This window comes from Kitasatospora sp. NPDC059673, from assembly GCF_042734215.1.
In the GTDB taxonomy this organism is placed as follows: domain Bacteria; phylum Actinomycetota; class Actinomycetes; order Streptomycetales; family Streptomycetaceae; genus Kitasatospora.
Window position 1 is genome coordinate 113527 of the sequence record NZ_JBHWEN010000009.1, and the last position, 56838, is coordinate 170364.

Sequence of the window (56838 nt, forward strand, 5' to 3'; positions counted from 1 at the left end):
CGGGCGGGTGGCCGGGGCCGGGGCGCAGCGCGAGTTGGGCGAACGCGTCGAGCACGGCGTGTTCGCTCGCGGGTGCGACGCACACCAGCCGGCCGTCCTTGGTGGCGAGCAGGACGTCGCGTTCGCCGTAGCGGCCGGTGAGTTCGCGTTCGACCCGCCGCACCACGGCGTCCACGTGCCCGTACGGCTGGCCGGCGGCGGCGACCGCGACGGCGTGGGTGCGGGCCAGGCGCAGGCCGAAGCGTTCTGCTCGTTCGGCGAGGGTGCCGAGGTCGCTGCGGCCGTACAGCAGGTCGTCGATGAACTCGCGGCGCGCTGCCTCTTCCTGGCGGACGGCCAGCCGTTGGGCTCGCTCGTGGCCTTCGCCGAGGGCGGCGAGGGCGGTCTCGGCGGCGATCAGCAGGGCCTCGCCGACCTGGCGGAGTTCGCCGACGGTGCCGGCTCCGGCTGTCCCGGGGAGGGTGGGCCAGGCCCGGCGCCCGGCGCCCATGCAGTGGGCGATCAGGTCGCGCAGGCCCTGGCCGGTCTCGGCGCCGCGTTCGCCGAGGGCCCGGAGCGATTCCACCTCCGCCCGGGTCAACCGCCGCCCGGTGCGCGACACTTCGGCGAGCATCCCGACGTACCGGTCGCCGAGTTCCGCGGCCACCGTCTGCTCGGCCATCCTTGACACTCCTTCACCTGCTGTTCGACCGCCGCATCCTAGGGCCTGTCCGACCGGCCCTGCCGGACGGACCCGGCGATCGCCGAGTGGTTCCGACCCTCGTTGTTCGGACCCGTACGATGTCTTCTGCGGTGCGCGGGTTTCCTGCCGGTGCGCCGCTGCGACCTGGGGAGATTCCACGATGGCGGCTGGCCGGAAGGCAGCGGTGGCGCTGGGCTGCTGCTGGGCGGCTTTCGCGGTGGTGGCGGGTCTGCTGGCCGCGCACGGGTGGGCGCCGTTCGGGTTCGAACAGGCCGTGCTGGACTGGTGCGTGGGGCACCGGCCGGGCGGCGCGACCACGGTGGCGACGGTGGTGACGGCGCTGGGTTCGGCGCCGCTGCCGTACCTGATGGCGCTCGCGGCGGGGGCGCTCGCGGTCCAGCAGGTCCGGTGGGTGCGAAGACCGCCGGCGGTGGTGCTGTTCGCGCCGACGGTGTGGCTGCTGCTGGGCCAGGGGCTGCGTCAGCTGCTGATGCACGGCTTCGGCCGGCCGCGGCCGCCGCTCGCGGACCGGGCGGTGCACGCCTCCGGTTTCTCCTTCCCGTCGGGGCACGCGTTCACGGCCGCGGCCGGTGCGGGGCTGCTCGCGCTCGCGGTGGTGCTGGCCCGTCCGGCCGCCGCCCGCCTGGCGACGGTGTGCGCGGTGCTGTTCGCGGGGGCGGTCGGTGCGAGCCGGGTGTACCTGGGGGTGCACTGGACGCTGGACGTGCTGGGCGGCTGGCTGCTGGCGGCGGGGTGGCTCGCGCTGGGTACGCTGCTGGCACGTCAGGGCCGGGAAAGTGGCGCTGTGCTGCTGGATCGTCGGCCCGGAGGCTGAACGGTCCGCCGCGCGGGCAGATCGGCACAGGTTCGGCACCGGCGCGTTTGCGCCGCGAATGCCGTAGTGAAAAGAAGGGTTTCGGGATGGCTCAGGTTGTGCGGGGTGTGATCGCTCGGGCGAAGGGCGCGCCGGTGGAGGTGGTGCCGGTGGTGGTGCCCGATCCGGGTCCGGGCGAGGCGGTGGTGAAGGTGCAGGCGTGCGGGGTGTGCCACACCGACCTGCACTACCGGGAGGGCGGGATCAACGACGAGTTCCCGTTCCTGCTGGGCCACGAGGCGGCGGGCGTGGTGGAGGCCGTCGGCGAGGGGGTCGACAATGTCGTGCCCGGTGACTTCGTGATCCTCAACTGGCGTGCGGTGTGCGGCCGTTGCCGGGCGTGTCGGCGGGGCCGGCCGCAGTACTGCTTCGCCACCCACAACGCGAAGCAGAAGATGACGCTGGAGGACGGCACCGAGTTGTCGCCGGCCCTGGGCATCGGCGCGTTCGCCGAGAAGACCCTGGTCGCGGCGGGCCAGTGCACCAAGGTGGACCCGGCGGCCTCGCCGGCCGCGGCGGGCCTGCTGGGCTGCGGTGTGATGGCCGGTCTGGGCGCGGCCATCAACACCGGCCAGGTGGGGCGCGGCGACAGCGTCGCGGTGATCGGCTGCGGCGGCGTCGGCAACGCCGCGGTGATGGGCGCCCGGCTGGCGGGCGCGTCGCGGATCATCGCGGTGGACGTGGACGAGCGCAAGCTGGTCACCGCCCGCGGCCTGGGCGCCACCCACACCGTGAACTCGCGGGAGACCGACGCGGTGGAGGCGATCCGCGAGCTGACCGGCGGCAACGGCGCGGACGTGGTGATCGACGCGGTCGGCCGCCCGGAGACGTACAAGCAGGCGTTCTACGCCCGCGACCTGGCGGGCACCGCGGTGCTGGTCGGCGTGCCCACCCCGGAGATGACCCTCGAACTCCCGCTGCTGGACGTGTTCGGCCGCGGTGGGGCGCTCAAGTCCTCCTGGTACGGCGACTGCCTGCCGGAGCGGGACTTCCCGATGCTGATCGACCTGTACCTCCAGGGCCGGCTCGACCTGGACGCGTTCGTCAGCGAGACCATCCCGCTGGACGGCGTCGAGGAGGCCTTCGCCCGGATGCACCGCGGCGAGGTGCTGCGCTCGGTGGTGGTCCTCTGATGGCGGCCCGGATCGAACAGCTGGTCACCTCGGGCGAGTTCAGCCTGGACGGCGGCACCTGGCAGGTCGACAACAACGTGTGGCTGGTCGGCGACGACCACGAGGTGATCGTGATCGACGCCGCGCACGACGCGGACGCGATCGCCGCGGCGGTGGCCGGGCGCACGCTGGTGGCGATCGTCTCCACCCACGCGCACAACGACCACATCGACGCCGCGCCGGAGCTGGCGGCCCGCACGGGCGCGCCGATCCTGCTGCACCCGGACGACCAGGTGCTGTGGGACCAGACCCACCCGGACCGCAAGCCCGACGGCGCGCTCGCCGACGGCGGGCAACTGGCCGTGGCCGGCACCACGCTGACCGTTCTGCACACGCCGGGCCACAGCCCGGGCGCGGTCAGCCTGTACGCGCCGGAGCTGGGCACCGTGTTCACCGGCGACACCCTGTTCGCGGGCGGGCCGGGCGCCACCGGGCGGTCGTTCTCCGACTTCCCGACCATCGTCGACTCGATCCGCGAGCGGCTGCTGACGCTCCCGGCCGAGACGGTGGTGCGCACCGGCCACGGCGACTCGACCACCGTCGGCGCGGAGGCCCCGCACCTGGCGGAGTGGATCGCCCGCGGCCACTGACCGACTCCTGAACCGCCCCGGGCTTCCGGTCCGGGGCGGACCCATGCGCCTGTCCATCATCTGTCCAACGGCTTTTCATACCGTCCCCTCACCTGGTCGGCGACGCGAGGGCGTCGCCCGCAGGACAGGAACAAGGGGGAAAGACAGTGAAGAAAAAACTGGTCGGTGCCGTGGTGGCCGGCGCCGCACTGGCAGCCACCGTCACCGCGGCCGCGCCCGCCGGCGCCGTGGTGGAGCAGGGCTGGGCGCACCTCCGGAACGTGGGCACCGGCCAGTACCTGGACGACTACGCCCACAACACCGACCAGGGCGCCCCGGTGTACACCTACGCGCAGACCGGGCAGTCCAACCAGTGGTGGTGGGTGGCCAACAACACCGACAGCACGGTCACCTTCTCCTCCTACGAGACGCAGCAGTACAGCAGCGTCGGTAAGTGGTGGTACCGCAACCTCGTCCGCGACGGCGGCAACCGCGGTGTCCTCGGCCCGCAGCAGCTCTGGACCGGTGGCGTCGGCTTCGGCGGCCTGCCCGGTGAGGAGCGCTGGTGGTACGCGGCCGGCGACGCCGGGACGTACATCCACTCCGCCGCCTGGAACGGCGACTGCCTGACCGCCCACTCCTGGGGCCAGGTGACGGTGGAGAGCTGCCGCTCCGGCGACCACGACCAGCAATGGAACATCCTCTATAGCTGACCCGCCGGAAGGAAAGTCCCCTCGTGAAGAACGTCCGAAGGATCCTCACCGCCGCCGGCGTGTCCCTGTCCGTTCTCGCCGGCGTGTTCGCCGTGCAGGCCCCCGCCCAGGCCGCCGTGCCCCAGGGCTGGGCGCACCTCCTGAACCTCGGCACCGGCCAGTACCTGGACGACTACGCCCACAACACCAACCAGGGCGCCCCGGTGTACACCTATCCGCAGACCGGGCAGTCCAACCAGTGGTGGTGGGTGGACAACAACGACAACAACACCGTCACCTTCTCCTCGTACGAGACCCAGCAGGGCAACGACCTGGCCGGCTGGTGGTACCGCAACCTCGTCCGCGACAGCGACAACCGCGGCGTCCTCGGCCCGCAGCAGCGCTGGCAGTCCGACATCCGCTTCGGTCACCTGCCCGGTGAGGAGCGCTGGTGGTACGCGGCCGGCGACGCCGGGACGTACATCCACTCCGCCGCCTGGAACGGCGACTGCCTCACCGCCCACTCCTGGGGCCAGGTGACGGTCGAGGGCTGCCGCTCCGGCGACCACACCCAGCAGTGGCTCATCACCTACAACTGACCCGCCGGAAGGAAAGTCCCACCGTGAAGAACGTCCGAAGGATCCTCACCGCCGCCGGCGTGTCCCTGTCCGTTCTCGCCGGCGTGTTCGCCGTGCAGGCCCCCGCACAGGCCGCCGTGCCCCGGGGCTGGGTGCACGTCCTGAACATGGGCACCGGCCAGTACCTGGACGACTACGCCCACAATGTCGACCAGGGCGCCCCGGTGTACACCTACGCGCAGACCGGGCAGTCCAACCAGTGGTGGTACGTCACCATGACCTCCGCCAACCAGGTCGTCTTCTCCTCCTGGGAGACGGAGAAGTGCACCGACGGCTGGTGCACCACCAAGAGCTACCGGAACCTGCGCCGCAGCTTCAACAACACCGGCGAGCTGTCCGAGTACAACCCCTGGTACGACCCGTACGACAACACCGGCTCCAGGTCGCGCTGGTGGTACGCGGCCGGCGACGCCGGGACGTACATCCACTCCGCCGACGGCGACCAGGGCTGCCTGACCGCCCACGCCGGAAGCCAGGTGACGATCGAGGGCTGCCGCACGGGCGACCACAACCAGCAGTGGACCGTCATCTACGCCTGACAGTGCGGGCGTTCACGACCGGTTCCCGGGCAGGTCCGAACCACCTCGGGACGGGCCACTGACCGGCCGTCAGTGCTTCGCCGCTCCGTCCGGGGCGGCGAAGCGGACGGCGGTCAGCCGCTCCCGCGAGCTCTCGTCGGCGAGCAGCACGGACGCCGCGCCCGGGAACGCCGCCCGCCCCCGCTGTTCGACGGCGGCCAGCAGCGCGGTCAGGCCGCGCACGTGGCGGCGGAAGGTGCGCGGGGCGGCGGTGCGGGCGCGGGCGTGCTGGCCGGCCAGCGCCTGCTCGGGGTGGACGGCGAGCAGCACCACGTGCAGCTCGCGCCCGTAGCGGCGGGCCCAGTGCGCGAGGGCGAGCCGCATCCAGCGGCGGCTGCCGCAGTCGTGCACCAGCAGCGGCCCGGGTCGGCGCAGTGCGGCGCGGGTGCGCAGCAGGTGCAGGGTGCGCACGACGGGCCGGTAGACGGGGTACGGGAGCCGGGCGGGCATCGCGGCCTGAGCGGCGAGGCGGCTGGTGCGCGGGTCGAGGACGGGGGCGCGGCCGTCCCAGCGGTGCAGCAGGGTGCTCTTGCCGCTGCCGGGCAGTCCGGCCACCACGACGGCGGCGGCGGGGCCGTAGCGGATCGTCAGCGGTGGGCCGCTCCGCCCGCGCAGGTCGGTGACGCCCTGTGGGGCGAGTTCGCCGGTGGCCTCCACGGTGTGCTCCCCCTCGGCCTGGAACCGTCCCGCCGCAGGTCGGCGGGACGGTTCGGCAGCTTACCGGGCGCCTTCGCTGATCCTGACCGCCCCTGAGGGGCAGGCCGCGGCGGCGTCCTCGACGGCGGAGCGCAGGTCGGCGGGCGGGCGGGCGTCGAGCAGCACGACCACGCCGTCCTCCTCGCGCTGGTCGAACACCTCGGGGGCGTTGCGGACGCACTGTCCGGCGCCGCAGCAGCGGTCCTGGTCGACGGAGACGAGCACGGTTCCTTCTTTCGCGGGGTGGCCGGCGCGGGTCGGCGGGGCGGCGCTCACCAGGCGACCTGGAGTTCGTGAACGCCGTAGATCAGCATGTCGTGCCGGAACGGGACGTCCTCGAACGGCACGGCGAGCCGCAGCTCGGGCAGGCGGCGCAGCAGGGTCTCCAGCGCGATCTCCAGCTCCAGCCGGGCGAGCGGCTGGCCGAGGCACTGGTGGACGCCGAAGCCGAAGGCGAGGTGCTGGCGGGTGTCGCGGGTGAGGTCGAGGGTGTCGGCGCCGGGGTAGCGTCCGTCGTCCCAGTTGGCGGTGTTGACCTGCAGGATGACGCCCTCGCCGGCCCGGATCGTGGTGCCGCCGATCTCGGCGTCCTCGACGGCGACCCGGACCAGGCCGTTCTGCACGATGCTGAGGTAGCGCAGGAGTTCCTCGACGGCGGCGGGTGTGGCCTCGGGGTGGGCGCGCAGGTGGGCGAGTTGCCCGGGGTTGCGCAGCAGGGCGAGCACGGACAGCGCGGTCATGTTGGCGGTGGTCTCGTGCCCGGCGATCAGCAGCAGGCGGCCCATCGCGCCGATGTCCTCGATGTCGAGTTCGCCGCGGGCGACCAGGCGGCTGAGGATGCCGTCGTCGGGGGCGTCGCGCTTGGACGCGGCCAGGGTGTCGAGGTAGGCGGTGAGGCGCTCGTTGGCATCGACGACGGCCTCGGCGGTGGCGCCGCGGTGCAGCATGGTGCGGCTGCACTCCTGGAAGAAGTCGTGGTCCTGGTAGGGGACGCCGAGCAGCAGGCAGATCACCAGGGACGGCAGCGGCAGCGCGAACTCGGCGACCAGGTCGGCCTGGGTGCGCCCGTCGGTCATCCTGTCGATCAGTTCCTCGGTGATCCGCTGGATCTCGGGGCGCAGCTCGGCGGTCTTGCGGACGGTGAAGTCGCCGGTGAGCATGCGGCGCAGCCGCCCGTGCTCGGGGTCGTCGAGCCGGATGAACGTGGGCTTGACGGTGAGGAGTTGGCGGGCGGCCTCGGTGAGGAACGGGAAGCCCGGGTTGTCGGGGTCGGAGCTGAACCGGTGGTCGGCGAGGATGGCGCGGACGTCCTCGTGGCGGGTGATCAGCAGGGCCGTGTTGCCGTCGTACAGGGTGACGCGGGTGATCGGCTCGTCGCGCCGCGCCTGCTGGTAGGCGGGCGGCGGGGCGAACGGGCAGGTCCCGCGCGGGGCGGGGTGGCTGGTGGGGGAGGTTTCTGCGGCGGTGGCCATCTGGTGCTCCCTTCCCGGAGCTGGGCCGGCGGTGGCGTCGGCGGTCGTGCCTGCGACTGCGCGGCCCGGGCAGTTGAGTGCCTCGGGCAACTAACTCAACGTCACGCTAACTCGCGGTCCGCGTCCACGGGAAGATGATCCTGGCCCGGGTGGGCATTCTGTCCGGATCAGGGCGACGCACAGGCGTTCCCCCGGCGGCCGGGAGCCCCGCCCACCAGCCGTGTCCATTTCCGTCAGGGCCGACGGATCATCCTTGCGGCCGATCGAGAACGGGCCACGGGCTCACACCCACAGCGCCTGGGCGATCGCCCACCCGGCGAACGCCGCCCCCAGCCCCGCCACCACGCTGCCCGCCGCGTTCATCGCCGCGTAGAGCCGGGCCCCGCTCTCGGCCAGCCGCAAGGTCTCGTACGAGAACGTCGAGTAGGTGGTCAGCGCCCCGCAGAAGCCGGTGCCGAGCAGCAGTTGGAGCTGCGAGGAGGCCGCGCCGGCGGCGACCGCGCCGGTCAGCAGACCGAGCACCAGGGAGCCGGACACGTTGACGGCGAACGTCCCCCACGGGAAGACCGTGTCGTGCCGGGCCTGCACCGCCCGGTCGGTCAGGTAGCGCAGCGGCGCGCCGACCGCCGCGCCGACGATCACCAGCAGCCAGTTCACCGCGTCTCCCCGCCGGCCCTGCCGTCGTCGAACCGCCGGAGCACCTCGCACGCGTCGAGCGTCACCAGGCACCGGTCGAGCAGGTCGTCCAGCTGCGGCAGGAACGAGCGGACCCGCTCCTCGCGGTCCACCACCACGATCGCCACCGGCATGTCGTCGCCGACCGACAGCAGCCGGGAGGTGTGCACCAGCGAGGACGCGCCGAAGCCCTCGATGCCGCGGAACACGCTGGCGCCGGCCAGCCCCGCGGCGTGCACGCGGTGCACGATCTCGGCGTACAGCGGCCGGTGGTGCCAGCGCTCGTCCTCGCCGACCAGCACCGTCATCCGCAGCGCCCCTTCGATGCGTGCCGTCATCGCGTCCTCCGTCCGATCAGCCGGCGGGCCGCCGCCGCGCCGGCCCAGACCGCGGCCATCGCGGCGAGCAGCGTGGCGGCCAGGTAGCCGAGGGCCGCCGGGGCGCGGCCGGCCACCATGAGGCGCTGGATGTCGACCGCGTAGGTGGAAAAGGTGGTGAACCCGCCCAGCACGCCGGTGCCGAAGAACGGGCGCACCAGCCGGTGCGCGCGCCACGCCTCGGTGAGCAGCGTCATGAACGCCCCGATCACCGCGCAACCGGCCACATTGATCACCAGCGTCGCCCACGGGAACCCGTCCGCCGCCGTCGGCCAGGCCTGCGCGATCGCATAGCGGGCGCACGCCCCGAGCACACCCCCGAGGGCCACCACGCCGATCACGGACGCCAGTTCACGGTCCGGCCCGCGCCGCACCGGCCGCTCCCGGGGCCCGGCATCGGCCGTCATCGGCTGCGAACTCTCCACGGGCACACGTCTCCTACTCGCACGGCACCCGAGGGATCCGGGCGCGCCACTGTACAAGTAGGGACCGTTGGCAGCCGACCACTGCGGTTCGTTTCCCGGCGGGCCCCACCGCCGTCGCGCAACCCGATGGGGTGCTGCTGGGCCCACTCTACCGGGCAGTCCGGGCCGCCCGGCGTGCGAGCGGCCCGGGCCGTTCAGCGGGTGCTGACGGCCGGCGCGGGGATGGACGGCAGGCTGTCCCGGGCGTATTCCAGGGCCTCCGCCGAGGTGCCGAACAGCCGCCCTTGGAGCTGGAGTTCGTCCAGCACGCCGAGGGCGTCCAGCGGTCGCCGGTGTTCGTCGTGCAGCCCGGAGACCAGTACCAGGGTGCCGCGGCGGTGCAGGTCGGCGAGCGCCTCGCCGAGCACGGTCGCGCCGCTGGCGTCGATCGCGGTGACCCGGGACATCCGCAGGATCACCACCTCGGCCCGCGCGGCGGCCGTCAGCTCTGTCCGCAGCCGGTGCGCGGCGGCGAACAGCAGCGGGCCGTGCAGCCTGAAGGTGGCGATCCGCCCGCCCGCGTGGTCCTCCTCGGACACCGGCAGCCGCTCCAGCCGTGCGCCCCGGGCGACGGAGCGCAGGGCCAGCGCGCCGGCCAGCAGCAGGCCGACCCCGACGGCGGTGACCAGGTCGAAGGCGAGGGTGGCGACGGCGGTCGCCACCAGCACGGCGGCCTCGCCGCGCCCGGTGCGGGCCAGCGCACGCAGCGCCCCGGCCTGCACCATCCGCACGGCGGTGGCAATCAGCACGCCGGCCAGCGCGGCCAGCGGAATGTCGGCGACCAGCGGCGCGGCGGCGAACACCACCACGGCCAGCACGGCGGCGTGCACCAGCGCGGCCAGTCGGGAGACCGCGCCGCTGCGCACGTTGACGGCGGTGCGGGCGATCGCGCCGGTCGCGGCAACGCCTCCGAACAGCGGGGCGACCAGGTTGGCCAGGCCCTGGCCGAACAGCTCCCGGTCGCTGTCGTGCCGCTCGCCGCCCCTACGGGGGTCGTTCGCGGTCATCGCATCGGCGGCGGTCGCCGACATCAGCGACTCCAGCCCGCCGAGCGCGGCAACCACCAGCGCGGACGGCAGCAGCCCGGGCACGGCGGACAGGTCGAGGAAGCCGAGCGAGGGGCTGGGCAACCCGGCCGGCAGCTTGCCGATGACGCCGACCGGCAGGTCGACGGCCTTGGCCAGCACGGTGGCGGCCACCACGGCGATCAGCGAGAACGGGACGGCAGGCCGCAGCTTCCCGCCGATCAGCATCAGGGCGGCGACGCCCGCGGCGAGCAGCACGGCCGCCCAGTGCGGGGTCTCCGCGAACGCCTTCACGGCGCGGGCGGCGACCACCGCCGGGTTCTCGCCCTCCGGCTTGGCCACTCCGAGCGCGCCGGGTACCTGCTGGAGCGCGATCACACCGGCGATACCGACCGTGAAGCCCTCCACCACCGGCACCGGCACGTACGCCATCCAGCGTCCGGCCCCGGCGAGCCCGAGCAGTATCAGTATCAGGCCCGCGAGCAGGCCGACGGTCAGTACGCCGCCGGTGCCGTAGTGGGCCACGATCGGCACCAGCACCACGGTCATCGCACCGGTCGGGCCGGTGACCTGGAGGCCGGAGCCGCCGAACACGGCGGCGATCGCACCCGCGACCACGGCGGTGGCCAGCCCGGCCGCCGCGCCCGCCCCGGAGGACACTCCGAAGCCCAGTGCCAGCGGCAGCGCCACGACGGCCACCGTCAGACCGGCGATCAAGTCGCGGCGCGGGTCGCGGCCCATAGTGGCCAGCACCTTGCGGTTCGGCAGTACCGCCCGCACCCGCCGTCCGATCACACCCCCGCCGTTCACGCCGCGCCGCCGCATCGGATCGTGGCGAGCGGATCATGGACCTCCGCCTGGGCCTGACACTGCGACGCGGGCACCGTTCAGCTCTCCTTCTGGGTTTCCGGCTCTGTTCCGGACCGGGACGGGACGGCGATGCCGTGCTGCTCCGCGATCCGCAGCAGCCCGGCGATCCGTCCGGCGTGGGCCTGCGCCCCGTGGTCGTCGTCGGCGTCCCGGGCCTCGCGCAACGCCCTTTCGGCGAGGGCGAGTTGCTCGCGGAGCTCGTCCTCGAACACCTCGGTCACGTCCGGCCCCTTCCCCATGTCGGCACGCAGGTGCCCGGGCACGAAGGACCGGCCGGGCACCCGATCAGAATGTATCGACTTGAAGAATTTCGCAAGTCGTTATGTCTGCATGTTCGGAGCGCAGCGAGGCCCTCACAGGCGGGTACCGAACAGTCGGTGCGGACCGGGGCGTCAGCCGTTGTCGGCGGCCCGCAGGTCGGCGAGCAGGCCGGCCTGGTCGGTGATCAGCGAGCCGAGGATGGAGCGGGCGACCCGCAGCAGGTCGGCGACCTCGCCGCTGGCGAGGGTGTAGACCACGGTGGAGCCCTCGCGGCGGGCGTGCACCAGCTTGGCCCGGCGCAGGACGGCCAGCTGCTGGGAGAGGTTGGCCGGCTCCACGCCGACCTCGGGGAGCATCTCGGCGACGGCGTGGTCGCGGGTGCTGAGCAGTTCCAGCACCCGGATCCGCACCGGGTGCCCGAGCGTTTTGAAGAACTCCGCCTTCAGCTGGTACAGCGGCACGCTGGCCACCGGGAGCGACTGCGGGTTCTCGGCGTTCACGTGGTCGTCACCGTCTCGTTCAAGGCCCGGAGGGCACGGGGGCGTCGCGCCGACCCTAGCAAGCCGACCCCGACAATGATCGTGCTCCCGGCCCCGCGCGGGGAGTCCGGGAGCACGGCACGGCAGGCGCCGGTCAGGCCTTCTTGACCACACTCGACTTGAGCTGCATGGCACCGAACCCGTCGATCCGGCAGTCGATGTCGTGGCCGTCCACGCCGTCCACCAGGCGGATGTTGCGCACCTTGGTGCCGGCCTTGATGCCGGAGGCGCTGCCCTTGACCTTCAGGGCCTTGATCACGGTGACGGTGTCGCCGTCGGCCAGCACGTTGCCGACGGCGTCCCGGATCTCCCGTTCCCCGGCCGGCTGCGCCGCGTCCTCCTCGGCACCGGGCGCCCACTCGTGGCCGCACTCGGGGCAGACCATCAGGGCGTCCATCTCGTAGGTGTACTGGCCGGCGCAGCTGGGGCAGGGGGGAAGGTTGTCGCTCATCGGGCCAGGATAGCGGCCGATCGGCCGCTATCCGGACGCCCGTGCGGTCAGGCGACGGAGACGGCGCTCCACGCGGCGGCGACCGTCGCGTACTCGGTGGAGCCGGCGCCGTACAGGTCGCGGGCGGCGTTCAGGGAGGCGGTGCGGGCCCCGGCGTAGTTGGTGGTGGAGGTCATGTAGACGGTGAGCGCCCGGTACCAGATGGCGGCGACCTTCTGGTTGCCGATGCCGGTGACGGTGGAGTTGTTGCAGGTCGGGCTGTTGTACGTGTAGCCGTTGATGGTCTTGCTGCCGCTGCCCTCACTGGCCAGGTAGAACCAGTGGTTGGCGACACCCGAGGAGTAGTGCACGTCCAGCTTGCCGACGGTCTTGCTCCAGCAGTCGGCGGAGCGGCCGTCCAGCGAAGGCTTGTCGAAGCGGCGCAGCCACGGCGGGGTGGACTGGTCGCTGAACAGGTAGTCGGGGGTGTCCACCGCGTTGTTGGCGTACCACTCGACCATGGTGCCGAAGATGTCGCTGGTGGCTTCGTTGAGGCCGCCGGACTCCCCGCTGTAGCGCAGGTTGGAGGTGGCGCTGGTGACGCCGTGGGTCATCTCGTGGCCCATGGTGTCGAGGTCCACCTGCTCGGGATCGGTGGTGCCGTTGCCGTCGCCGGTCATCATGCAGAAGCAGGTGTCGGACCACTGGGCGTTGTCCCAGTTGGTGCCGACGTGGACGAAGACGGTGGCGCCGCGGCCGTCGTTCTTGATGCCCTTGCGGCCGAAGGTGTTGAGGTAGTAGTCGTACGTCCAGGCGGTGTTGGAGTGCGCGTCAACGGCGGCGGTGGCCCGGTCGGTGGAGAACTTCCGGCCGTCGCCCCACACGTTGTCGGCATCGGTGACCACGCTGCCGGAGCCGGCCTTGACGCTGCTCGCGCCGAGGTTCTTGGCGTCCTTGGTGGTGTGGCCGCGGACCGGGTCGATCAGCGCGTAGCTGCCGTCGGTCTGCTGGGTGGTGTCGATCCGGATGTCGCCGGTGTACTCGGAGTGGCCGGTGCCGGCCGCGGACTGCTCGGAGTCGTAGTTCTCGATCGTCTCACCGGTGTTGGCGTCGGTGACGACGACCCGGCCGGCCGGCTGGCCCTGCTTGCCCTCGCCGCTGACGGTGGTCTGCCAGGCGAGGCGGGCGGTGCCGTCGGCGGCCCAGACGACCAGTTCGGGAGTGGCGGTGGCGCCGGACATGCCCTGGGCCTGGCCGAGCGCGGCGGCGGCGCCGTGCTGCGGGGAGACGGCGGGCACCACGGACTTCACCGCCGGGTCGTGGCCCTTGGCGCGGGAGGAGTCGGCGAGCTTGCCACGGGCGTCCTGGTGCACCACCAGGTCGCCGCCGATCACCGGCAGCCCGCGGTAGGTACGGTCGAAGCGGACGTGCTGGGTGCCGTCCGCGTCGATGATGACGTCCTTGACCTTCAGGCCCTGGCCGGGCCCGAAGCCGAACAGGTCGGCGTGGTGGGAGACGTTCGCCTCCGCGCGGGCGATCGCCGCGTCGCGGCCGGGGGCGGCGGAGGCGGTGTCGACCTGGACGGCGGCGACGAGCAGTGCGGCGCTCGCCGCGAGGGCGCCGGCAGTGAGGGTGCGTCGGCGCGCGGAGGAGGAGGGGCTCACTCGTGACTCCAGTCGGGTAGCGGGGGTCTGGCCGACTGACAGCCTGTCGATGAACACACAAACAGTTCTATGAACAGTTAAGGAACGTAATCGGTTCGTAGCACAGATCTCGTTCCGTGCCGTTCCGGGGACGCTCGACCGGCACGGGAACGACCAACGGCCCTCCCGCCACGCGGGTGCGAGCACCCAGGATCGGAGTATGACCAGCGAACCCGTCTCCTCCCCCGATGGCCTCAGCCTCGATCCGGGCCAGTGCCTGCGCCTGATGGCCCGTCACTCGGTGGGCCGGCTCGTCTACACCAAGCACGCTCTGCCCGCCGTCCTGCCGGTCCGCTACCGCCTGGCGGAGGGCGGCAGCGTCCTGGTCGACCAGCCCGACGAAGAGCTGCTGCGCGCCGTGACCGGCGCCGTCGTCGCCTTCCAGGCCGACCAGGTGGACCCGGCCGACGGCAGCGGCTGGACGGTCACCGTGCTCGGCCACGCCGACGCCATACACCCCACCGCCGCCACCGGGCCGCCCTCCGTCTCCGTCCGGATCCGCCCCGAGTGGGTGTCCGGCCTGCGGCTGCTGCCGCCCCAGCCCGGCCCCGCCGATCGGCCCCACCGGCCGGGACCTCCGGCCCTCGCACCCGACGCCGCCCACCCCGCAGAGTGGGAACGTCGGCACCGGAGCGCGGACCGAGGAGGCGAATGACGATGCGGCACTGCACCGTCGGAGCGATGATGACCCGTCACGTGGTCACCGTCAGCCCCGGCACGGGCTTCCGCGAGATCGTCGCGCTGCTCGCCGAGTACGACATCACCGCCGTGCCGGTGGTCGACGCCGACCACCGGCCGCTCGGCGTGGTCTCCGAGGCGGACCTGCTGCGCACCCAGCTCACCCAGTACGACCCGGCGTCCCTGCTGCCCGCACCCGTGCAGCTGCGCGGCACCGGCACCACCGCCGCCGACCTGATGACCGCCCCCGCCGTCTGCACCACCCCCGACAGCACGGTGGTCGCCGCCGCCCGCCTGATGACCCGTCGGCGGGTGAAACGCCTGCCCGTGGTCTCCCCCGCCGACGGCCGCCTGATCGGCACCGTCAGCCGCGGCGACCTGCTGCGAGTCTTCCTCCGCGACGACCGGGCGATCCGCCGCGAGATCGTCGAGGAGATCCTCACCAGCGTCGAAGGCACCAGCCCCGCCCTGATCAGCGTGGACGTCGTCCAGGGCGAGGTCACCCTCAGCGGCACCACCGCCCCGCACTGCCACACCCGCGCCCTGCGCGAACTCTGCGCCGCCGTGGACGGCGTGGTGTCGGTCACCGACCGCACCACGCACGCCGCGGCCTGACCGCCGCCCGACCGGCCGTCAGCGCAGGATCCCGGCCCGGCGGGCGGCCGTGATCCACTGCGGGAACTCGGACAGCAGCCGGTCGTACAGCTCCGGGTCGGGGAGGGTGCTGATGTCGTCCACCGAGAAGAAGCCGACGTTGTCGACCCGGCGGCCCGGCAACTGGTCGAAGTGCTCCAGCACGCCGTAGTCGGAGCGGCCGAGGCCCACGAACTGCCAGAAGATCGGCTCCTCGACGGCGGCCCGCAGCTGCGCCTCGATCTCGGAGTTGCGGTAGATGCCGCCGTCGGAGAAGAACAGCACCAGGGTGGGCAGCGGCGAGGGGAAGGCACGGACGAAATCCCGCACCTTGGCGATCACCCGGTGCTCCTCGTTCTGGATCCCGACCGCCTTCATGTCCACCCGCCCATCGGGCTTCGGCGGCCGGATCCGGCGACGGCCGAACAGGCTCTTCAGGGCCGCCTCACCGGGCCTCACGTGCAGGCGCAGCCACTCGGGCAGCCCCGGCAGACTCAGGTCGGGCAGCCGGGCCGGACGGGTGGCGAAGGTCCACGCCTGCATGGTGCCGTCGTCGTCCAACTGCGCGGCCACGGCGGCCATCCGCTCCACCACGTCCGCGACCACGCCCCGCCCGTACAGCCCCATCATCGACCCGGACGCGTCCAGCACCAGCAGGATCCGCGCCACCACGCCCTGCGCACCGTGCTTCTGGAGGCTGACGGCGACCTGCTGCTTGCGCAACGAGAGGCGCTTGCGCATGTCCACGGGGAGCTGCTGCTCGGCGGCGGAGACGTCCGGCGCGTGGAGCGGCCGCGGCGGCACGGCGGGCGGGAGCGGTTCCGGCGACGGCGCGGACGCGAAGGGTTCCGGCGACGGCACGGGCAGCGGGGCCGACGAGGACGCGAACGGGTCGGGAGCAGGCACGGGCAGCGGGGCCGGCGAGGACGCGAACGGGTCGGGCGCAGGCACGGGCAGCGGGGCCGGCGAGGACGCGAACGGGTCGGGCGCAGGCACGGGCGCGGGCAGCGGACGCAGCCTCAGCTCGCGGGTGGCGTCCGGCCGTTGTTCGGGATCGGGCGCCAACTCCGTTTCCGGCAGCGGCTGTTCCACCTGGCGCAGCCTGAGCTCCCGGGTGGCATGCACGGGCACGGGTTCCGGCTCCAGCACAGGCTCGGGCTCGGGCTCCGGCTCCGGCTCCGGCTCCGCTGCACGCTCGGTCTCCTGAGCCGGCTCGGGCTCCAACTCCGGTTCCGGCAAAGGCTCTGCCGCCGGGCGCAGCCTGAACTCGCGGGTGAGAGGTGCGCTCTCCGGCTCCGGCTCCAACCCCGCCACCGTCTCGGGCTCCGGCTCCCGTTCCGCCTCCGGTTCCTGCCCGGCGTCCGTGGGCAGCGTGAAGCCGTAGGAAGTGGCCAGGCCGGCCAGGCCGTTGGCGTACCCCTGGCCGACGGCGCGGAACTTCCAGTGGCCGCCGCGGCGGTAGAGCTCGCCGCCGATCAGTGCGGTCTCCCGGCCGGCCTCGATGGCGAAGCGGGCGAGCGGCAGGCCGGTGCGGGCGTCGGAGATCGCCAGTGTCAGGTCGCGGACCCGGCCGAAGGTGCCCTCGCCGTCGGTGGCGGCCAGCAGCAGGACGCGCTGCACCTCGGCGTCGCGGACGTCGAGCGCCGCGAGGTCGGCCTCGATCCGTTCGACGGGCGCCTCGGGCCCGCCGGTGCGCCCGCGGCACAGGACGGCGCCGGAGCGGTGCGGGGACCGGTGACGCCGGATCAGATCCTCGGCGTCGCGGGCCTGTCCCCCGGCGGTCAGCAGCAGCGCGGCGGCGGTGAGGTCGGGGGAGCCGGGTGCGGGCGTCCAGCTGAGGTCGGCGTGCACGGCGGGCACGTCGATCGGGAGGTTGCTGCCTTTGGCCAGGGATCTCGCGGTCACCGCCACAGTCTGGCCCATCGGGGGCCTGCGACGCGCCCCCCGGGCGGCAGGTTCTGCGGGCGGTGGCGGGCCCGGCGTTACGGTGGGGGCCGGACGGCGGGCGAGCCGGGAGCGAGGTGGTCCGGGTGCACGCGGTCACCGACTGGCTGCGGGGGCTGTCGGGCCCGGTGGTGTACGCGGTGGTGGGGGCCCTGGTGTTCGCCGAGGACGCGCTGTTCTTCGGGTTCGTGCTGCCGGGCGAGACGGCGGCGGTGCTCGGCGGCCTGCTGGCCCATCAGGGCAAGGTCTCGCTGGGCCTGATGGTGCTGGTGGTGGTGTCCGCGGCGATCCTCGGCGACTCGACGGGGTACGAGGTGGGCCGCCGGCTCGGTCCGGCGGTGCTGCGGACGAAGCCGATGCGCCGGCACGCGGACCGGATCGAGGGGGCGCAGGATCTGATCCGCCGTCGGGGCCCGGTGGCGGTGCTGCTGGGGCGGTTCGTGGCGTTCTTCCGGGCGTTGATGCCCGCGCTGGCGGGGGTGTCGCGGATGCCGTACCCGCGGTTCCTGCTGTTCAACGCGATAGGCGGGGTGCTCTGGGGTGTGGGGTTCACCCTGCTCGGCTACTTCGCGGGCTCCGCGTACTCGCGCGTCGAGGGCACGGTGGGGCGTTCGCTGGCGATCGCGGTGGCGGCGGTGGTGGTCGTGGGTCTGCTGGTGTGGCATCTGCGTTCGCGGCGGCGCGAGGCCCGCCGCGAGCACCGGCACGACGGCGGCGACAACCACGACGAGCCGAAGCAGAACTGACCCGCCGTCGATCATGCCGGCCGACCGTCCCGAAGCGGGCGGGCCCGTCGGCTCCCGGGGGTGGACCGTTCGGCCCTCGGCGCAGAGCGGGCGAGGGAGCAGGCTGGAGTCATCGGGAAAGGAGTTTCTGATGAACCGTCTGCAGACCCGTAGTGTCGCCGAGGTGCTGGTGGAGACCCGCGGCGAGGTTTCGGCCGGCGCCCCCGACTATGCGCGGGTGAAGATCGCGGCCGTGCTCGACCGGATGGACGAGCCGGTCCTCGCGGTCCGGGTGCGGCTGGTGCAGGAGCCCAACCACGCGATGGCCCGGCCCTCGCTCGCCCAGGCCACGGTGGACGTCAACGGACGTCCGGTGCGGGCGCACGTCGCGGCGGCCACCATGCGCGAGGCCGTCGATCTGCTCCAGGACCGCCTGGTGTCGCGGATCGCCCGCCTGCGCCACCACCGCCGGCCGGCCCGTACGCCGCTCGGCTGGGCCGACGGCCTGGACCCGGAGCACCGCCCGCAGCGCCGCCACCGCGAGCCGGAGGACCGTCGGCTGGTGCGGCACCGCAGCTACAGCGCGGCGCGGCTGGGCGCGCTCGACGCGGTGTTCGAACTGGAGGCGATGGACTACGACTTCCAGTTGTTCACGGACGCCGACAGTGGGTGCGACAGCCTGATCTACCGCGGCGCGGCGGGCGGCTACCGGCTGGCCTCGACCGGCCCGCTGCCGCAGCCGGTGCCGGGTCTGGTGGTCAGCCGCCTGACGGTGCCCTGCCTGACGGGTGCCCAGGCCCGGGCCCGGTTGGATCTGAGCGGGCTGCCGTTCGTCTTCTACACCGATGCCGCGACCGGCCGCGGCAACGTCATGTACCACCGTTACGACGGGCACTACGGGCTGATCACGCCCGCCGCGTAGCGGTTTGGCCTCCGGCAGGCGTGGGGGTCTGTCCGGAGGCGGGAAGAGCTCTCGGTGGGTGTGGGGCCCGTCCGGGAGCGCGGGAAGAGGAGTCGGGGACGGTGTGGGGCCGTCCCCGGCTCCCGTTTTTTTTGGCGCATTACCTGCCTGCTGACGGCCGATTACCTCGACATTACGTCGGCAACGAAGCATTTCGGCCAACTTGTTGCCGCATGGGTGACGCGTTCCCAACAAAGCTGGCACTGTACCGTCCCATCGCCGCAGCGGCCCTTGCAGACGCACACGCACCACACGATGCGGCGAGCACGTCGGACACCGTCCGACCCGTTCGAACCACCAGCTCTACCGGGCGGCATCATCCCTGCCCTCCCGGCTGACTCCGGCCGTACCCACGCGGCCGTCGCAGAAGGAGTTCCGTGTGACTCGATCCTCCCGAAAGACCGTCACCGCGACCGCGCTGATAGCCGGCGCCGCGATGATCGCGGCCGCCCTGACGTCCGGTGTCGCCGCCGCCGACACCACGGACCAGGCCCCGGCCGAGGTCCAGGCCATCGCCGGTGCGCTGCCGGTGCAGCTGTCGGCGGAGCAGCGCGGCGAGTTGCTGGCCGCGGCGGACGCGTCCAAGGCCGAGACCGCGAGGGCGCTGGGCCTGGGGTCGGAGGAGGCGCTGATCGCCAAGTCCGTGACGAAGGACGCGGACGGCAGTGTGCACACCCGGTACGAGCGCACCTACGCCGGGCTGCCGGTGCTCGGCGGCGACCTGGTCGTGCACAGCGCCCCCGACGGTTCGACCACGGGCGTCACCAAGGCCACCGAGGCGGACATCGCGGTCGACACCGGCGAGAAGGAGAGCGCCGACTCGGCGAAGGGCCTCGCGCTGGAGAGCGCCGGGACCGCGAAGGTCGCGGAGCCCGCGGCCGACAACGTCCGCAAGGTCGTCTGGGCCGCGTCCGGCACTCCGACGCTGGCCTGGGAGACGATCGTCACCGGCACGCAGGAGGACGGCACGCCGTCCGAGCTGCACGTCATCACCGACGCGAACACCGGCAAGAAGATCTTCGAGTACCAGGGCATCGAGACCGGCGTCGGCAACAGCCAGTTCTCCGGTCAGGTCACCATCGGCACCACCGCGGCGGGCGGCGGCTTCGCGATGACCGACAACACCCGTGGCGGCCACAGCACCTACGACCTGAAGGGCACCAGCGGCTCCACCAAGTCGCTGTTCACCAACCCGACCGACACCTGGGGCGACGGCACCGTCGCCAACCGGCAGACCGCCGCCGTGGACGCCGCCTACGGCGCCCAACTCACCTGGGACTACTACAAGAACGTCCACGGCCGCAACGGCATCAAGAACGACGGCGTCGGCGCCTACACCCGGGTCCACTACGGCACCAACTACGTCAACGCGTTCTGGTCCGACAGCTGCTTCTGCATGACCTACGGCGACGGCTCGGGCAACACCCACCCGCTCACCTCGATCGACGTGGGCGCCCACGAGATGACCCACGGTGTCACCTCCCACACCGCGGGCCTGATCTACAGCGGCGAGTCCGGCGGCCTGAACGAGGCCACCTCCGACATCATGGCCGCCGCCATCGAGTTCTGGGGCAACAACCCCCAGGACAAGGGCGACTACCTGGTCGGCGAGAAGATCGACATCTACGGCACCGGCGCCCCGCTGCGCTACATGGACAAGCCCTCCAAGGACGGCCGTTCCAAGGACGCCTGGTACTCCGGCCTCGGTTCGATCGACGTCCACTACTCCTCCGGCCCGGCCAACCACTGGTTCTACCTGGCCTCCGAGGGCAGCGGCGCCAAGACCGTCAACGGCGTGAACTACGACTCCCCGACCTCCGACGGCCTGCCGGTGACCGGGATCGGCCGGGACGCCGCCGCCAAGATCTGGTACCGGGCGCTCACCACCTACATGACCTCCTCCACCAACTACGCGGCCGCCCGCGTCGCCACCCTGAAGGCTGCCGCCGACCTGTACGGGCAGACCAGCGCGACCTACATGAACACCGCCAACGCCTGGGCTGCGATCAACGTCGGCCCGCGCGTCGTGGACGGCATCATGGTGGACTCCATCGACTCCCAGATCACCGCGGTCGACACCCCGGCCGATCTCCAGCTCCGCGCCACCAACTTCAACCCCGGTCAACTCACCTTCCACGCGGAAGGCCTCCCCGACGGTCTGAAGCTCCACCCCGTCACCGGCCGGATCACCGGCACCCCGACCACGCCGGGCACCTACCAGGTGACCGTCACCGCCAAGGCCTCCCACCACAGCAGCGTCGAGACGACGTTCACCTGGAAGGTCGCCAGGGGCATCTTCGCGAACGCCACCCGGACGCCGGTCCCGGACGGCGGCGCGGCGGTCTACTCGGACGTGGTCGTCGACCGGATCGCGGGCCAGGCGCCGAGCGACCTCAAGGTGTCCGTGGACATCAAGCACACCTGGCGCGGTGACCTGGCCATCGACCTGGTCGGCCCGGACGGCAAGGTGTACTCGCTGAAGAAGGCCAACATCGGCGACTCGGCCGACAACGTGCTGGAGACCTACACGGTGGACGCCTCCGCCCAGGTCGCCAACGGCACCTGGCGGCTGAAGGTCCAGGACATGTACCGGGGAGACTCGGGCTACGTCGACAGCTGGAAGCTGATTTTCTGACGGCTCACCGAGGTGGTCCGGTCGGCTCACTTCGCCGACCGGACCACCTCGCCGAGGTGCGGGACGGCCCGCACCAGGGTCGGCACCCCGCCGCGCCGCCCAGCGCGGCGGCCGGTCAGTCGCCCAGCATCCGGGCCGCCCGCTCGCGCATCTCGACCTTGCGGATCTTGCCGGTGACGGTCATCGGGAACTCCTCGACCACGTGCACGTAGCGCGGGATCTTGAAGTGGGCGAGCCGGCCGGTGCAGTACGCGCGCACTGCCTCGGCGGTGAGCGGGCGGGCGCCCTCGCGCATCCGCACCCAGGCCATCAGCTCCTCGCCGTACTTGGCGTCGGGGACGCCGATCACCTGGACGTCGAGCACGTCGGGGTGGGTGTACAGGAACTCCTCGATCTCCCGGGGGTAGAGGTTCTCGCCGCCGCGGATCACCATGTCCTTGCTGCGGCCGGTGATGCTCAGGTAGCCGTCCTCGTCCATCACGGCGAGGTCGCCGGTGTGCATCCAGCCGTCGGTGTCGATCGCCTGCGCGGTCTGCTCCGGCTCGCCCCAGTAGCCGAGCATCACCGAGTAGCCGCGGGTGCACAGTTCGCCGGTCTCGCCGCGCGGCACGGTGGCGCCGGTGGCCTGGTCGACGACCTTCACCTCCAGGTGCGGTCCGACCCGGCCGACGGTGGAGACCCGGCGCTCGATCGAGTCGTCGGCGCGGGTCTGGGTGGAGACCGGGGAGGTCTCGGTCATGCCGTAGCAGATGGACACCCCGGTCATGCCCATCCGGCCGATGACGTCCTTCATCACCTCGATCGGGCAGGGCGCGCCGGCCATGATGCCGGTGCGCAGGCTGCTCAGGTCGTAGCGGTCGAAGTGCGGGTCGGCGAGTTCGGCGATGAACATGGTGGGCACCCCGTACAGCGAGGTGCAGGACTCGGCGGCGACGGCGGCCAGGGTGGCGCCGGCGTCGAACGCGGGCGCCGGGATCACCATGCAGGCGCCGTGCGAGGTGGCCGCGAGATTGCCCATCACCATGCCGAAGCAGTGATAGAACGGGACCGGGATGCAGATCCGGTCCTGCTCGGTGTAGCCGCACAACTCCCCGACGAAGTAACCGTTGTTGAGGATGTTGCGGTGCGAGAGGGTGGCGCCCTTGGGGAAGCCGGTGGTGCCGGAGGTGTACTGGATGTTGATCGGGTCGTCGGCGGCCAGCTCCTGCGCGATCCCGGCCAGCACCGCCGGGTCGCCCTGCCGGCCCGCGCGCAGCAGTTCGTCCCAGTCCGGCCCGTCGAGCAGCACCACGTCCGCGAGGTCGGCGCAGCGCGGCCGGGCCTCGGCGATCATCGCGGCGTAGTCGGAGGTCTTGAACTGCCGGGCGGCGACCAGCAGGCGCATGCCGGACTGCTTGAGCACGTACTCCAGCTCGTGCGAGCGGTAGGCCGGGTTGACGGTGACCAGGATCGCGCCGAGTTTCGCGGTGGCGTACTGGGTGAGCGTCCACTCGGCGCGGTTCGGTGCCCAGATGCCGACCCGGTCACCCCGGCCGACGCCCCTGGCGCGCAGGCCGAGCGCCACCGCGTCGACGTCGGCGGCGAGTTGGGCGTACGTCCAGCGCCGGCCGGTGGCGCGCTCCACCAGTGCCTCGCGCTCCGGGAAGGCGCGGACGGCCCGGTCGAAGTTGGCTCCGACGGTGTCGCCGAGCAGCGGGGTGTCGGACGGGCCGGCGGCGTGGCTCGGCTGGCTCGGGGCGTGCGACACGGGGGCCTCCTGGGCGCGGTGGTGCGGGACGACGAGTACCCATGCTGGCCACCGGGGCGGCCGTTGACCAGTCTCCAAGTGGGGGTGGTGCGCGCCTCGTTGACGGTCCGTCACGTCGCACGCGCCGAGGCCACCGGTTCTTGCTCGCCCGAGCAAATCGCCGAACCGGCAGCCGGGGGCGGGAGTTGGCTGATTTGATGACTCGAAGGGCGGTCGGTGGTTCCCCGGGGGTCGCGATGGTGCAGGAGAGCGAGCAGGTGCGGCTGCGGCCGTCGCCGCAGTACCGGCGGCGGCGGGCGGGGTTCGCGCTGTTCGCGGCCGGCGCGTTCGTCGGGTGCGGGCTGCCGCTGTTCGCCGGGGTGGTGACGCGGCCGGAGGCGGTGCTGGTCGACGGCCTGGCGGCCGTGGTGTGGGCGGTGGTGCTGGTCCGGCAGGTGGTGCGTGCGTGGGCGCCCGTCACGGTGGTGATCGACCCCGGGTATCTCGAACTGCGCGGCGGCCTGCGGAAGGTCCGGCTGCCGTGGGACGCGATCGACGGGATGTGCGTGCTCCCGGCCCGGGGGTACCTGCCCGCCTACGAGCCTCCGCACTTCCGGGGTTCGCTGCTGGTGCGGACCTCGCAGGGCAGCCCGGCCGGGCTGGCCGGGCGCGGCTCGCCGCGCTGGTCGGCTCCCTGGCAGGGCGTTCTGCTCGACCTGGCCCCGCTGGCGCTGCCGGCCGAGCGCCTCGACGAGGTGTTCGTCCCGCGCCTGTCGGACCGCTGGGGCGGGACGACCCGGCTGCCGGACGGCCCCGGCGCGGCCTCGGTGTTCGCGGCCGGCACGCTGCTGTCCTGGCCGGGCCGGGTGCTGCTGCGGGGGTTCCGGGCGGTGCTGATGCTGGTGATCGCCGCCGCCCTCCTCGCCACGGCCCCGCTCGGCGCCTTCGGCCCCGTTCAGCCGCTCCTGGTGCTCCTCACCCTGGTGGTGTTCGGCACGGCCGGCACCAGGTGGCTGGTCCTTCGCCTGTCCCGGCCGTGCGAACTGCGGGTGGAGAGCCGGGGCGTGGTGGTGGCCGTCGGCGGCCGGGAGCGGGCCGTGCCGTGGTCCGAGATCGCCTCGGTGGGCACCGGGCTGCACACCGTCTCCCGCGCCGGGCAGCGGCTCGCGGTGACGTGGGTGCTCGCCCGGCTCAACCCGGGAGCGAACCCGCCGACGCCGCTGCCGCACTGGTCCTTCCGCGCCGACGGGCAGGCCGTCCAACTCCTGCCGCTGACCTCGCCGGTGCTCGCCCAGATGCACGGACTCACCGTCTTCCCCGCCCAGTTGGCGAACGCCCTGACCCCGTACGGTTCGAACCTGCTCGCCGGGCACACCGGGCGGGCCGGGTCCGTGACGGGCGAGGCGGTCACCGTCCGGGTCGGTCAGGGGCGCGGGTCGGCGCACCGCAGTCTCGGGTCGGCGCTGCGCACCGCGCCGAGGGACCGGCCGCTGCGCGTGCTGATCGAGCCCGGCCGGTACCGGGAGGCGGGGCCACTGCTGCTGTCCGGCACCGTCGAGGTGGTCCGGGCGGAGGGCGAGGGCCAGGTGGTGATCGAGACCCCCGAGCAGTCCGCCCTGGAGTGCGAGGGCTTCGTCACGCTCGACTCGCTGACGGTGGAGGGCCGCGGCCCGGTCGCCGTCTCCACCACCGGCCGGCTGGAGCTGCGGCAGTGCCGGATCGACGCGCCCGGAGAGTACGCGCTGCTCGCCGCCCAGGGCGCCGAACTGGCGCTGCGGGACTGCGAGATCACCGCGGGCCGGACCGAACTCGCGGGCGCCGGCGGGACCTTCGAACGCACCACGTTCCGTTCCGCCAAGGGCCATGCGCTGGTGCTGAAGGAACGCGCGAAGGCCGAGATCACCGACTGCACGATCACCGACAGCCGGGGCCGCGGCATCGACGTGACCGGCTCGACGGCGGAGATCCGCGGCTGCGAGTTCCGGGGCACCGGCGACGCCGCGATCAGCGCCGGCGACCACTCCGCGGTGCAGGTCCTGGGTTCCCGGATCGACGAGGTGCACGCCACCGGCCTCGTCTTCGACCACCAGGCACGCGGCTCCGTCCAGGACACCACGGTCAGCGGCGCCACCGTCGGCCTGTACGTCGCGCGGGGCGCCGACCCCACCGTCCGGGACTGCCTGTTCGCGCACTGCCGGGACAGCGGCGTGATCGTCGAGGACCAGGGCCGGGGACGGCTGGAGAGGTGCCGGATCGAGAACGCCGGCGTGCACGGCATCAGTGTCGCCTCCGGCGGCGTCCCGGCAGTCAACGACTGCGCGGTGGCCTTCGGCGGCACCGGCGTCAACGTGCACAAGGCGCGCGGCGACTTCACCCGGCTGCGGGTCCACGACCAGTCCGAGAGCGCCGTCCTGATCCAGGAGGGCTCGGTGGTGGAGCTGGCCGAACTGCGCCTGGAACGCTGCAAGAACGGAATGCACGGCCTCGGCACCGGTGTGACGGTCCGCCTGGTCGGCGCCGTCATCGCCGACGTGACCGCCTCCGGACTGGTGCTCCAGAACACCGCACGCGTCACCGCCGAACACGTCACGGTCGAACGGGCCGGCCTGTACGGCCTGAACTGTCGCGAGAACAGCCGGCTGACCGGGCACGACTTCACGGTCACCAAGGCCGGTGAGGCCGGGCTGCTGGCCCGCGACAGCACCACCGTGGAAATCGACCGGCTGGAGATCTCCGGCAGCCGGGGCAAGGCCCTGTGGGCGTGCGCCAACAGCCAGTTGATGCTCAGCGGGGTGCGGGTGCACGGTGCCGGGAGCGACGGCGTCCGTCTGGAGGCGGACGTGTACGGCAGCCTGACGGACTGCGAGGTCACCGGATGCGCGGGCGAAGCGGTGGTCGCCAACGACCGGGTGCGGATGGAGAACCTGCGCACCGGCGCCACCGCCGAGGACATCCTGCAGCCCGAGTCCGGCCCGATCACCGAACTCCAACGCATGATCGGACTCGCCGAGGCCAAGCGGCAGGTCGACGTCCAGGTCGATCTGCTCCGGCTCGCCCGCTGGCGCTCCGACGCCGACCTACCCCCGCCGCCCCGGGCACACCACCTGGTCTTCTCCGGCCCGCCCGGCACCGGCAAGACCACCGTGGCCCGGCTGTACGGCCAGATCCTGGCCGCGCTCGGCGCCCTGAAGAAGGGCCACCTGGTGGAGGTCGCGCGCGGCGACCTGGTCGGCGAGTACCTCGGGCACACCGCGCAGAAAACCCGCCAGGCGTTCGAACGGGCGTCCGGCGGTGTGCTGTTCATCGACGAGGCGTACAGCCTGGCCCGGCGCTTCGGCGCGAACAGCGACTTCGGCCAGGAAGCCATCGACGTCCTCACCAAGCTGATGGAGGACCACCGCGACGACGTGGTGGTCATCGCGGCGGGCTACACCGAGGAGATGCGGGCCTTCCTGGACTCCAACCCCGGACTGCGCTCCCGCTTCTCCCGCATCCTCGAATTCGACCCGTACGACCCGGCCGAACTCACCGAGATCGTCCTCCGCGAAGCCGAACGGCACACCTACCGCCTCGCCCCCGAAGTCACCGACCGCCTCGTCGAACGCTTCACCCGCCGCGAGCTGCGCGGCGACCCCGCCAACGCCCGCGACGCCCGCACCCTCCTGGAGGAAATGGTCGAACGCCAGGCCACCCGCCTCGCCGGGGCCGGGACGCCGAGCCGGGAGGAGCTGATGATGCTGGTCGCGGACGACATTCCTGCGGAGGGCGGCTGGCTGTGACCGCGGAGGGCGTCCGCGCGGGGCTGTGGGCCGCGAACACTGACGGCGTCCCTGCGGGGCAGCTGGTCATGAACGCTGACGGCATCCGTGCGGGGCAGTTGGCCGTGAACGCTGACGGCATGTGCGTGGGTAGCTGGCCGTGAACACCGACAGCATCCCTGCGGGGGATGTGGCTGTGAACACACCGACGAAACTCCCTCGGGGAGCGGCTGGCTGTGACGACCAACGACATCCCTGCGGAGAGGAGGTGGCTGTGAACACCGACGGCATCCCGGCGGGGCATCCGGCCATGACCGCCGACGAGGCGATCGCCCTGCTGACTCCCTGCATCAGCCTGGCCAGGGCCGATCCGGCGGCGGCGCTGACGGCCTGGTTCACCACCCCCGAGGCGTACGCGGCAACGGCCGTACTGCGGGCCGGCGGGGTGCCGCCCGCCACCGACCTCCCGCTCGAACACGCCTTCGCGCTCGGCTACGGCGACCTGTTCGGGTACCTGGCCGACGGCCAGCACGACCAGGCGCTGCTCGGCGAGGGGCTGCTGTGCCTGCTCCCCGTGCGGCAGCACATGCCTGAGTGGATCTCACCTGAGCTCGCACCGCTACTGGCTGTGGCCGCCGGGGATGGGACCGCCGACGGCGGCGGGCCGAGCACCGACGGAGGCGGGCAGGTCCCCGACGGAGGTGGGCCGAGTGTCGGGCAGGCCAACGTCGCGGCGATCGGCATGGTGCTGGCGTTCCGACGTTGGCGGTACGCCGGCGCGCCTGCCTCGGCGGTTCGGCTGCTCCGCCGTGTGGTGGCCCAGTGCCCGTCGGGTGTCTCCGCACGGGGCTCGGTGCTGTCCACGCTCGGCGCGGCCCTGCTGGCCGACTGGCTCGACCGCGCCGAGCTGTCCTCGCTCGCCGAGTCCGTGGAGATCGGCCGCGCCGCCGTGGCAGCCGTTCCGGGCGCACCCGGCGAACAGGCCCGCCGGCACGCCAACCTGGGCGTCTCCCTTCGGTTCTGGTCGGACGTCACGCAGAGCGAGGGAGCGATCCAGGAGGCCGTGTCCGAGATCCGCACCGGGCTGGCCCGGTGTCCGCCCGAGGACCCCCAGTGGGCGACAACCCGCCTCGAACTCGGGTTCGTCCTGGCCCATGCCGCCGTACTGTTCGGCGAACACGCCGTCCTGCCGGAGGCGGCCGACCTGTTGCGCGAGGCGCTGCGCCGGGCGGACGGAGCGGCGGACCCCTCGGGGTACCCGGACTGCCTCTCTTACCTGGGCATGGTGTTGATCGCCCAGGCCGCGCCGGCGCCGGAGTCCGAGCCCGACCCCGAGCCCATGGCCCGGCTGCGGGCCGAGGGCGTCGCGTTGTGCCGGCGGGCCGCCGAACTCGCGCCCACCGAGGGCTTGCGGCTCCAGCACCTGTGCAACCTGAGCCATGTGCTGCTCAGGAGCACCGCCGAGGACGACGCCGGGGCCACCGCCCTCGCGCTGGCCGCCGCGCGGCAGGTGGTCGGTCTCGCCCCGGGCGGGACCGCGCTGTCCGCCGACGCCCTGACGATGCTCGCGCACGCCCTGACCAGGCGTTACCAGGCCGACCGGGACCCGCAGGACCTGGCGGAGGCCGTCGCCCGGGCCGTGGCGGGGTTCGAGGCCACCTCGCCGCAGTTGCCGGTGCTCCGTTTGGTTCGGGGCGCCGCACTGGCGGACCTGCTGGGCCTGCGGGCCGTGGCCGAGGGAAGTGACGCCCCGTCCGCCGAGTCGCTCGCCCTGCTGCGCCGACTGGTCACGGAGCTGGCGCGGCCCACGGCGGAACGTGCGCAGGCGCTGCGTCTTCTCGCCGACCACCTGCTCGACTCCGCCGTGCGGGAGGGCCGCGACGAGCGCGCCGCCGAGGCGGTGACGCACTACCGGGAGTGCCTCGAACTGCCGTCCCCCGGCCCCGACTTCGAGGCGGACGTACGCTTCTCGCTCGGGACCGCCCTCGCGCTCGGGACCGGCCAGGACGGCGGGGACGCCTGGCGGCAGGCCGCCGCGTCGATGAGCCGCGCCGCCGCGCTGTTTCCCCCGGGCGACCCACGGCGACTCGACCTGGAGGCCCGGCTCGGCGCCCACTGGATACAGCGTGCGGAGGACACCGGCGACCCGACCGCCTACCGGGAGGGGGTGGCCGTGCTGGGCGCGGTGGTGGCCGCCGACGACGGGTGCCCCGCGTCCGACCGCGTGGACCACCGGCTGCTGCTGGGTGCGGCGCTGCTGGCGCTGCTCGGCCACGGCGGCGAGAACGGGATGCTCGACCGGGCGGTGGAGCACCTCGAACAGGCCCTGGCGATGGCCCCGCCCGGCGCCCCGCAGCGGCTGGCCGTGGTCCACCGGCTCGCCGCCGCGCTCGACTCGTCCGCCGTGCTGCGCTCGGACACCGCCCCGCTCGACCGGGCCTCCGCCCTGCTGTCCGAGGCCCTCGCCGATCCTCGGGGCGACGTGGCCGACCGCGCCGACTGTCTGGTCACCCTCGGCAACAACCTGCGTCTGCGCTTCCAGCTCACCGGGGGCCCGGAGCACCTGGAGCAGGCCGCCGCCCGGCACCGCGAGGCCATCGCCCTGACCGCGCCGGAACCCCACGCGTACGCCCTCGACGGGCTCGCCACCTGCCTCGCCGACCTGTACGGCTTCCGGCCGGACGGGCAGCTGCGCGCCGAGGCGATGGACCATTGCCGTGCCGCGCTGCTGCACCTGCCGGAGCACGCCCCGGAACGCGCCTCCGTCCAGGCGGGCCTCGGCTACCTCCAGTGGTCGCTGGCGGTGGAGTCCGGCTCGGACGAGCGGATGGACGCCGCGCTCGGCACCCTGAAGGCCGCGCTGGCCTCCGCGCCCGAGGGGTACAGCGACCGGTGCCTGGTCCTCACCAACCTGGGTGCGGCCATGCTCGGCCGGGCGGCGCGAACGGGTGACCGCAGCTGGACGATGCAGGCCGTCGCCGTGTTCCGGACGGCGCTGGAGCACACCGCCCCGGGTTCGGCGCGGCGCCCGATGGTGCTGAACAACCTCGGCACGGCCCTGTTCGACCTGTCCACGAGCACCGGTGACGCCGCGCTGCGCGAGCGGGCGCTCGCCCTGCTGAGCGAGGCCGCCGACCAGCGCGGCGGGATGTCGCTGGCCCGGGAGCGCGCCGCGCTCAACCTGGCCACGGTGCGCTTCCAGCAGGCCCGCTCGGCCGAGGACGCCGCGGCCGCCGTCGAGGCCTGCCGGCGGTTGGAGGACCTGGTGGTGGAACTCGGTTCCCCCCATCCGCTGCGGACGCTCGCGCTGGCCCGCCTGGGCTTCGCCGGTCTGCACACCTCGGATCTGCTCCCCGAACGTCCCGCCCGGGCGGCGCTGCGCCGGGCCGCGGCGGCCGCCCGCGAGGCGCTCGCCGACACCACGCACGCCCCGGACCCGATGCACGCCGCGGCCCGCCAGGTGCTGGCGACGGCGCAGCTGCGGCGGGCCGAGTGGGGCGAGAGGGTCGATCTGGCGGAGGCGATGCGGCTGATCCGGCAGACGGCCGAGGACCTGACGCTGCCGCCGCACACCCGCCTCCGCGCGGCCCGGCTGTGGGGCGGCATCGCGGCGGGCACGGGCCGCTCGGCGGAGGCACTGGAGGGTTTCGCCCACGCGGTGGGCCTGCTGTCGAGCGTGGCACCGCGTCATCTCGCCCGGATCGACCAGGAGGACCGGCTGAGTTCGGGCCGGGGGCTGGCCAGTTCGGCGGCGGCGCTGGCGATCCTGGCCGGCGATCCGGCGCGGGCGCTGGCCCTGCTCGAACAGGGCCGGGGTGTGCTGCTGGCCCAGGGCCTGGAGAACCAGGGCGACCTGTCCCGGCTGCGCGAGCTCGACCCGGTCCGCGCCGCGGAGTTCGAACGGATCCGGGACCGGCTGGGCCGGGAGCACCCCGCGCTGCAGCCGGTGGGCGTCAACGCTCCTGACGCCTTCTTCGTCCAGGGGATGTCGGGCGCCGGGGCGGCCGCCCTGCGGGACGCCGAGGAACGCCACGCGCTGTCCCGCCGCTGGGACCAACTCCTGGAGGAGATCCGGGAGTTGCCCGAGCTCGACGACTTCCTTCGCCCGCCGACCACCCGCCAGCTGCTCTCGGTGGCGGAGCGCGGCCCGGTGGTGGTGGTCAACGTCAGCGGGTACGGCTCGCACGCCCTGATCCTGACCGCCCGGGGCGGCGGCGCGCCGCGCATCGACGTCCTGCCGCTGCCGGACCTCACCCCGGAGGAGGTGGCGGCGGCCGCGCTGGTCTTCGACGAGCGGTGGATCGACGCCGCCTACGGGGACGAGGGCCTGGCACAGGCCAAGCGGGCGATGCAGATGCACGGTTCCGTTCTGGCGTGGCTGTGGGACGGTCTGGCCGCGCCCGTCCTGGACCGGCTCGGGCTGCGCGGGACCCCGCTGGACGGCGAGGAGTGGCCGCGGCTGTGGTGGTGCCCGGCGGGCCGGCTGGCGTTCCTGCCGCTGCACGCCGCGGGCAAGGGCCGGCGCCTGCCGGGCACCTGGGTCCTGGACCGCGTCGTCTCCTCGTACACGCCGACGGTGCGCTCCCTGCTGCGCGCCCGGCGCAGGACGACCGTGACCGCCTCACCCCGCCGGCGCCCCGCCCCGCTGGTGGTCGCGCTCGCGCACACCCCGGGCGGCCCCCCGCTGCCCGGCGCCGAGGCCGAGGCCGCGCTGGTGACCGAGCTCTTCCCCGGCGGTGTGCGGCTGGACGGCGCGCAGGCCACCGTGGAGCAGGTCCGCCGGGCGCTGTACCGGCATTCCTGGGTGCACTTCAGCTGTCACGGCGTCAGCGACCCGGGCAGCCCGTCGAACAGCGGCCTGATCCTGCACGACGGCCGGCTCAGCGCCCTCGACCTGTTCGCGCGACGCCCGGTGGACGCCGAGCTGGCCTTCCTGTCGGCCTGTTCGACGTCCCAGGGCGGCCACGATCTGCCGGACGAGGCGGTGCACCTGGCGCCGTCCTTCCAACTGGCCGGTTTCACCCACGTCATCGGCACGCTGTGGAGCGTCTCCGACAAGGTCGCCCGCCGCGTCACCGGGGACTTCTACGCCGCGCTGGCGGCGGACGACGCGGCCGGGCTCCGCCCGTTCGACCCGGCGCCGGCCCTGCACCACGCCGTCCGGTCGCTGCGTGAACGCCTGTTGCCCGCACCGCACTTGTGGGCGGCGCACCTCCACATCGGGCCGTGAGCGGCGGCCTCAGGACTCCGCGCCGCCCGGCTCGGGCGCCTTCTCGCTCTGCGCCGTGCCGGAGCCGCCCTCGGGGCCCCGGTCGGGCTCGGCCGAACCTGCGCCGATCCGGAAGATCCGCCGGCTGGTGTACTCCTCGACCAGGCTCTCCACCGACAGGTCGTCATCGCCGCCGTGCTTGTTCGGGTTGCTCGCTGCCATCACCCTGCTCCCTCCGTGCTGCCGGTACCGGCACCTGCTCCGCCGTGGGTGCTGCCGCGGGCTCCGCTTCGGGCGGTGCCAGCAGTTCCAGCACCTCGACCTCGCTGCCCTTGACGTAGACCCCGGCGGTGCCGGGCACCTTGCCGAGGAAGGTCCCGTCGCTGCCCAGGCGCCACTGCGATTCCAGATAGATGTCCTGCTGCTGCGGGAACGCCGACACCGCCGACCGCGAGCCGAGCCAACCGCCCACCCACAGACCGCCCTTGAGCCGGATCCGGACGAAGCAGGGGTCGCGGTCGGCGAACAGGAAGTCCCAGGCCGTCGGCGTCGGCTCGTAGTGCGCCCGCTCGCGCCGCCGCCGTACGGCCGCCGCCGCCCAGGCCGCGCCCGCCGGCACCACCACGACCAGCAGCAGCACGGCCAGCCCCGCCTGCCGGGGGTGCCGCAGCAACCCGACCAGCGGCCCGTCGTCTCCCCCGCGCAGCAGCCGCGCCAGCCAGGGCCCCGCGACCACCGCGTACACGGCGTCCAGCAGCCCGCTGATCGCGACCGCCCGCAGAGCGCGGTTCTGCGGCTCCTGCTCGGCGGCGCGCGGACCGCGCAGGCGGTCGGAGACGGCCTGGTAGAAGATCCCGGGCAGCACGAGAACCACCAGGATGGCCAACTGCTGCACCGTGCTCGGAACCACCGCGTCCATTCCTCCCCCGCCCCCGCGGCGACCGCGTCCGCCGCAGCACCGAAGCGCTGCCTCACCCTAACCGAGCAGGCCATCACCCGGGACGGTTCCGCCGAGTTGACGGAGCGTCAGTCGCACAGTTGCACTCCCCAACTCCCCCGTCAGGCCGGGATGTTGTGCATGACGGCCTCGGTCAACGGCGTGAGCCTGGCCACCAGCTTGTCGAAGCCGGTGGTGCGGCCGTCGGACCACTGCGCCATGCCGACCAGCAGGCCGTGCCCCGACGACCCGAAATTCTGCACCAGCCCACTGTCGGCGGGCAGTTCACGCAGCCCCGAATCCTTGGGCGGAAGCTGAACGGCGACCTGGAACGTCTCCGGATGGCCGGCCAGGTACGTCAGCAGGTGAACCGCTTCCGCCGGGTCCTTCATGGTGAACAGCGCCAGGGTGTACTGGTTGCCGTCGGCGTCCTTGTACAGCGCCAGATCGACGCCGAGACACCCCTTACCCTGCGCGATCATCCCCGCGAGGGCCGTCCCCACCGTGTCCGCGCCGGTACAGGTCGGGTTCTGCACGTCCGCCACCAGCGTGTAGCCCTGCACCTGCTTCGGAAAGATGTCCAGCGGGATCACGGAACCGGCCGCAGGCGCGGGCGCTGCCGCAGCGGGCACCGACGCAGCCGCGGCGGGCGCCTTCCGGCCCGAGGGCTGCAGCACGTACGCCGTCGCACCCGCCGCCGCCAGCAGGACGGCCGCCGCCGGAAGCACCAGCCACCGCCGCGAGCGCCGCCGCACCGGCCGCCGGGCCGCCGCCGCGCGTTCTGCGGCGCTCGGCTCGTGCACCGCGTTGTTCTTCTCGATCTCGCGGACGAACTCTGCCCACAGGTCGTCGCCGGGTTCACTCGTGGTCACAGCCCCCAGACCCTAGTGATCATCCCCGCCGTTGAAAAGTCTCGCCCCCCACCGCCGAGAAGGCTCCGGCCAGGGAATTGACGGTGACTTCCGGCGCTCACGAATTGACGGTCCGTCTATTCCTCACCTCTCGCTGCGGAGTAGTCGCGCCGCTCCGCGCCGGGCGGCACCCCCGCCGCGTCCGGACCTGACATCCACCCCTCGGGACACCCCATCACCGCCTCGACGAACGACGCCGGCGGGAGATACCCGTGCCGGCCCACGTAATGCGCCACCAACGACGGCGCCGCAAAAACCTCACCGCCCCGCCCCGGCACCCGAATCTCACCGGACCCCAGAGCGACCTCACGCCCCCGGTGCTCCACCCGCACCGGCCCCTCCCGCCCTCGCCGCCAGGGCGGACAGAGCCCGCAGACGTGAAAACCCCGCGTGCCGTTCACGCGCTGCCACTGCACGATGTCGAGCAGCCGAGCCGCAAAACCCTCCGGGGCGGCACCCCTGGGGTATCTGCGCAGCCTGCTCAGCCACCCCACGTTCACCCTGCGGTAGGTGGGGGCGAACGTCGCGAAATCGAGCCCCTCGGCGACGGTTTCCTGTTCGAAGTAGGTGTACGGACTCAGGTCGCGAAAGAAGGTCATGCGGCTCTCCTGTCCTTCAACCGTGGGCCGCGACGGCGCGGACCTGTGGAGCGTGCCGGCCCGACCGTCAGTCGTCGTCGGTCTCGCCGGGCGGAATCGTCCACCGCAGCACCGTCCCGCCGGCCCCGTCCGCCTCGAGGGTCACGGGATGGACCTGGCCGGCCGCGCGTTCGCCGTGGTGGCTCATCGAATGGTCGGCGGCCTCCCAGTCGATGCCGAGCACCTGGCATCCGCCGACCTCGATCGCGCCGGCCAGCAGGGGGTGGTCCGCACCGGCGCGCTGGAACAGGTGGTAATCGGTGTGCTTGTCGGCCATGACGGCGATGCTCCGCCCGCTCCGCAGGCCGCCCCGCCACGCTTCGATCTCTGCCACGAGCGCCTCCGCCTTCGCCACCGGCAGGTCGAGCCAGCCCCAGGAGCCGTCCGCCGGCATCCGCTGCCCGCCGAACTGCGCGTGGGCGTCCGGCGCGTGGAGCCCCCAGTAGGTGACGTCGGCGAGACCGTCGGCCGGTTCGCCTTCCAGCCCGATCCAGGCGTCGAGGCCCACACCGTCCCCGACGACCATGCCGCCCCGATCGACGGGAAGGTCCCCGAGCGGGACCGGTGCGTCGTCCGGCCCGGTCCAGGGCAGGCCGAGATCGACCTCCAGCAGCGAGATCACCGGTTCCTCGGTGTACCAGGACAGGGCCGTCCGCGCCCGCACCCGCAACTCCCGGTCCCGGGCCGCCGGGACGGCCACCGCCTCGCACTCGCCGTCCCACAGGTGGCCTCCGCCGGACGCCGCGGCAACCCTGGCGCGCTCGGACAGCGGAAGCCCCAGCTCCGGCCAGTAGTCGATCCACGACGCCATGCCGAGCACCAGCACACCGGACGGCGCCGTCACGAACCCCAGGTCGACGAATTCCTCACTCACGCCCCGATTCTCCCATTGCCCCGGGCCGGCCATCCCCCGGCTGATTGCCCCTCCCCCCGTCAGGCACTCAGCGGCTCGGCAACTCCGCGCACCGGCGACAGGGCGGCCGCACAGGTCTGCACCGGAGCCGACGGCGGGCTCAGCACCGGGCAGGTGTTCCCCGTCCCGGCAACCGTCACCTGAGATGCTGCCCACACCTCGGGCGATCACATCCTCGGCTAATCTGCACGGCCATGGGTGAGTTGACAGTGATCAGGCACGGCCAGACCGAGTGGAGCCTGTCGGGCCGTCATGCCGGCCGCACCGACGTCCCGTTGACCGCCGTCGGCGAGGCGACGGCCCGGGCGCTCGCGCCGCGACTCGCGGGCCGCCCCCGGCCGGTCGCGGTGTTCAGCAGTCCGCTGAGCCGCGCCCTGCGGACGGCCGAACTGGCGGGCCTGACCGGCGTCGAGGCCGACCCCGACCTCCTCGAGTGGGACTACGGCGGCTACGAGGGACTGACGGCGGAGCAGATCGAACAGTCCCGGCCCGGCTGGGACCTGTGGCAGGACGGCATCGTCCCCGGCGAGGCGCCATTCCCCGGTGAGCAGCTCCACCAGGTCGCCGCCCGCACGGACGCGGTACTGGACCGAATCCGCCCCCTGCTGACCGAAGGTGACGTCGCCGTCGTCGCCCACGGCCACCTGGCCCGCATCCTCGCCGTCCGCTGGCTCGGCCTCGACCCCTCCGCCGCCGCCCTCCTCGGCCACCCCCACCCCGGCAGTCTCAGCACCCTCGCCACCGAACACGGCCGCCCGGTCATCGCCGCCTGGAACGTCCCGTAGCACAGTGAGCGCCCCCGGTCGGCGAGGGTGATCACTGTCCTACCGAGGACTTGGAGCAACTCCTGTGAACGGCACGGCATTCCTCGCATCCGTCATCGCCACCGGCCGACTCCACGGCATCGGGATCGGCTCCCCGATCGCCGACGTGGGTCGGGCCTTCCGAAGCGCGTGGATCGACGACGTCGTGGAAGCGGGCGTGTCCCTGCGCCGGGACTACGGTCTGGTCGAGCTGTACTTCAACGGCCCCGAGTGGACCGTCGTCGGCGGCTCGGTCGAGCTGCACCGCCTCGCCACCGTGGCCGGGCTGGCCGAGGAGTGGCGGAAGGCCGAAGGGATCGAGTTCTCCGAGTACCTCCCCTGGAGCGAGGTGGAGACCGCACTCGCCCCCACGAGGAGCGCAACGGCCGGCCGGGGCACGGCGACGTGTTCTGCGTTGCCCTGGGCCAGTAGGGGCTACCCACCAGTGTGCCCACTGCTGTTGGCCCGTGAGCATCGCTCTCTCGTGCGCCATTAAAACCCGATCGGCCCACTTGGGTTGCCATTCCCAGCGGACTGCGTCGATCGTAATTGTGCAACACTCCCGGGCCAGAACGCTTCGCTTTTACCCAGAGGGGAAACACTGCGAACCAATTGAGCGCGAGAGGAAGCGTTCGGCATGGCGAATACAGCGCTGAGGAAGGTCCTTGTCACGGGAGCCGGCACCGGCTTCGGATTGGGAAGATGACCCGTCGCAGCGGCTCTTTGACTACTCCAAGCATTCCTACGAGATGCGGCCGGAGACTCCTGTCACCAAGTGACCCCACCTCCCGGGCAGCCGTTTCACCGCTATCGGATTCCTCCAACCTTCAGAGGCGTTCTCTCATGGCCAAGATCCTTTTCGTGATGACCGGAGCAAGCTACTGGACGCTCAAGGACGGCCACCGGCACCCCAGCGGGTACTGGGCCGAGGAGTTCACAAGTCCGTACAGCGTTTTCACCGGGGCCGGCCACGAGGTCACCATCGCCACCCCGGGCGGTGTCGTACCCGTCTGCGACACGATGAGCCTGCGACCCCAGTTCACGGGGGGAGAAGATGCATCCGTCAAGCAGGAAGGCATCATCGAAGAGGCCGAGCAGCTCCGCCACGCCATCCCGATCAAGGACGTGGACCTCCGCGACTACGACGCGGTCTACTACCCAGGAGGCCACGGCCCCATGGAGGACCTCTGGTGCGATGCCGATTCCGGGCTGCTGCTGAGGAGGGCCCTCGCGTCCGGCAAGCCGCTGGGCCTCGTCTGCCATGCCCCGGCGGCACTGCTCGCCACCCGGGACGAGAAGGGTGACACGCCGTTCTCCAACTACCGCGTCACCGGATTCACGAACGACGAGGAGGCGGGCGTCGGCTTCGCCGACAAGGCCAAGTGGCTCATGGAGGACGAGGTGAGAAACCTTCCCACGGACTACTCCCGCGGCCCGATGTGGGAGTCGTACACGGTGGTTGACCGCAACCTGTACACCGGACAGAATCCGGCGTCCTCCGGCCCGCTGGCCACGATCATGCTCAAGGACCTCTCCTAGCCCCGACGACATCGGCTTCGCCACCAAACCACAACTCGCCCAGCAGATGATCGAACGCGCCCTGGATGCCGGAGTCCCAGCCGCCTGGGCAGCCGGCGACGAGGTCTACGGCGACAACCCGAAACTGCGTGCAGCCCTGGAGAAACGGCAGCTCGGCTACGTGCTCGCGGTCTCCAGCAACCGCCGCACCGGCGAACTCGCCCACTACCATTGCTACTCGCCCCGGCTGGTACCACTGTCCACCCTGGTCAAGATCACCGGAAGCCGCTGGACGGTCGAGGAGACGTTCCAGAGCTCAAAGACCTTGGCCGGATTGGACGCAGCCCGCGCTCACGACCTCGCCCACCGACTGCGCTGGTCCACCTGGCGCCGACGCCACCAAGCTCGCGCACACCGCAGCCACTATCGCGGCCAAGCCGGCCTGCAACCATGACGATCACATCTGGAGTATTAGGCTGCAGTCGAAGCGTCCCGGTAAAGCATGGTGCGGAAGATCCCGGAGACCGTGGCCCCCACCAGAAGTGCGCAGATCAGGAGCAGGGCAGCGATCAGTCCGCCCGCAATGGCAGGCCCCACGCTGTTCGACTCCACTCCGAGCATGAATGCCAGGAATCCGATGACCACCGAGAGGACCATGGGCAGCGCGATCCACAGCGAGCCGTACACCTGCCGGGAGAAGGTCTCGCGCAGCATCCGCGCCGACCGGCGGGTGCCCTCCGTCACCCCGAGGCCGTCGATCATCATGGCCGGCAGCGCCAGGTAGGTGGCGACGGCCCATCCGGCGCTGAACAGTTCGTCCATGATCCAGCCGACGGCCGGGATCCGCTCCAGCTGTCGGATGAGCAGCAGAACCGTCGTGTTGAGCAGGCTCCACGCCAGCAGCCGTCGCCAATGCCGCAGGGCTCGCCGATAGTTCACGCCGATCCGGGCGGGCTCTCCCCGCAGCACGCCATCGACCGCGCAGATCATCGCGGCGCTGGAGAGGGTGAGCGCGAATCCCAAGAGGAGATAGCCGACGCCTATGGAGATCACATCGAAGGTGGACGGTGACGGCTCGGCCCAATCCCGAAGGAACGCCGGCACTGCCACGCCACCGGAGATCAGCGCCAGCGCGGCACCGCTGAGTAGCGGGAACACCAGCAGGCGGCGGTTGTTTCGCAGCACCCCGAAGGACACACGTACGGGTTGAACGGTACTCACGAGAGGGTCCCCACGGGTGGTCATGTTTCGCTGACGCGCCACAGGCTATGCCAGTCGTCATGCCGCTCACCACGGAGGCGCCACCGTCACAAGCCGGAGCGATTCGTGACACAGACAACACATCGCTCAGCCGGCCCCTGGACGCTCGCCGGCACCTCCGAATGATCATTCGTTGGTTGAAGTCGGCTCCGCGTCGAGTCCCACCAGTTCCTACCCGGAGATCACATCTGCGACTGGAGTACCAGGCAGAACACCTTCGAGCCGGCCGGGCTCGTGGCGGGTGCGGCCCGTGTGGCGCCGTCAGCTCTCGGCCGGCTCGCGCGGCCAGTTGCGCAGCATCGCGGTGATGATGTGGGGGCGGGCGAGTTCGGCCGGGGAGCCGGTGAGGCTGACGGCGTTCCAGACGGCCGCCGCGACCTTGGGGTCGGTGGCTGCGGCTCGCATGGTGGCCCGGAAGGACTGGGCCAGCAGGGCGGACAGGGCGGGACGGGTGCCCGGGACCTGGGGCATGGATTTGTCGGCCAGGGTGGAGAACAGCCAGGAGAGGTGCAGGGCTTTCGCGGCGGACCGGTAGAAGCGCCGGGGGAGGTTCCGTGTGCCGTCGGCGAGGAGGCATTCGCGTAGGGCGGCGGCTTCCAGTGCGGCGACCGTCATGCCGGCGCCGTAGATGGGGTTGAGGCTGCAGATCGCGTCGCCGATGGAGATCAGGCCGTCGGGAAGGCGGCGGAGCCGGTGGAAGTGCCGGCGTACGGCGTGGGGGTGGGCGAACGAGGCGACGTCGGTGACCGGCTCGGCGCGCCGGAGGGCTTCGCGCGCGTCCGCGGAGGCCAACTCCTGGGCGAAGAGCAGGAATTGATCCGGCGCGGTGGGCGGGTGGTGCGCGCGGCCGAAGCCGTACAGGGAGAGCACCCAGATGCCGTTCTCCTGGCTGGTGAGGACCAGGCCGCGCGGGCGCGCGGGGGTCGCGCCGACCAGGAGGGCCTTGTCCGGGCCCATCGCACCCGGGGGGAGCCGGTAGCGGCGGCTCGCGTAGGCCACGTCTACGCGCAGGCGTTGCTCCGCGGGCTTCTCGTACCCCAGCGTGGCCAGCCAGGTCGCGCCTCGGCCCGCCCGGCCCATGGCGTCGACCACGAGGTCGGCGTCGATGTCCTCGGTGCTGCCGGGCGCCCCCGGGCGGGCCGTCCGGACTCCCGTCACCCTGGTGCGGTCGGACGTGGTGAGGGGGGCGGTCGCCTCCCGGCCGTCGAGCAGGGTGACGTTCGGCGCCGCGCAGACCTTGGCCCGCAGGCGGTCCTCCAGGAAGGGGCGGCTCGTCTGGAGCACCGTGCCCAGCGGCACTTTGCGCAGCAGGGAGCCGAAGAACACGATCTCGACCTCGCTCAGCGCGGTGGCCAAGGTGGCACCGTCGGCGGCGAGTTCGCCGACGAAGCCCGGGAAGAACTCCTCCAGGACGTTCGCGCCGCGGACCGTCAGCGAGTGCACGTGCGCCCCCTGCGGCACGCCCCGCCGGACGGCACCGTCGCCCGCGAGAGTGTCCCGTTCGACAAGGGTGACCCGGTCGAAGACCTCGGACAGGGCCCGGGCCGCGCAGAGGCCGCTGATGCCGGCGCCCAGCACCAGGGCATGGCCGGTGCGCGTCTCGGTACTGCGGCGTGCCAGGTTCATCGTGGGATCCGATCTACGAGGGGGTCACAGGGGGCCCGTGCCCACAACCCGCGCCGCTCACACCCCGCGATCACTTGTGCACCCTCGGTGACCGGAGTTGACCGCGCGGAGGTCGCCTCCTTGACATTGCCATGGCGAGGAGGCGTTCGTACCATCAGGCCTAGCGGCGGCGGTTCGCCGTCAACGAGCGCTAGCAGGAAGCGGGTTCGTCCATGACTGCTGCACCGCCCACCCGCCGTCGGCCCTTCGGCGGCCTCGCCCTCCTCCTGGCCGCCGCGCTGTTCGGCGCCACCCCGGCCGCCACCCCGGCCTCCGCACAGCCGAACACCGCACCACAGGCCGCCGCACCACAGGCCGCCGCGCAGCAGGTTGCCGCGCAGAGTTGGGGCGACGACTTCGACGGCCCGGCCGGCGCGGCGGTCGATCCCGCCAAGTGGACGGTGGAGACCGGCGGTTCGGGCAACGGCAACCACGAGCTCCAGTACTACACGGCGGGTGCGGCGAACGCCGCGCTGGACGGCCAGGGGCATCTGGTGATCACGGCGCGGCGCAACTCCGATGCGGGGCTGGCCTGTTGGTACGGCACCTGCCAGTACACCTCGGCCCGGCTGAACACGGCCCGCAGCTTCGCCCAGGCGTACGGGCACTTCGAGTCCCGGATCAAGATCCCGCGCGGGCAGGGCATCTGGCCGGCGTTCTGGATGCTCGGCAACGACATCGGCACGGTGAACTGGCCGAACAGCGGCGAGATCGACGTGATGGAGAACATCGGCCGCGAGCCGGGCACCGTGCACGGCACCATCCACGGGCCGGGCTACTCCGGCGCGGGTGGCATCGGCGCGCCGTACTCGCTGCCGGCGGGGCAGTCCTTCGCGGACGACTTCCACGTCTTCGCCGTGGACTGGAGCCCGTCCGCCGTGACCTGGTCGGTGGACGGCCACGCCTACCAGACCCGCACCCCGGCCGATCTGGGCGGCAACCGCTGGGTGTTCGACCACCCGTTCTTCGTGATCCTCAACCTGGCCGTCGGCGGCGACTGGCCGGGCAGCCCGGACGGGTCGTCGGCCTTCCCGCAGACCATGGTGGTCGACTACGTCCACGCCACCGCCTCGAACACCGTCCCGCTGCCGTACACCGGCCGGATCACCGGCCCGGGCGGCATGTGCGTGGACGTGGCGGGGGCCTCCAGCGCCGACCGCACGCCGATCCAACTGCACAACTGCACCGGCAACGCGGCCCAGCAGTGGACGGTCGGCACCGACGGCACCGTCCGCGCCCTCGGCAAGTGCCTGGACGTGGACGCCGCCTCGCACAACGACGGCGCGGCCATCCAGCTGTACACCTGCAACGGCACCGGTGCCCAGCAGTGGTCGTACGGCGCCGGGCGCGCCTTCGTGAACACCGGCTCCGGCAAGTGCCTGGACTCCCCGAACGGCTCCTCCGCCGACGGCACCCGGCTCCAGCTGTGGACCTGCAACGGCACGCCCGCCCAGCAGTGGACGCTCGGTTGACGCGCCGCCGGCCGGCGGCCTGCCCAGCACCGTCGGCCGCCGGCGCTGCCCGGCGACCTCAGCCGGTGACGGTGCCCAGCGGGCTGACCTCGATGGTGATCCGGCCGGTGTGCGACGGCTCGGTGTCGTCGAACGCCACCTCGGTGATCCTCGCGGCCACCAGCGTCCGGCGGTCGGTCACCACGCAGATGGTGGCGTCCTGTTGCATGCCGGACCGTTCGAGCGTGGAGCGGTTGCTGTTGGAGATCTGGAATGTCGTCAGGGAGCCGCTGTTCGCCGCCCGCAGGCAGGAGTCCGGGGTGGCCTGCTCGCCGGGCTTGAGCACCCCGGCGGTCCGGCCGCTGCCGGGCGCGAGGTCGAACTCCGCCCAGGAGGCGTTGGTCGTCCACAGGTCGGACTGGGCCTTCGCGCCGGCGTCGCGCAGCCGCCACTCCTCGTCGGTCATCCGCTTCGAGCGGCCGGACGGCAGGTCCAGGTCGATCATCTGCAGCTCGCCGAGCGCGGACCGCTGCAGCACGATCCGCTCCGCCCCGGCCCCCGGGGCGACGGGGGTCAGGCCCGGACCGGACGCCACACCGGTGCCCTGCGCCGTCACCTCGGGGGCCGGGCCCGACGCCGCGGGGCGGTCCTCGTGGCGGTTGGCCAGGTACAGCCCGAACACCAGGCCGCCCACGGCCAGCACCGCGACCGCCGCCAGCGCGGCCCGGCCGCGCCCCGAGTCGTGGTGGTGCACGGTGCTGGAGTTGTGCACGGTCTGGTTCTGGCCGGCCTGGTACGCGTTGCCGTCGGTGACCTGCGCGTCGAAGGTCTTCTCGGGACGGGTCACTGGTGGAAGACCTGGTCGCGTCCGGCCTGGTAGACGTTGCCGCCGGTGACGGTGGCGTGGAAGACCGTGGTGCCGCCGGCCGCGGGGCGCTGCTCGGGCGGCAGGGCGGGGGTGAGTTCCTCGTCGAGGACGCGGCGGATCTCGGCGGCGAGGGCGGGGTTGTCGCCGATCAGGCGGCGGAAGCGGCTCTCCCAGTCGCCCGCGAGGGAGGCCAGCGTCTCGTCCTCGGTGCCGGCCGCGCGGGCCCGCAGCAGGTCCTCGCGGGTGTCGTCGAGTTCCTGCGAGATCGACTCGGCCCGTTCGGGGCGCAGCCGTCGCCACGCCCCGGTGACGGCGCTCTTGGCGCCCTCCCAGGCGTCGGTGGCCAGCAGGCCGACCACGGTGGTGGCCGCCTGTCCGGCGAGCATGGCCACGGTGAGCTGGTCCGGTTCCATCTGCACTCCCCCGTCCGTCGGAAGTGCACATGATAGCGACGATCTTCCCGCGCTCTCACCGGGGTTGACGTGCCGTCACGGCCCGGGGCCGGACCTGGCTGAGCGGGGCGGCTGCCGTCACGGATCGGACCGGACCTGGCTGAGCGGGGCGGCCAGCGATTCCAGGCTGCGGCGTTCGGCCTTGACGCCGATCAGCGCCTCGACCAGGCCCGCCAGCGTCATCAGGGCGGCGCCGATGCAGAACGCCAGTGTGGCGTCGCCGACCTGGCCGCTGGAGACCAGGCCGTTGAACAGCAGCGGGCCGGAGATGCCGCCCGCGGCGGTGCCGACGGCGTAGAAGAACGCGATGCACAGCGCCCGGGTCTCCAGCGGGAAGATCTCGCTGACGGTGAGGTAGGCGGCGCTGGCCCCGGCGGAGGCGAGGAACAGCACGGCCGTCCAGCAGGCGGTCATGGTGGTGGCGTCCAGCGAGCCGCGCTGGAACAGCCAGGCGGTGCCGAACAGCAGGACGCCGGAGCCGATGTAGCTGCCGGCGATCATCGGTTTGCGGCCGACGGAGTCGAAGAGGTGGCCGAGCAGCAGCGGGCCGAGGAAGTTGCCGACGGCGATCACCGCGAAGTAGTAGCCGGTGTCGCCGGTGGGGACGTCGAAGAAGGTGGTGAGGATGGCGGCGTACCCGAAGGTGACGGAGTTGTAGAGGAAGGACTGGCCGATGAACAGCGCCAGGCCGAGGACGGTGCGGCGCGGGTAGTGCGAGACCAGGGTGCGGGTGATGGTGCCGAAGCCGATCGGGCCGCGTTCGCGGATCCGGATCGATGGTTCGTCCACCGGCGGCAGGGGCTTGCCGGTCTCCCGTTCGACGGTCTTCTCGGCGGCGGTGACGATCTCCTCGGCCTCCCGGCGGCGGCCGTGGGTGAACAGCCAGCGCGGGCTCTCCGGGACGTGCCGGCGCACCAGCAGGATGACCAGGCCGAGCACCACGCCGATGCCGAAGGCGAGCCGCCAGCCGATGTCGGTGGCGAACAGCGCGGTGTTGAGCAGCGCGATCGAGGCGAACGCGCCGATCGCCGCGCCGATCCAGAAGCTGCCGTTGACGATCAGGTCGATCCGGCCGCGGACCCGGGCGGGGATCAGTTCGTCGATGGCGGAGTTGATCGCCGCGTACTCGCCGCCGATGCCGAAGCCGGTGAAGAACCGGCACAGGAAGAAGAACCAGGCGGTCCAGGAGAGTGCGGTGACGGCGGTCGCGGCGAGGTACACCGCGAGGGTGAGCATGAACAGTTTCTTGCGGCCGCGCCGGTCGGTGAGCCACCCGAAGAACAGCGCGCCGCAGCAGGCACCGGCCACGTACAGCGCGGCGGCGGTGGTGGTGACCTGGGCGGTGCTGATGGTGATGCCGCTGCCGGGTTCGGCGAGCCGGGCGGCCAGGTTGCCGACGATGGTGACTTCCAGGCCGTCCAGGATCCAGACGGTGCCGAGGCCGATCAGGATCCGCCAGTGCCAGGGCGACCACGGCAGCCGGTCGAGTCTGCCGGGGACGTCGGTCTCCACGGCCACGGCGGACTGGCGTTGCGGTGCGGACATCTCGGCCTCCGTCGAGCTGTCCCCCCGCGCCCGGCCGGTCCGGACGCGCCGTCAGCGCGTCTGCCCAGCATGCCCCCTGCGGCACACCTGGCCGACCCCCGACCGCCGATCGGCTCAACGCCTCAGCGGCTCAGCGTGGAGCGGACCAGTGCGGTGGAGAGCCGGGCCAGCTCGCGGGCGGGGACCAACTCGGCGAGCCCGTCCGGGGTTTCGGGCAGGCCGAGGCGGGCGGCGGCGGTCAGGGCGCGGCGGTCGAAGAACGGGCGCAGTTCGGGCCAGACCGACTGTGCTTCGCGGCGGAAGATGTCCGCACCGACGGGGCCGATCCGGGGCACCTCGCGCAGCAGCCGTCCGATCGCGGCCGGGTCGCGGCCGGCCTCCTCGCGCAGCCGCCGCAGGTCGCCGCGCCAGCGTTCGCGGACGAGGTCGGCGCCTTCGCCGAGCGCGGTGGCGGTGCTCTCGTCGTAGCGGACGTAGTGGGCGCGGCCGAGCGCGTCCACCCGCTGCTGCCAGCTGGAGTCGGTCATCGCGCGCGGGGTGCGCAGCCCGTCGGCGAACAGTTCGCGGGCGGCGTCGGCCGCGGTGTCGGCGCGGATCCGGATCGCGCACAGCTGGGTGAGGACCAGCAGTTGGTACAGCGGCGCGGGGGTGTCGCGCAGCCGGATGCCGGCCTGTTCGGCGTAGGTGCGGCCGTGCCGGTCGAGCAGGTCCTGGACGGCGGTCACAGCGGTGGCCGGGCTTCCAGCCGGTCCGCCAGCACCCGGGTCTCGAAGCGCGGCTGCGGGGCGGTGGCGGGGCCCTGCACGGGGTGGCCGTCGCTGAGCCGGAACCGGGAGTGGTGCACCGGGCACTGCACGCAGCCGTCGATCAGTTCGCCCCCGGCGAGCGATCCGGCCATGTGGGTGCAGCGGTCGGCGAGGACCGTCCAGGTGTCGTCGGAGCCGTGCACGACGACCACGGCGACCTCGCCGAGGTGGCGGCGCACCGGGACGTCGGCGGGGAAGTCGGCGGTGGCGCCGAGCGGGTGCCAGTCGGGTGGCGCGAGCCGGAGTTCGGCCTCGGCGTGGGCGGCGCCGGCGGCCTGCCGGTACGCCAGGTGCCCGCCGAGGGCGGCGGCGAGTCCGACGGCGGTGGTGCCGCTCAGTCCGAGCACCCGGCCGCGCGCGGCGTGGCCGTGGCAGCGGGCGCGCAGCGAGCTCGCGTGCAGCAGGGCGCCGGTGACGGCGCTCACGGCGTGCACCAGCCCGGTGCGGCGCTGGGCGGGCGGCAGCCGGGACCAGTCCACCCAGCCGGACCAGATGACGGGCGGCAGGCTGACCAGCCCCGCGGCGGTCAGTGTGCGGACGGCCCGGTCGTCGCCGCCGGTGAGGTCGAGCAGCCCGGCGGCCAGCCAGCAGCCGATCGGGGTCTCGACGAGCGCCGGGTGCAGTGGGTGACCGAGCGGGACGCCGTGCAGCACGTCGCGGACCCGGCCGAGCGGCAGGGCCTGGATGAAGTCGGCGAGGCGCTCCGCGACCGGGTCGAGGAACGTCCAGCGTGAGGGGACGTCCAGCCAGTCGGCGGGGCCTGAGTGCAGATTTTCCATGCCGGGGCGGCTGTCCACTCCCCGGAAAGCCAAACACCGCCCCCGGCGGGGGGCGGTGAGGGAACGGCGGTGCGGTCAGCTGGGGCGGATGCGGCCGCGCCAGCCGCCCGATTCGAGGCCGCGTTCCTCGATGAAGGACTTGAACCGTTCCAGGTCGCCGCGGACCCGCCGGTCGATCATCCCTATCGTGTCGGCGGCGTGTTCGGCCATCCCCTGCGGGTCGTAGTCCATCGCGAGGCGCACCTCGCAGCGGTCGTCGTCGAGCCGGGCGAAGCTGACCACGCCCTTCTGCTGGACGTCGCCGCCGGTGGTCCGCCAGGCGATCCGCTGGTCGGGCAGCTGGTCGACGATCTCGGTGTCGAACTCGCGGCTGACCCCGGAGATCTTGGTGTGCCAGTGGTTGTGACGCTCGTCGATCTGGGTGACCCGTTCGACGCCGTCCATGAAGCGGGGGAAGTCCTCGAACTGCGTCCACTGGTTGTAGGCGGTGTGCAGCGGGACGTCCACCTCGACGGTCTCCTGGACCATGCTCATGCGTTCTCTCCTCCGTCTCTCGTCACGTCACCACCGGTACCAGCGGGAGCGTCGTCCACCGCTCTCGGCGCTGCGGGCGAAGAAACCGATCAGCCACAGCACCAGCACGGCGAGGGCGATCCACCACAGCACCTTCACGGCGAAGCCGGCTCCGAACAGGACGACGATCAGCAGCAGCACCAGCAGCATCGCGAGCATCGCGGTCGTACCTCCTCGGTCGGGGGCCGGGCCCGGTTCGGGCCTGCTGTGCGTCTGACCGTTTCGGTGCGGATCAAACCGTTCTGCCCGCTTCGCCGTTCACTGCGTCGAGGACTTCGACGGCGATCAGGCAGGTGTCGTCGTCGGTGTCGGCCACGCTCAGTTCCAGTGCCCGGTCGAGCAGGGCGTCGAGGTCGGCGGCGGGTTCGGCGAGCACCTGGGCGAGGTGGGCGAGCGGTTCCTCGACGGACTGGTCGCGTCGTTCGATCAGGCCGTCGGTGTACAGGACCAGGACGTCGCCGGGGCGCAGGGTGAGGCTGGCCTCCTGGTACTCGGGGTGGTCGGCGGCGCCGAGCAGGATGCCGTGCGGCATGGGCAGCGGGCGGGCGGCGCCGTCGCGCAGCAGCAGCGGCGGCAGGTGGCCGGCCCGGGCCCAGTGCAGGGTGCGGGTGTCGGGGTGGTAGCGGGCGCAGACGGCGGTGGCGGTGGCGTCGGTGAGGTCGGCGGCGGCCTCGTTGAGCCAGCCGAGCAGCCGACCGGGCCCGGCTCCGGTGTGGGCGAGGCCGCGCAGCGCGTTGCGCAGGGCGACCATGCCGGTGGCGGCCTCGACGCCGTGTCCGGCCATGTCGCCGACCACCAGCAGTGCGGTGCGGTCGGGCAGCAGGGTGGTGTCGTACCAGTCGCCGCCGACCCGGTCCTGCTGCGAGGAGGGGCGGTAGCGGACGGCGGCGCGCAGTCCGGCGGCCGCGAGCGGCGGCGGGGCGGGCGGCAAGATGGCCTGTTGCAGGCGCAGCGCGAGGCGGTGGTTGTCGGCGGCTTCCTGCCGGGTGTCGGCGAGGCGTTCGGTGGTGGCGGCGAGCGCGGTCTCGGTCCAGTGCTGGGCGGAGACGTCCTGGTAGGCGCCGCGGACGGCGGCGGTGTGCCCGTGCACGTCGGGGACGGGTTCGGCGACCAGGCGCACGTAGTGGGTGTAGCTGCTGAGGTGCCGCATCCGGAACACCGCGGAGTCGGCGCGGCCGTGCCGGACGGCGGAGTTGACGACCCGGCGGACGGTCTGTTCGTCGTCGGGGTGGACGTGCGCGGCGAGGGCGGCGAGCGGGACGGGGGCGGTACCGGCGGGCAGGCCGAGCAGGTCGGCGGTGCGCGGCGTCCAGTGGATCTCGCCGGTGCGCAGGTCCTCCTCGAACCCGGCGAGGTGGCTGAGGCGTTGGGCGGCGCGCAGCAGGTGGTCGGTGCGGTCGGTGCCGGCGGCGGGCTGCCAGCTGAGCAGCAGGCGGTTGCCGTGCCGGGCGGCGGCGAGTTCGAGCAGGACGGGGGCGGGGCTCTGGCCGGCCAGGAAGGTCAGGGCGAGGCTGTCGTGGTGCAGGGGGCGGCCGGTGGCGTGCACGTCGAGCAGCAGGTCGAGCAGGCCGTCGGCGCAGGCCAGCGGGTAGGTCTCGGTGAGGGTGCGGCCTTCGAGGCGGTGCGGGGGCCGGTCGGCGAGGTCGGTGAAGGCGGCGTTGACCCGGGCGAGGCGGAAGTCGGCGGGGGTGCCGTGGGTGGGTTCGGGGTCGAGCAGCACGGCGGGGGCGAGGGCGGCGTCGAGGGCGGAGGTGTCGGTGGGTGCGGGGTCGAGCGGCACGGCGTCGGTGAGGGCGAGCGCGCACACCTCGGCGGTCGCCTGCAGGCGGCGGCGTTCGGCGGTGGTGGGGTCGCCGGGGCGCTGCGGCCAGGCGAGTTCGAGGACGGCGGCGGGGCCGTCGGCGCGGTGCACGGGCACGGCGAGGCGGTAGGGGGCGCGGGCGGCGCCGAGGGTGGCGGTGACGGGGCCTTCGGGGCCCTGGGGGCTGCGGCGTCGCAGGGCGCGCCCGGCGGGGGTGTCGAGGCCGGGCGGGACGTGTTGCCAGTTCGCGCGTTCGGTGTCGCTGAAGCCGGGTGCGGCGGCGGGGTGCAGGACGCCGCCGGGGCGGGCGGTCCACAGCACGGCGGCGGTGGCGGCGACCATGGCGGCGGCCTGGGTGAGGGCGGCCTCGACGGTGGGTTCGGGCCGTCCGGGCAGCCGGCTGGGCGGGCCGGTGGCGGCGGGCGTGGCGTCGCCGTCGGCGGGGCCGGGCAGTGTGGTGAGGATGTCGGCGGCGAGTTCCTGCGGGGTGAGGCGGGCCCGTTCGGCGAGGGTGAGCAGTTGGCTGCCGGCTTCGGCGGGTCCGCAGCCGAGGCGTTCGGCGAGGACGCCGGTGGCGAGGGCGGTGAGCGGGCGGGCGGCGAGGGCGGCGCGCAGGTCCTCGGTCTCGTCCTGGGCCTGGCGCAGCCGCAGGGCGAGCAGGTGGCGCGGGTCGGTCCCCCGGCGGGTGGGCTCGCGGGGTTTCGACACGGTGTCAGTTCTCCAACCAGTGCAGGACGGTGGCGATCAGGTGGTTGGCGTCCACGGGTTTGGTGAGGTGGTCGTCGGCGCCGGCGGCGAGGCTGCGGGCGCGGTCGTCGGGCAGGGCCTTGGCGGTGACGGCGATGATCGGGACGGTGGCGTGTTCGGCGCTCTCGCGGATCGCGGCGGTGGCGGCGTAGCCGTCGAGTTCGGGCATCATCAGGTCCATCAGCACCAGGTCCACCTCCGGGTGGGCACGCAGCAGGGCGAGTCCGGTGCGGCCGTTGGCGGCGTGCAGGGCGGTGGCGCCCTCGAGTTCGAGGGCGGTGCTGAGGGCGTACACGTTGCGCGAGTCGTCGTCGACGACCAGGACGGTGCGGCCGGCGAGCCGGCCTTCGGGGGCGGGTGCGGGGGCGGCGGGTTCGGCGCCGGGCGGGCCGGCGGCCTTGCCGATGCGTTCGCGCAGTTCGTCCAGCCCGGTGGTGATCTCCAGGTGCTCGCCGTCGGGCAGCGGGGTGTCGGGGCGGGTGGTGTGGCCGATCACGGGGACGGGGTGGGGGCGGCGTTCGAGCGCGGCGAGCAGCTTGCGGGCGCCGTCGTCGGGCAGGGCGAGGTCGAGCACGAGCAGGCGGTGCGGGGCGCGGTCGAGGGCGGCGAGGGCGCGGTCGGGGTCGGCGGCGCTGTCCACGGCGGTGGCGGGCGCGCGGTCGGCCACGGCGCTGCGGGCGAGCATGGTGAGCAGCGCGGGCGGGTCGGGTTCGACCACCAGGATGCGGCGCTCGGCGGGGGCGGCGGGTTCGGGGGCGAGTGGGGCGGGCAGCAGCAGGGTGAAGCAACTGCCTTCGCCGGGAACGGATTCGGCGCTCACCGCGCCGCCGAGCAGCCGGGCGAGTTCGCGGCTGATGGACAACCCCAGGCCGGTGCCGCCGTACCTGCGGCTGGTGGTGCCGTCGGCCTGCTGGAAGGCGCCGAAGATGGATTCCAGGTGGTCGGCGCCGATGCCGATCCCGGAGTCCTGGACCCGGAACGCGAGCGCGCCCGACTCGCCCTGCCCGGCGGGCAGCCCGGCCGGTGCTTCGCCCGGCCGGGCGGGTTCCACGGTGAGTTCGACGAAGCCGCGGTCGGTGAACTTGACGGCGTTGGCCAGCAGGTTGCGCAGGATCTGCCGCAACCGGGCCTGGTCGGTGCGCAGTTCGGCAGGCGCGCCGGGGGCGGCGGTGATCCGGAAGTCGAGGTTCTTCTCGGCGGCCAGCGGGCGGAAGGCGGTGTCGACGTAGTCGAGCAGTTCGCGCAGCGGGAACTGCTCGACGGTGACGTCGAGTTTGCCGGCCTCGACCTTCGACAGGTCGAGGATGTCGTTGATCAGCTGGAGCAGGTCGGAGCCGGCCGAGCGGATCACTTCCGCGTACTCGACCTGCTTGCCCGTCAGGTTGCCCTCGGAGTTCTGGGCGAGCAGCTGGGCGAGGATCAGCAGGCTGTTGAGCGGGGTGCGCAGTTCGTGGCTCATGTTGGCCAGGAACTCCGACTTGTACATCGACGCGGACGTCAACTGGCGGGCGCGGTCCTCCAGTTCGCGGCGGGCCTGTTCGATCTGGAGGTTCTTCGCCTCGATGTCGCGGTTCTGCGCGGCCAGCAGTTCGGCCTTCTCGCCGAGTTCCGCGTTGGAGCGCCGCAGCTCCTCCTGGCCGTCGACCAACTGCTCGGACCGGGCCCGGAGTTCTGCGGTCAGCCGCTGCGACTCCTGGAGCAGTTCGTCGGTCCGGGCGTTGGCCAGCAGGGTGGCCAGGGTGGTGCCGATGTCCTGGGCGAGGCGTTCCAGGAAGTCCCGGTGCAGGTCGGTGAAGTGGTGCAGGGTGGCGACCTCGACCACGCCGAGCAGCCGGTCCTCCATGGTGATCGGCTGGATCAGCAGTTCGCGGGGCGTGGCGGAGCCCAGCGCGGAGCCGATCTCCGCGTAGCCGGGCGGCAGGTCGGTGAGGACGATCGGGCGGCGGCTGCGCCCGGCCTGGCCGATCAGCGACTCACCGAGACCGAACCGGCGCGGGCGGTCGCCCGCCCGGTGCCCGTAGCCCGCGGCGCGCACCAGCACCGGCTGTTCCGTACCGTGCGGGGCTCGGCCGTCCTGGGCTCGGCCGTCCTGGGCTCGTCCGTCCTCGGCTCGTCCGTCCTGGGCTCCGCCGTCCTCCGCGAGGTAGTCGGCGGCCAGGTAGCAGGTGCCGTACTGGGCGTCCAGCAGCGGGCAGAGTTCGTCCATCAGCAGTTCGGCGACGGCGGCGGGCTCGCGGCGGCCCTGGACCAGGCCGGTGAGCCGGGCCAGATGGGTCTTCAGCCAGTCCTGTTCGCGGTTGGCCCGGGTGGTCTCGCGCAGCGACTCGACCATCACGTTGACGTTGTCCTTCAGGTCGGCGACCTCGCCGGACGCCTCGACGGTGATCGACCGGGTCAGGTCGCCGGCCGTGACCGCGCCGGTCACCTCGCCGATCGCCCGCACCTGCCGGGTCAGGTTCCCGGCCAGTTCATTGACGTTCTCGGTGAGCCGCTTCCAGGTGCCGGAGACGCCCTCCACCTCGGCCTGCCCGCCGAGCCGGCCCTCGGTACCGACCTCGCGGGCCACCCGGGTGACCTCGGCGGCGAACGAACTGAGCTGCTCCACCATGGTGTTGACGGTGTTCTTGAGCTCCAGGATCTCGCCCCGGGCGTCCACGTCGATCTTGCGGGTCAGGTCGCCTCGGGCGACCGCCGTGGTCACCTGCGCGATGTTGCGGACCTGGCTGGTCAGGTTGTGCGCCATGAAGTTGACGCTGTCGGTGAGGTCCTTCCAGGTGCCCGCGACGTTCGGCACCCGGGCCTGGCCGCCGAGGATGCCGTCGGTCCCGACCTCCCGCGCCACCCGGGTGACCTCCGCCGCGAACGCCGACAGGGTGCCCACCATCGCGTTCAGCGTGTCCACCAGTTCGGCGACCTCACCCTCCGCCTCGACGGTGACCCGGCGCGACAGGTCGCCGCGCGCCACCGCCGTCGCGACCTGCGCGATCGACCGGACCTGCCCCGTCAGGTTGGACGCCATCACGTTGACGTTGTCGGTCAGGTCGCGCCACGTCCCGGACACGCCCCGGACGTCGGCCTGCCCGCCGAGGATGCCCTCGGTGCCGACCTCGCGGGCCACCCGGGTCACCTCGCCGGCGAACGAACTCAGCTGCTCCACCATGGTGTTGACGGTGCTCTTCAGTTCCAGGATCTCGCCCCGGGCCACCACGTCGGTCTTCCGGGTCAGGTCGCCCCGGGCCACCGCCGTCGCCACCTGGGCGATCGAACGGACCTGCGCGGTGAGGTTGCCCGCCATGAAGTTCACGCTGTCCGTCAGATCGCGCCAGGTGCCGGAGACCCCACGGACGTCGGCCTGGCCGCCGAGCATCCCTTCCGTGCCGACCTCGCGGGCCACCCTGGTCACCTCGGCGGCGAACGAACTGAGCTGCTCCACCATGGTGTTGACGGTGTTCTTGAGCTCCAGGATCTCGCCCCGGGCGTCCACCGCGATGGTGCGGGTCAGGTCGCCTCGGGCGACCGCCGTGGTCACCTGCGCGATGTTGCGGACCTGCGCGGTGAGGTTGCCGGCCATCGCGTTCACCGAGTCCGCGAGCTCCCGCCACGCGCCCACCGCCTGCGGCACCTCGGCCTGCCCGCCGAGCATCCCCTCGGTACCCACCTCGCGGGCCACCCGGGTCACCTCGGCGTTCAGCCGGGCCAGCCGCTCCGCCATGTCGTTGTAGACCCCGGAGATCTCGCCCAGCACGCCGGGCGCGTCCGGCAGCCGCAGCGACAGATCGCCGTCCCGGACGGCGGTCAGCCCGGCCAGCAGGCGGCGCAGCGCGGCGCTGTCGTGGTCCGGCTGCTTGCGGTACGCGGGCTCGGGCGGGAGCTCGGGCTGGGGCGGCGGCTCCGGCGGGAACTCGGGCGGCGGCTCCGGCGGGGGCTCGGGCGGGGGCGAGTCCGGCGGGTGCGGGTCGGGTGCGCTGTCCACGTGGCCACCACCTCGTCTCCGGTCAGCGGGGCCGGAGCCGGCGGGCGGGGCCGGGTCCCGGCTGTTCACTGTGGCACCCCTCCACTGTGGCACCGTTCCGGTCCGGGGTCCGCCGGGGGCGGAGCGTCTCCAGCCACACGCGTTTGCCGCCGCCGGGAACGGGTTCGCTGCCCCATGCCGCGGCCAGCCGGTCCACCACCCGCAGCCCGTGACCGCCCGGCCGGGCGGGGATGTACGGGGCGCGCAGCACCGGCATCCGGTCGTCGCTGTCGCGCACCGCGACCCGCAACAGCGGTCCGCACCTGGTCAGCTCCAGTTCGTAGGGGCCGGCCGCGTGCTGGCAGGCGTTGGTGACGAGTTCGCTGGTCATCAGCAGCACGTCGTCGGCCGCCGCCCGCCCGTCGGCGTCGGGCGCGGGCAGCCAGCCCCACGCCCGCAGGGCGAGGCAAGTGAACTCGCGGCTGCGCGCCACGGCCCCGGGCGCGGATTCCAGCGGCAGGCTGCGGCGCTCGGTGCGACCCTCCACGGGCTCCTGCACGGGCCGGCCCGTCATCGCTGCTCGCCCGTCCCTTCCGCACCGCCCGAGGCTCCACCGCCCGAGGCTCCACCGTCCGAGGCCACACCGCCCGACGGCAGACCGCCCGACGGCAGACCGTCCGGGGCCACGCCGTCCGGAAGCGCACCCTCCGGCCGCACGGCCGCGTCGTCGCCGAGCGCGTCCTCGACGGTCGCACGGACGGCCAGCACCTGGTCCGCGCCGGTGATCTCCAGCATCCGGAGCACCACCCGGCCGGGGGCGGCCAGCAACAGCGGGAGGCCGACCTGTTCGGCGGCGGCGTGTGCGCGCAGCAGCAGGTTGAGGCCGGTGGAGTCGCAGAAGTCGAGGCCACCGCAGTCCACCACCAGCCGCCCGGGCGGATTGGCGACGGCCCGCTCCAGGGCTTCGCGGAGCGGGCCGACGCTGTCGTGGTCGAGTTCGCCCTCGGGGCGCACCACCAGTGCGCCTGGGGGACGTTGCAGCGCGACGGTCAGGGGGGCACCGACGGCGGGTTGCGGGTCCACGGTACGAACACCTCCTGCCGAGCGGTGCGGCTCTCCACCCGTAGGTGGCTCGGTCCGCGCGGCTACCCGGCCTGGCGAGGCTCAATCACTCGCGGTGTCCGTACCGGGTTCCGTCTCGCCCTCGATCTGTTCGCGCAGCCCGGTCAGGGTGGCGGCGAGGATCCGCGAGACGTGCATCTGCGAGACGCCGATCTCGTGGGCGATCTCGCTCTGGGTGAGTCCGCCCCAGAAGCGCAGCAGCAGCACGGTGCGCTCCCGTTCGGGCAGCCGGCTGAGGAACGGCTTTGCCGCGACGCGCAGTTCGGCGAGTTCGAGTCCCGGGTCGCAGGAGCCGAGCCGGTTGATCAGCGCGCTGCCGGTGTCCTCGGATTCGTCGTCGCGCAGCGAGTCCAGGGAGTCGCAGCGGCACAGCCGTCCGGCGTCCAGCCCTTCGGCCGCCTCGGCCTCGGTGAGGTGCAGTTCCTCGGCGAGTTCGGCGGTGTCGGGCAGCCGGCCGAGGTCCTGTTCGAGCCGGTCGGAGGCGCGGGCGGCGGCCAGGTAGCGTTCCTGGACGCTGCGCGGGACCCGCAGCGGCCACGAGGTGTCGCGGAAGAACCGCTTGATCTCGCCGGAGACGGTCGGGATCGCGTAGGTGACGAACTCGACGCCGCGATCCGGGTCGAACCCGTCGACCGCCTTGATCAGGCCGATCGTGCCGACCTGCAGGATGTCGTCGAGTTCCTCGGGGCGGTGCCGGAACCGGGCGGCGACGAACCGCACCAGCGGCATGTTGAGTTCGATCACGGTGCCGCGCACGTAGCTGGACTTCGGGTCCTCGGGCGGCAGTTCGGCCAGCCGCCGGAACAGCGCGTCGCTGAGCCCGCGGGCTTCGAACTTGCCCATGGCACGCATCTCGCGCCGCGTCGGCCGGTACATCGGGTCGATGTCGAGCACCTGGTCGGTGCCCTGCATCGGGTCAATGTCGCGGCCGGTCGTGGCGCGAGGGTGGTCGGTGTCGTGGCCAGTCGTAACGCTGTCGCGGCCAGTCGTGGCGCGCGGGTGGTCGGTGTCCGGTCGAGTGTCGGCACGGCGCGCCGACGGGTGGCGTGGGGTCATGGTGGTCACTGGGAGTCATCTCCCGGGGACGGCGTGGGCCCGCTGCGTCGCCCCGGGCGGGCGGTCCGCCGGGCGTCGGACGGGGGCGTCGGACGGTCGGCGGCCGCGCGGGGCGGCGGAGAGGCGGGCGGAGAACCGTGGTACCCGGCTTCTTCAGGTGACGGCTCCCGGCACGCGGCTCGCATGCCGTGGCTGGCGACCTTGCGGGTCGGCCGCACCGGGCGCGCGCTCGGTGCGACGCCCCACTCGTACCCGATCGGCCGCGTTTGAATCGGATTCGCCCCGATTGATCCGGGTATGCGTCGGCGTGACCCCCCGGCAACGGAAGGAGAGCGGTCATGCCTGCCGGATCGAGCCCCAAGCGGGAGCGCCAGTACGAACACATCAAGGAGAGCCAACTGAAGCGCGGCACCAGCGAGAAGCGCGCCGAGGAGATCGCCGCGCGGACAGTCAACAAGGAACGTGCCCGGCACGGCGAGAGCCGGACTGCCTCGCGCACCTCGGTGAAGGACGTCTCCTCCGGCCACCGCGGCGGCAAGCGGTCGCACAGCGGGGCGCAGGGGCCGACCAAGGACCAGCTGTACAACGAGGCCCGGCAGCGTGGCATCAAGGGCCGTTCGAAGATGAACAAGCACCAGCTGGAGAACGCCCTGGGGCGGTGATCAGAATGACGATGCCGATTCCGGTCGACCCGGACGTGCGGCCGCCCGAACCGCCGGACAGCCCCCCGCGCCCGACCGATCCGCCCGGCCCGCTCGGCCCCTCGCCGCTTCCGCCGGACCCGGACCCGCCGATCTCCCCGCCCGTCCCGGGCGAGCCGCAGCCGCCGAGCCCCGCCCCGCCCGGCCCGGAGCCCACGCCCGAACCCGAACCCCAGCCCGCCACTCCCCCGCCCGGCGGGTAGCCGGGCCCTGCTGACCCGATCGGGTGAGGCCCGCCGCCGGACGGCGGCGCGGAGCCGGGCCCGGCGGGCCGGGCACCGCTAGCGTCCTGCGGGACCGGGCAGCGACCGGTCGGGGAGAGGACGGGGAGAGGCACATGCGGTGGTGGACGGC

At 73.0% G+C, this 56838-nt stretch carries 53 protein-coding genes and 1 pseudogene (2 of these 54 cut by a window edge); 21 read left to right on the forward strand and 33 right to left on the reverse strand.

From position 1 onward, the window contains the following. A protein-coding gene (locus ACFV18_RS13425; protein WP_380482566.1) for a PucR family transcriptional regulator crosses the window boundary here: on the reverse strand, nt 1–661 show its 5' portion. 446 nt of this gene lie to the left of the window's left edge; the window shows 661 of its 1107 coding nt (coding positions 1–661); the start codon lies at nt 659–661; its stop codon lies off the left edge, out of view. A gap of 181 nt (nt 662–842) precedes the next feature. Between ACFV18_RS13425 and ACFV18_RS13430 the strand changes: the two genes are divergently transcribed. From ACFV18_RS13430 to ACFV18_RS13455, 6 genes are all read left to right on the forward strand, one after another. Next, nucleotides 843–1517 carry a phosphatase PAP2 family protein gene (locus tag ACFV18_RS13430; RefSeq protein ID WP_380482569.1) on the forward strand — a complete coding sequence of 225 codons (675 nt, stop codon included), beginning with the start codon at nt 843–845 and terminating at the stop codon, nt 1515–1517. Between the two features lie 86 nt (nt 1518–1603). Continuing rightward, complete coding sequence (locus ACFV18_RS13435) at nt 1604–2689, forward strand: S-(hydroxymethyl)mycothiol dehydrogenase (RefSeq protein ID WP_380482571.1); 1086 nt, start codon at nt 1604–1606, stop codon at nt 2687–2689. After that, on the forward strand, nt 2689–3318 hold the full coding sequence (locus ACFV18_RS13440) for an MBL fold metallo-hydrolase (RefSeq protein WP_380482573.1): 630 nt from the start codon (nt 2689–2691) through the stop codon (nt 3316–3318). Before ACFV18_RS13435 ends, ACFV18_RS13440 begins: the two co-directional genes overlap by 1 nt. A 146-nt stretch (nt 3319–3464) precedes the next feature. Continuing rightward, nucleotides 3465–4010 (forward strand): RICIN domain-containing protein, encoded by a 546-nt coding sequence (locus ACFV18_RS13445; protein WP_380482575.1) that lies wholly within the window; start codon nt 3465–3467, stop codon nt 4008–4010. Between the two features lie 23 nt (nt 4011–4033). Then, the gene (locus tag ACFV18_RS13450) at nt 4034–4588 is read left to right on the forward strand and encodes an RICIN domain-containing protein (protein ID WP_380482577.1); all 555 of its coding nucleotides are present in this window, start codon (nt 4034–4036) and stop codon (nt 4586–4588) included. Nucleotides 4589–4611: 23 nt separating this feature from the next. Further along, nucleotides 4612–5166: an RICIN domain-containing protein gene (locus tag ACFV18_RS13455; RefSeq protein ID WP_380482579.1), complete on the forward strand. Its 555-nt coding sequence runs from the start codon at nt 4612–4614 to the stop codon at nt 5164–5166. Nucleotides 5167–5235: 69 nt separating this feature from the next. Here ACFV18_RS13455 and ACFV18_RS13460 read toward each other — a convergent pair whose 3' ends face one another. The 11 genes from ACFV18_RS13460 to ACFV18_RS13510 all read right to left on the reverse strand — a co-directional run bounded on the left by ACFV18_RS13460 (nt 5236) and on the right by ACFV18_RS13510 (nt 13678). Continuing rightward, a complete protein-coding gene (locus ACFV18_RS13460) occupies nt 5236–5862 on the reverse strand; it encodes an AAA family ATPase (RefSeq protein ID WP_380482580.1) in 627 nt (208 codons plus the stop codon). A gap of 60 nt (nt 5863–5922) precedes the next feature. Further along, nucleotides 5923–6126, reverse strand: coding sequence for a ferredoxin (locus ACFV18_RS13465; protein ID WP_380482583.1), 204 nt, complete (start codon nt 6124–6126; stop codon nt 5923–5925). A 47-nt stretch (nt 6127–6173) separates the two neighbouring features. Next, nucleotides 6174–7373 (reverse strand): cytochrome P450, encoded by a 1200-nt coding sequence (locus tag ACFV18_RS13470; protein WP_380482585.1) that lies wholly within the window; start codon nt 7371–7373, stop codon nt 6174–6176. Between the two features lie 282 nt (nt 7374–7655). Further along, nucleotides 7656–8030, reverse strand: a complete 375-nt coding sequence (gene crcB / locus ACFV18_RS13475; RefSeq protein WP_380482588.1) for a fluoride efflux transporter CrcB — start codon at nt 8028–8030, stop codon at nt 7656–7658. Further along, nucleotides 8027–8386, reverse strand: a complete 360-nt coding sequence (locus tag ACFV18_RS13480; protein WP_380482589.1) for a DUF190 domain-containing protein — start codon at nt 8384–8386, stop codon at nt 8027–8029. Before ACFV18_RS13480 ends, crcB (ACFV18_RS13475) begins: the two co-directional genes overlap by 4 nt. Next, nucleotides 8383–8832 carry a fluoride efflux transporter CrcB gene (crcB, locus tag ACFV18_RS13485; RefSeq protein WP_380482780.1) on the reverse strand — a complete coding sequence of 150 codons (450 nt, stop codon included), beginning with the start codon at nt 8830–8832 and terminating at the stop codon, nt 8383–8385. Before crcB (ACFV18_RS13485) ends, ACFV18_RS13480 begins: the two co-directional genes overlap by 4 nt. Nucleotides 8833–9044: 212 nt before the next feature. Next, complete coding sequence (locus tag ACFV18_RS13490) at nt 9045–10739, reverse strand: SulP family inorganic anion transporter (RefSeq protein ID WP_380482591.1); 1695 nt, start codon at nt 10737–10739, stop codon at nt 9045–9047. A 62-nt stretch (nt 10740–10801) separates the two neighbouring features. Beyond that, nucleotides 10802–11005: a hypothetical protein gene (locus ACFV18_RS13495; RefSeq protein ID WP_380482593.1), complete on the reverse strand. Its 204-nt coding sequence runs from the start codon at nt 11003–11005 to the stop codon at nt 10802–10804. 171 nt (nt 11006–11176) lie between these two features. Further along, the gene (locus ACFV18_RS13500) at nt 11177–11545 is read right to left on the reverse strand and encodes an ArsR/SmtB family transcription factor (protein ID WP_380482595.1); all 369 of its coding nucleotides are present in this window, start codon (nt 11543–11545) and stop codon (nt 11177–11179) included. Between the two features lie 133 nt (nt 11546–11678). Further along, nucleotides 11679–12035 (reverse strand): zinc ribbon domain-containing protein YjdM, encoded by a 357-nt coding sequence (locus ACFV18_RS13505; protein WP_380482597.1) that lies wholly within the window; start codon nt 12033–12035, stop codon nt 11679–11681. A gap of 47 nt (nt 12036–12082) precedes the next feature. Next, nucleotides 12083–13678 carry a M4 family metallopeptidase gene (locus tag ACFV18_RS13510; protein ID WP_380482599.1) on the reverse strand — a complete coding sequence of 532 codons (1596 nt, stop codon included), beginning with the start codon at nt 13676–13678 and terminating at the stop codon, nt 12083–12085. Nucleotides 13679–13877: 199 nt separating this feature from the next. On the opposite strand from ACFV18_RS13510, the gene ACFV18_RS13515 reads away from it, so the two are divergent. Together ACFV18_RS13515 and ACFV18_RS13520 are read left to right on the forward strand one after the other, a co-directional pair. Beyond that, entirely contained in the window at nt 13878–14372 is a 495-nt protein-coding gene (locus tag ACFV18_RS13515; RefSeq protein WP_380482600.1) for a pyridoxamine 5'-phosphate oxidase family protein, read from the forward strand. Then, entirely contained in the window at nt 14369–15010 is a 642-nt protein-coding gene (locus tag ACFV18_RS13520; protein ID WP_380482603.1) for a CBS domain-containing protein, read from the forward strand. Before ACFV18_RS13515 ends, ACFV18_RS13520 begins: the two co-directional genes overlap by 4 nt. Nucleotides 15011–15028: 18 nt before the next feature. Here the strand turns inward: ACFV18_RS13520 and ACFV18_RS13525 are convergent, their stop codons facing one another. Then, nucleotides 15029–16933 (reverse strand): VWA domain-containing protein, encoded by a 1905-nt coding sequence (locus tag ACFV18_RS13525; protein ID WP_380482605.1) that lies wholly within the window; start codon nt 16931–16933, stop codon nt 15029–15031. A gap of 125 nt (nt 16934–17058) precedes the next feature. Here ACFV18_RS13525 and ACFV18_RS13530 point away from each other — a divergent pair, with 125 nt between their 5' ends. The 3 genes from ACFV18_RS13530 (at nt 17059) to ACFV18_RS13540 (ending at nt 21293) form a co-directional block, all read left to right on the forward strand. Beyond that, nucleotides 17059–17718, forward strand: a complete 660-nt coding sequence (locus ACFV18_RS13530) for a DedA family protein (protein ID WP_380482607.1) — start codon at nt 17059–17061, stop codon at nt 17716–17718. Nucleotides 17719–17848: 130 nt separating this feature from the next. After that, nucleotides 17849–18619 carry a sigma 54 modulation/S30EA ribosomal C-terminal domain-containing protein gene (locus ACFV18_RS13535; RefSeq protein WP_380482610.1) on the forward strand — a complete coding sequence of 257 codons (771 nt, stop codon included), beginning with the start codon at nt 17849–17851 and terminating at the stop codon, nt 18617–18619. A 475-nt stretch (nt 18620–19094) separates the two neighbouring features. Next, on the forward strand, nt 19095–21293 hold the full coding sequence (locus tag ACFV18_RS13540) for a M4 family metallopeptidase (RefSeq protein WP_380482782.1): 2199 nt from the start codon (nt 19095–19097) through the stop codon (nt 21291–21293). Nucleotides 21294–21408: 115 nt separating this feature from the next. Here the strand turns inward: ACFV18_RS13540 and ACFV18_RS13545 are convergent, their stop codons facing one another. Then, the gene (locus tag ACFV18_RS13545) at nt 21409–23040 is read right to left on the reverse strand and encodes an AMP-binding protein (protein ID WP_380482612.1); all 1632 of its coding nucleotides are present in this window, start codon (nt 23038–23040) and stop codon (nt 21409–21411) included. Nucleotides 23041–23276: 236 nt separating this feature from the next. On the opposite strand from ACFV18_RS13545, the gene ACFV18_RS13550 reads away from it, so the two are divergent. Together ACFV18_RS13550 and ACFV18_RS13555 are read left to right on the forward strand one after the other, a co-directional pair. Next, on the forward strand, nt 23277–26798 hold the full coding sequence (locus tag ACFV18_RS13550) for a right-handed parallel beta-helix repeat-containing protein (RefSeq protein ID WP_380482615.1): 3522 nt from the start codon (nt 23277–23279) through the stop codon (nt 26796–26798). Nucleotides 26799–27045: 247 nt separating this feature from the next. Beyond that, the gene (locus tag ACFV18_RS13555) at nt 27046–32007 is read left to right on the forward strand and encodes a CHAT domain-containing protein (RefSeq protein ID WP_380482616.1); all 4962 of its coding nucleotides are present in this window, start codon (nt 27046–27048) and stop codon (nt 32005–32007) included. A 9-nt stretch (nt 32008–32016) separates the two neighbouring features. Here the strand turns inward: ACFV18_RS13555 and ACFV18_RS13560 are convergent, their stop codons facing one another. The 5 genes from ACFV18_RS13560 to ACFV18_RS13580 form a co-directional block, all read right to left on the reverse strand. Then, complete coding sequence (locus ACFV18_RS13560; RefSeq protein WP_380482618.1) at nt 32017–32208, reverse strand: hypothetical protein; 192 nt, start codon at nt 32206–32208, stop codon at nt 32017–32019. Continuing rightward, nucleotides 32171–32905, reverse strand: coding sequence for a DUF6338 family protein (locus tag ACFV18_RS13565; RefSeq protein ID WP_380482621.1), 735 nt, complete (start codon nt 32903–32905; stop codon nt 32171–32173). The genes ACFV18_RS13560 and ACFV18_RS13565 overlap by 38 nt, the downstream gene beginning before the upstream one ends. 140 nt (nt 32906–33045) lie before the next feature. Beyond that, nucleotides 33046–33795, reverse strand: coding sequence for a hypothetical protein (locus ACFV18_RS13570; protein WP_380482623.1), 750 nt, complete (start codon nt 33793–33795; stop codon nt 33046–33048). 116 nt (nt 33796–33911) lie between these two features. Next, on the reverse strand, nt 33912–34433 hold the full coding sequence (locus ACFV18_RS13575; protein ID WP_380482625.1) for a hypothetical protein: 522 nt from the start codon (nt 34431–34433) through the stop codon (nt 33912–33914). 67 nt (nt 34434–34500) lie between these two features. Beyond that, nucleotides 34501–35346, reverse strand: coding sequence for a hypothetical protein (locus tag ACFV18_RS13580; RefSeq protein WP_380482627.1), 846 nt, complete (start codon nt 35344–35346; stop codon nt 34501–34503). A 233-nt stretch (nt 35347–35579) separates the two neighbouring features. On the opposite strand from ACFV18_RS13580, the gene ACFV18_RS13585 reads away from it, so the two are divergent. The 4 genes and pseudogenes from ACFV18_RS13585 to ACFV18_RS13600 form a co-directional block, all read left to right on the forward strand. Continuing rightward, the gene (locus tag ACFV18_RS13585) at nt 35580–36170 is read left to right on the forward strand and encodes a histidine phosphatase family protein (protein ID WP_380482629.1); all 591 of its coding nucleotides are present in this window, start codon (nt 35580–35582) and stop codon (nt 36168–36170) included. Nucleotides 36171–36234: 64 nt separating this feature from the next. Then, nucleotides 36235–36684 carry a hypothetical protein gene (locus ACFV18_RS13590; RefSeq protein WP_380482632.1) on the forward strand — a complete coding sequence of 150 codons (450 nt, stop codon included), beginning with the start codon at nt 36235–36237 and terminating at the stop codon, nt 36682–36684. A gap of 347 nt (nt 36685–37031) precedes the next feature. Further along, nucleotides 37032–37727 carry a type 1 glutamine amidotransferase domain-containing protein gene (locus ACFV18_RS13595; RefSeq protein WP_380482635.1) on the forward strand — a complete coding sequence of 232 codons (696 nt, stop codon included), beginning with the start codon at nt 37032–37034 and terminating at the stop codon, nt 37725–37727. Further along, nucleotides 37669–38160: pseudogene (locus ACFV18_RS13600) on the forward strand (transposase); the annotation flags it as partial. The gene ACFV18_RS13595 and the pseudogene ACFV18_RS13600, both read left to right, overlap by 59 nt. Nucleotides 38161–38177: 17 nt before the next feature. Here ACFV18_RS13600 and ACFV18_RS13605 read toward each other — a convergent pair. Further along, the gene (locus ACFV18_RS13605; protein WP_380482638.1) at nt 38178–38927 is read right to left on the reverse strand and encodes a DUF6159 family protein; all 750 of its coding nucleotides are present in this window, start codon (nt 38925–38927) and stop codon (nt 38178–38180) included. Between the two features lie 300 nt (nt 38928–39227). Then, nucleotides 39228–40592 (reverse strand): NAD(P)/FAD-dependent oxidoreductase, encoded by a 1365-nt coding sequence (locus tag ACFV18_RS13610; RefSeq protein WP_380482640.1) that lies wholly within the window; start codon nt 40590–40592, stop codon nt 39228–39230. 212 nt (nt 40593–40804) lie between these two features. On the opposite strand from ACFV18_RS13610, the gene ACFV18_RS13615 reads away from it, so the two are divergent. Further along, entirely contained in the window at nt 40805–42103 is a 1299-nt protein-coding gene (locus tag ACFV18_RS13615) for a ricin-type beta-trefoil lectin domain protein (protein ID WP_380482642.1), read from the forward strand. A 58-nt stretch (nt 42104–42161) separates the two neighbouring features. On the opposite strand, the gene ACFV18_RS13620 is transcribed toward ACFV18_RS13615, so the two are convergent. The 12 genes from ACFV18_RS13620 to ACFV18_RS13675 form a co-directional block, all read right to left on the reverse strand. Beyond that, entirely contained in the window at nt 42162–42929 is a 768-nt protein-coding gene (locus ACFV18_RS13620; protein ID WP_380482645.1) for a hypothetical protein, read from the reverse strand. Next, nucleotides 42926–43363 carry a hypothetical protein gene (locus ACFV18_RS13625; protein WP_380482647.1) on the reverse strand — a complete coding sequence of 146 codons (438 nt, stop codon included), beginning with the start codon at nt 43361–43363 and terminating at the stop codon, nt 42926–42928. Before ACFV18_RS13625 ends, ACFV18_RS13620 begins: the two co-directional genes overlap by 4 nt. Before the next feature lie 117 nt (nt 43364–43480). Beyond that, nucleotides 43481–44947, reverse strand: a complete 1467-nt coding sequence (locus ACFV18_RS13630; RefSeq protein ID WP_380482650.1) for an MFS transporter — start codon at nt 44945–44947, stop codon at nt 43481–43483. Between the two features lie 122 nt (nt 44948–45069). Further along, on the reverse strand, nt 45070–45672 hold the full coding sequence (locus tag ACFV18_RS13635) for an endonuclease (protein WP_380482652.1): 603 nt from the start codon (nt 45670–45672) through the stop codon (nt 45070–45072). Continuing rightward, nucleotides 45669–46532, reverse strand: coding sequence for a Rieske 2Fe-2S domain-containing protein (locus ACFV18_RS13640; RefSeq protein ID WP_380482655.1), 864 nt, complete (start codon nt 46530–46532; stop codon nt 45669–45671). Before ACFV18_RS13640 ends, ACFV18_RS13635 begins: the two co-directional genes overlap by 4 nt. Nucleotides 46533–46607: 75 nt before the next feature. Further along, nucleotides 46608–47066 carry an SRPBCC family protein gene (locus tag ACFV18_RS13645; protein WP_380482657.1) on the reverse strand — a complete coding sequence of 153 codons (459 nt, stop codon included), beginning with the start codon at nt 47064–47066 and terminating at the stop codon, nt 46608–46610. 27 nt (nt 47067–47093) lie between these two features. Next, nucleotides 47094–47264, reverse strand: coding sequence for a hydrophobic protein (locus tag ACFV18_RS13650; protein ID WP_380482658.1), 171 nt, complete (start codon nt 47262–47264; stop codon nt 47094–47096). A 73-nt stretch (nt 47265–47337) separates the two neighbouring features. Continuing rightward, nucleotides 47338–49614, reverse strand: a complete 2277-nt coding sequence (locus ACFV18_RS13655; protein ID WP_380482659.1) for a SpoIIE family protein phosphatase — start codon at nt 49612–49614, stop codon at nt 47338–47340. Nucleotides 49615–49618: 4 nt separating this feature from the next. Then, a complete protein-coding gene (locus ACFV18_RS13660) occupies nt 49619–53473 on the reverse strand; it encodes a HAMP domain-containing protein (RefSeq protein ID WP_380482784.1) in 3855 nt (1284 codons plus the stop codon). 175 nt (nt 53474–53648) lie between these two features. Then, nucleotides 53649–54152: an ATP-binding protein gene (locus ACFV18_RS13665; protein ID WP_380482661.1), complete on the reverse strand. Its 504-nt coding sequence runs from the start codon at nt 54150–54152 to the stop codon at nt 53649–53651. 23 nt (nt 54153–54175) lie between these two features. Then, a complete protein-coding gene (locus ACFV18_RS13670) occupies nt 54176–54688 on the reverse strand; it encodes an STAS domain-containing protein (RefSeq protein WP_380482663.1) in 513 nt (170 codons plus the stop codon). 81 nt (nt 54689–54769) lie between these two features. After that, complete coding sequence (locus tag ACFV18_RS13675) at nt 54770–55639, reverse strand: SigB/SigF/SigG family RNA polymerase sigma factor (RefSeq protein WP_380482665.1); 870 nt, start codon at nt 55637–55639, stop codon at nt 54770–54772. Nucleotides 55640–56121: 482 nt separating this feature from the next. Here ACFV18_RS13675 and ACFV18_RS13680 point away from each other — a divergent pair, with 482 nt between their 5' ends. The 3 genes from ACFV18_RS13680 to ACFV18_RS13690 form a co-directional block, all read left to right on the forward strand. Further along, entirely contained in the window at nt 56122–56445 is a 324-nt protein-coding gene (locus tag ACFV18_RS13680) for a plasmid stabilization protein (RefSeq protein ID WP_380482667.1), read from the forward strand. Nucleotides 56446–56450: 5 nt separating this feature from the next. Beyond that, nucleotides 56451–56687, forward strand: coding sequence for a hypothetical protein (locus ACFV18_RS13685; protein WP_380482669.1), 237 nt, complete (start codon nt 56451–56453; stop codon nt 56685–56687). 134 nt (nt 56688–56821) lie between these two features. Then, on the forward strand, nt 56822–56838 hold the 5' end (the start) of the coding sequence (locus ACFV18_RS13690; protein WP_380482672.1) for a Na+/H+ antiporter subunit E. Its footprint extends 433 nt past the window's final position; only the first 17 of its 450 coding nucleotides appear in the window; its start codon is at nt 56822–56824; its stop codon lies off the right edge, out of view.

Excerpts from the sequence above, each read along its gene's own strand:
- crcB (WP_380482780.1), bottom strand. The coding sequence starts at position 8,832 with ATGACGGCCGATGCCGGGCCCCGGGAGCGGCCGGTGCGGCGCGGGCCG.
- ACFV18_RS13515 (WP_380482600.1), top strand. The coding sequence starts at position 13,878 with ATGACCAGCGAACCCGTCTCCTCCCCCGATGGCCTCAGCCTCGATCCG.
- ACFV18_RS13640 (WP_380482655.1), bottom strand. The coding sequence starts at position 46,532 with ATGGAAAATCTGCACTCAGGCCCCGCCGACTGGCTGGACGTCCCCTCA.
- ACFV18_RS13520 (WP_380482603.1), top strand. The coding sequence starts at position 14,369 with ATGACGATGCGGCACTGCACCGTCGGAGCGATGATGACCCGTCACGTG.
- ACFV18_RS13645 (WP_380482657.1), bottom strand. The coding sequence starts at position 47,066 with ATGAGCATGGTCCAGGAGACCGTCGAGGTGGACGTCCCGCTGCACACC.
- ACFV18_RS13595 (WP_380482635.1), top strand. The coding sequence starts at position 37,032 with ATGGCCAAGATCCTTTTCGTGATGACCGGAGCAAGCTACTGGACGCTC.
- ACFV18_RS13575 (WP_380482625.1), bottom strand. The coding sequence starts at position 34,433 with ATGACCTTCTTTCGCGACCTGAGTCCGTACACCTACTTCGAACAGGAA.
- ACFV18_RS13680 (WP_380482667.1), top strand. The coding sequence starts at position 56,122 with ATGCCTGCCGGATCGAGCCCCAAGCGGGAGCGCCAGTACGAACACATC.
- ACFV18_RS13535 (WP_380482610.1), top strand. The coding sequence starts at position 17,849 with ATGAACCGTCTGCAGACCCGTAGTGTCGCCGAGGTGCTGGTGGAGACC.
- ACFV18_RS13435 (WP_380482571.1), top strand. The coding sequence starts at position 1,604 with ATGGCTCAGGTTGTGCGGGGTGTGATCGCTCGGGCGAAGGGCGCGCCG.
- ACFV18_RS13490 (WP_380482591.1), bottom strand. The coding sequence starts at position 10,739 with ATGCGGCGGCGCGGCGTGAACGGCGGGGGTGTGATCGGACGGCGGGTG.
- ACFV18_RS13585 (WP_380482629.1), top strand. The coding sequence starts at position 35,580 with ATGGGTGAGTTGACAGTGATCAGGCACGGCCAGACCGAGTGGAGCCTG.
- ACFV18_RS13630 (WP_380482650.1), bottom strand. The coding sequence starts at position 44,947 with ATGTCCGCACCGCAACGCCAGTCCGCCGTGGCCGTGGAGACCGACGTC.
- ACFV18_RS13550 (WP_380482615.1), top strand. The coding sequence starts at position 23,277 with ATGGTGCAGGAGAGCGAGCAGGTGCGGCTGCGGCCGTCGCCGCAGTAC.
- ACFV18_RS13440 (WP_380482573.1), top strand. The coding sequence starts at position 2,689 with ATGGCGGCCCGGATCGAACAGCTGGTCACCTCGGGCGAGTTCAGCCTG.
- ACFV18_RS13540 (WP_380482782.1), top strand. The coding sequence starts at position 19,095 with ATGATCGCGGCCGCCCTGACGTCCGGTGTCGCCGCCGCCGACACCACG.
- ACFV18_RS13560 (WP_380482618.1), bottom strand. The coding sequence starts at position 32,208 with ATGGCAGCGAGCAACCCGAACAAGCACGGCGGCGATGACGACCTGTCG.
- ACFV18_RS13610 (WP_380482640.1), bottom strand. The coding sequence starts at position 40,592 with ATGAACCTGGCACGCCGCAGTACCGAGACGCGCACCGGCCATGCCCTG.
- ACFV18_RS13650 (WP_380482658.1), bottom strand. The coding sequence starts at position 47,264 with ATGCTCGCGATGCTGCTGGTGCTGCTGCTGATCGTCGTCCTGTTCGGA.
- ACFV18_RS13565 (WP_380482621.1), bottom strand. The coding sequence starts at position 32,905 with ATGGACGCGGTGGTTCCGAGCACGGTGCAGCAGTTGGCCATCCTGGTG.
- ACFV18_RS13430 (WP_380482569.1), top strand. The coding sequence starts at position 843 with ATGGCGGCTGGCCGGAAGGCAGCGGTGGCGCTGGGCTGCTGCTGGGCG.
- ACFV18_RS13675 (WP_380482665.1), bottom strand. The coding sequence starts at position 55,639 with ATGCAGGGCACCGACCAGGTGCTCGACATCGACCCGATGTACCGGCCG.
- ACFV18_RS13505 (WP_380482597.1), bottom strand. The coding sequence starts at position 12,035 with ATGAGCGACAACCTTCCCCCCTGCCCCAGCTGCGCCGGCCAGTACACC.
- ACFV18_RS13470 (WP_380482585.1), bottom strand. The coding sequence starts at position 7,373 with ATGGCCACCGCCGCAGAAACCTCCCCCACCAGCCACCCCGCCCCGCGC.
- ACFV18_RS13625 (WP_380482647.1), bottom strand. The coding sequence starts at position 43,363 with ATGGAACCGGACCAGCTCACCGTGGCCATGCTCGCCGGACAGGCGGCC.
- ACFV18_RS13480 (WP_380482589.1), bottom strand. The coding sequence starts at position 8,386 with ATGACGGCACGCATCGAAGGGGCGCTGCGGATGACGGTGCTGGTCGGC.
- ACFV18_RS13615 (WP_380482642.1), top strand. The coding sequence starts at position 40,805 with ATGACTGCTGCACCGCCCACCCGCCGTCGGCCCTTCGGCGGCCTCGCC.
- ACFV18_RS13685 (WP_380482669.1), top strand. The coding sequence starts at position 56,451 with ATGACGATGCCGATTCCGGTCGACCCGGACGTGCGGCCGCCCGAACCG.